General features: G+C 64.2%; 65 protein-coding genes (1 of these 65 running past the window's edge). 49 read left to right on the top strand and 16 right to left on the bottom strand.

What is annotated here, in order from left to right; all coding sequences use genetic code 11:
• The first annotated feature begins 123 nt into the window (after positions 1-123).
• The 30 genes from rpsJ (at position 124) to HMI58_RS04160 (ending at position 17,507) form a co-directional block, all read left to right on the top strand.
• Positions 124-432, top strand: coding sequence for a 30S ribosomal protein S10 (gene rpsJ, locus HMI58_RS04305; protein WP_003803825.1), 309 nt, complete (start codon positions 124-126; stop codon positions 430-432).
• A gap of 16 nt (positions 433-448) precedes the next feature.
• Positions 449-1,105: a 50S ribosomal protein L3 gene (rplC, locus tag HMI58_RS04300; protein ID WP_171583901.1), complete on the top strand. Its 657-nt coding sequence runs from the start codon at positions 449-451 to the stop codon at positions 1,103-1,105.
• A gap of 4 nt (positions 1,106-1,109) precedes the next feature.
• Positions 1,110-1,757 carry a 50S ribosomal protein L4 gene (gene rplD, locus HMI58_RS04295; RefSeq protein WP_171583902.1) on the top strand — a complete coding sequence of 216 codons (648 nt, stop codon included), beginning with the start codon at positions 1,110-1,112 and terminating at the stop codon, positions 1,755-1,757.
• Entirely contained in the window at positions 1,754-2,059 is a 306-nt protein-coding gene (gene rplW, locus HMI58_RS04290) for a 50S ribosomal protein L23 (protein ID WP_019481495.1), read from the top strand. Before rplD ends, rplW begins: the two co-directional genes overlap by 4 nt.
• Positions 2,060-2,090: 31 nt before the next feature.
• Positions 2,091-2,930: a 50S ribosomal protein L2 gene (gene rplB / locus HMI58_RS04285; RefSeq protein WP_171583903.1), complete on the top strand. Its 840-nt coding sequence runs from the start codon at positions 2,091-2,093 to the stop codon at positions 2,928-2,930.
• A gap of 12 nt (positions 2,931-2,942) precedes the next feature.
• The gene (rpsS, locus tag HMI58_RS04280; RefSeq protein ID WP_019481497.1) at positions 2,943-3,224 is read left to right on the top strand and encodes a 30S ribosomal protein S19; all 282 of its coding nucleotides are present in this window, start codon (positions 2,943-2,945) and stop codon (positions 3,222-3,224) included.
• Positions 3,225-3,263: 39 nt separating this feature from the next.
• The gene (gene rplV, locus HMI58_RS04275) at positions 3,264-3,629 is read left to right on the top strand and encodes a 50S ribosomal protein L22 (protein ID WP_024475619.1); all 366 of its coding nucleotides are present in this window, start codon (positions 3,264-3,266) and stop codon (positions 3,627-3,629) included.
• On the top strand, positions 3,629-4,486 hold the full coding sequence (gene rpsC / locus HMI58_RS04270; RefSeq protein WP_171618255.1) for a 30S ribosomal protein S3: 858 nt from the start codon (positions 3,629-3,631) through the stop codon (positions 4,484-4,486). Before rplV ends, rpsC begins: the two co-directional genes overlap by 1 nt.
• Positions 4,487-4,903, top strand: coding sequence for a 50S ribosomal protein L16 (gene rplP / locus HMI58_RS04265; RefSeq protein WP_019481500.1), 417 nt, complete (start codon positions 4,487-4,489; stop codon positions 4,901-4,903).
• A gap of 2 nt (positions 4,904-4,905) precedes the next feature.
• Complete coding sequence (rpmC, locus tag HMI58_RS14805) at positions 4,906-5,241, top strand: 50S ribosomal protein L29 (protein WP_171618254.1); 336 nt, start codon at positions 4,906-4,908, stop codon at positions 5,239-5,241.
• On the top strand, positions 5,238-5,531 hold the full coding sequence (rpsQ, locus tag HMI58_RS04255; protein ID WP_318779119.1) for a 30S ribosomal protein S17: 294 nt from the start codon (positions 5,238-5,240) through the stop codon (positions 5,529-5,531). Before rpmC ends, rpsQ begins: the two co-directional genes overlap by 4 nt.
• Positions 5,532-5,820: 289 nt before the next feature.
• A complete protein-coding gene (gene rplN / locus HMI58_RS04250; RefSeq protein WP_019481503.1) occupies positions 5,821-6,189 on the top strand; it encodes a 50S ribosomal protein L14 in 369 nt (122 codons plus the stop codon).
• A gap of 3 nt (positions 6,190-6,192) precedes the next feature.
• Entirely contained in the window at positions 6,193-6,573 is a 381-nt protein-coding gene (gene rplX, locus HMI58_RS04245) for a 50S ribosomal protein L24 (RefSeq protein WP_171583906.1), read from the top strand.
• Positions 6,573-7,148, top strand: a complete 576-nt coding sequence (gene rplE, locus HMI58_RS04240) for a 50S ribosomal protein L5 (protein WP_019481505.1) — start codon at positions 6,573-6,575, stop codon at positions 7,146-7,148. The genes rplX and rplE overlap by 1 nt, the downstream gene beginning before the upstream one ends.
• 99 nt (positions 7,149-7,247) lie before the next feature.
• Positions 7,248-7,646, top strand: a complete 399-nt coding sequence (gene rpsH / locus HMI58_RS04235) for a 30S ribosomal protein S8 (protein ID WP_019481506.1) — start codon at positions 7,248-7,250, stop codon at positions 7,644-7,646.
• A 24-nt stretch (positions 7,647-7,670) separates the two neighbouring features.
• Entirely contained in the window at positions 7,671-8,207 is a 537-nt protein-coding gene (gene rplF / locus HMI58_RS04230) for a 50S ribosomal protein L6 (RefSeq protein ID WP_171583907.1), read from the top strand.
• Between the two features lie 2 nt (positions 8,208-8,209).
• Positions 8,210-8,593: a 50S ribosomal protein L18 gene (rplR, locus tag HMI58_RS04225; RefSeq protein WP_019481508.1), complete on the top strand. Its 384-nt coding sequence runs from the start codon at positions 8,210-8,212 to the stop codon at positions 8,591-8,593.
• A 29-nt stretch (positions 8,594-8,622) separates the two neighbouring features.
• On the top strand, positions 8,623-9,339 hold the full coding sequence (gene rpsE, locus HMI58_RS04220) for a 30S ribosomal protein S5 (RefSeq protein ID WP_171583908.1): 717 nt from the start codon (positions 8,623-8,625) through the stop codon (positions 9,337-9,339).
• Positions 9,339-9,551, top strand: coding sequence for a 50S ribosomal protein L30 (rpmD, locus tag HMI58_RS04215; RefSeq protein ID WP_171583909.1), 213 nt, complete (start codon positions 9,339-9,341; stop codon positions 9,549-9,551). The genes rpsE and rpmD overlap by 1 nt, the downstream gene beginning before the upstream one ends.
• A complete protein-coding gene (rplO, locus tag HMI58_RS04210; protein WP_171583910.1) occupies positions 9,551-10,045 on the top strand; it encodes a 50S ribosomal protein L15 in 495 nt (164 codons plus the stop codon). Before rpmD ends, rplO begins: the two co-directional genes overlap by 1 nt.
• A 194-nt stretch (positions 10,046-10,239) precedes the next feature.
• A complete protein-coding gene (gene secY, locus HMI58_RS04205) occupies positions 10,240-11,553 on the top strand; it encodes a preprotein translocase subunit SecY (RefSeq protein WP_171583911.1) in 1,314 nt (437 codons plus the stop codon).
• Positions 11,550-12,122 (top strand): adenylate kinase, encoded by a 573-nt coding sequence (locus HMI58_RS04200; RefSeq protein ID WP_171583912.1) that lies wholly within the window; start codon positions 11,550-11,552, stop codon positions 12,120-12,122. The genes secY and HMI58_RS04200 overlap by 4 nt, the downstream gene beginning before the upstream one ends.
• Before the next feature lie 7 nt (positions 12,123-12,129).
• Positions 12,130-12,954, top strand: a complete 825-nt coding sequence (map, locus tag HMI58_RS04195) for a type I methionyl aminopeptidase (RefSeq protein WP_171618253.1) — start codon at positions 12,130-12,132, stop codon at positions 12,952-12,954.
• Positions 12,955-13,160: 206 nt separating this feature from the next.
• The gene (gene infA, locus HMI58_RS04190; RefSeq protein WP_019481515.1) at positions 13,161-13,382 is read left to right on the top strand and encodes a translation initiation factor IF-1; all 222 of its coding nucleotides are present in this window, start codon (positions 13,161-13,163) and stop codon (positions 13,380-13,382) included.
• Positions 13,383-13,455: 73 nt separating this feature from the next.
• Entirely contained in the window at positions 13,456-13,569 is a 114-nt protein-coding gene (gene rpmJ / locus HMI58_RS04185; protein WP_024475611.1) for a 50S ribosomal protein L36, read from the top strand.
• Positions 13,570-13,741: 172 nt separating this feature from the next.
• Positions 13,742-14,119 (top strand): 30S ribosomal protein S13, encoded by a 378-nt coding sequence (gene rpsM, locus HMI58_RS04180; RefSeq protein ID WP_171583914.1) that lies wholly within the window; start codon positions 13,742-13,744, stop codon positions 14,117-14,119.
• A 167-nt stretch (positions 14,120-14,286) separates the two neighbouring features.
• Positions 14,287-14,688: a 30S ribosomal protein S11 gene (gene rpsK / locus HMI58_RS04175; RefSeq protein ID WP_019481517.1), complete on the top strand. Its 402-nt coding sequence runs from the start codon at positions 14,287-14,289 to the stop codon at positions 14,686-14,688.
• Positions 14,689-14,857: 169 nt separating this feature from the next.
• Positions 14,858-15,868 (top strand): DNA-directed RNA polymerase subunit alpha, encoded by a 1,011-nt coding sequence (locus tag HMI58_RS04170; RefSeq protein WP_171583915.1) that lies wholly within the window; start codon positions 14,858-14,860, stop codon positions 15,866-15,868.
• Between the two features lie 64 nt (positions 15,869-15,932).
• Complete coding sequence (rplQ, locus tag HMI58_RS04165) at positions 15,933-16,550, top strand: 50S ribosomal protein L17 (RefSeq protein ID WP_171618252.1); 618 nt, start codon at positions 15,933-15,935, stop codon at positions 16,548-16,550.
• Positions 16,551-16,574: 24 nt separating this feature from the next.
• A complete protein-coding gene (locus HMI58_RS04160) occupies positions 16,575-17,507 on the top strand; it encodes a tRNA pseudouridine synthase A (RefSeq protein ID WP_171618251.1) in 933 nt (310 codons plus the stop codon).
• A gap of 14 nt (positions 17,508-17,521) precedes the next feature.
• On the opposite strand, the gene HMI58_RS04155 is transcribed toward HMI58_RS04160, so the two are convergent.
• A complete protein-coding gene (locus HMI58_RS04155; protein ID WP_205207871.1) occupies positions 17,522-19,276 on the bottom strand; it encodes a PAS domain-containing sensor histidine kinase in 1,755 nt (584 codons plus the stop codon).
• A gap of 171 nt (positions 19,277-19,447) precedes the next feature.
• On the opposite strand from HMI58_RS04155, the gene HMI58_RS04150 reads away from it, so the two are divergent.
• Positions 19,448-20,203: a response regulator transcription factor gene (locus HMI58_RS04150; protein ID WP_171618250.1), complete on the top strand. Its 756-nt coding sequence runs from the start codon at positions 19,448-19,450 to the stop codon at positions 20,201-20,203.
• 32 nt (positions 20,204-20,235) lie between these two features.
• Here HMI58_RS04150 and HMI58_RS04145 read toward each other — a convergent pair whose 3' ends face one another.
• Positions 20,236-20,637, bottom strand: coding sequence for a hypothetical protein (locus tag HMI58_RS04145; protein ID WP_171618249.1), 402 nt, complete (start codon positions 20,635-20,637; stop codon positions 20,236-20,238).
• Between the two features lie 251 nt (positions 20,638-20,888).
• Positions 20,889-21,485, bottom strand: a complete 597-nt coding sequence (locus tag HMI58_RS04140) for an A24 family peptidase (protein ID WP_171618248.1) — start codon at positions 21,483-21,485, stop codon at positions 20,889-20,891.
• A gap of 39 nt (positions 21,486-21,524) precedes the next feature.
• Between HMI58_RS04140 and HMI58_RS04135 the strand changes: the two genes are divergently transcribed.
• A complete protein-coding gene (locus HMI58_RS04135; RefSeq protein ID WP_171618247.1) occupies positions 21,525-24,386 on the top strand; it encodes an EAL domain-containing protein in 2,862 nt (953 codons plus the stop codon).
• Here HMI58_RS04135 and HMI58_RS04130 read toward each other — a convergent pair.
• The 8 genes from HMI58_RS04130 to HMI58_RS04095 form a co-directional block, all read right to left on the bottom strand.
• On the bottom strand, positions 24,378-25,256 hold the full coding sequence (locus HMI58_RS04130; protein ID WP_171618246.1) for a type II secretion system F family protein: 879 nt from the start codon (positions 25,254-25,256) through the stop codon (positions 24,378-24,380). The genes HMI58_RS04135 and HMI58_RS04130 overlap by 9 nt on opposite strands.
• Positions 25,257-25,293: 37 nt before the next feature.
• Positions 25,294-26,247, bottom strand: a complete 954-nt coding sequence (locus HMI58_RS04125; protein WP_225667873.1) for a type II secretion system F family protein — start codon at positions 26,245-26,247, stop codon at positions 25,294-25,296.
• On the bottom strand, positions 26,244-27,722 hold the full coding sequence (locus HMI58_RS04120; RefSeq protein ID WP_171618245.1) for a CpaF family protein: 1,479 nt from the start codon (positions 27,720-27,722) through the stop codon (positions 26,244-26,246). Before HMI58_RS04120 ends, HMI58_RS04125 begins: the two co-directional genes overlap by 4 nt.
• Positions 27,719-28,930 carry an AAA family ATPase gene (locus HMI58_RS04115; protein ID WP_171618244.1) on the bottom strand — a complete coding sequence of 404 codons (1,212 nt, stop codon included), beginning with the start codon at positions 28,928-28,930 and terminating at the stop codon, positions 27,719-27,721. Before HMI58_RS04115 ends, HMI58_RS04120 begins: the two co-directional genes overlap by 4 nt.
• Positions 28,927-29,667 (bottom strand): RcpC/CpaB family pilus assembly protein, encoded by a 741-nt coding sequence (locus HMI58_RS04110; RefSeq protein ID WP_171618243.1) that lies wholly within the window; start codon positions 29,665-29,667, stop codon positions 28,927-28,929. The genes HMI58_RS04115 and HMI58_RS04110 overlap by 4 nt, the downstream gene beginning before the upstream one ends.
• A gap of 12 nt (positions 29,668-29,679) precedes the next feature.
• Entirely contained in the window at positions 29,680-30,579 is a 900-nt protein-coding gene (locus HMI58_RS04105; protein ID WP_171618242.1) for a pilus assembly protein TadG-related protein, read from the bottom strand.
• Positions 30,579-30,953, bottom strand: coding sequence for a TadE/TadG family type IV pilus assembly protein (locus HMI58_RS04100; RefSeq protein ID WP_171618241.1), 375 nt, complete (start codon positions 30,951-30,953; stop codon positions 30,579-30,581). The genes HMI58_RS04105 and HMI58_RS04100 overlap by 1 nt, the downstream gene beginning before the upstream one ends.
• Before the next feature lie 124 nt (positions 30,954-31,077).
• On the bottom strand, positions 31,078-31,281 hold the full coding sequence (locus HMI58_RS04095) for a Flp family type IVb pilin (protein WP_171618240.1): 204 nt from the start codon (positions 31,279-31,281) through the stop codon (positions 31,078-31,080).
• 550 nt (positions 31,282-31,831) lie between these two features.
• On the opposite strand from HMI58_RS04095, the gene rplM reads away from it, so the two are divergent.
• The 3 genes from rplM to glmM all read left to right on the top strand — a co-directional run bounded on the left by rplM (position 31,832) and on the right by glmM (position 34,299).
• A complete protein-coding gene (rplM, locus tag HMI58_RS04090) occupies positions 31,832-32,275 on the top strand; it encodes a 50S ribosomal protein L13 (RefSeq protein ID WP_019481538.1) in 444 nt (147 codons plus the stop codon).
• Between the two features lie 41 nt (positions 32,276-32,316).
• Entirely contained in the window at positions 32,317-32,814 is a 498-nt protein-coding gene (gene rpsI / locus HMI58_RS04085) for a 30S ribosomal protein S9 (RefSeq protein WP_171583933.1), read from the top strand.
• Positions 32,815-32,946: 132 nt separating this feature from the next.
• Positions 32,947-34,299: a phosphoglucosamine mutase gene (gene glmM / locus HMI58_RS04080; protein WP_171583934.1), complete on the top strand. Its 1,353-nt coding sequence runs from the start codon at positions 32,947-32,949 to the stop codon at positions 34,297-34,299.
• Between the two features lie 51 nt (positions 34,300-34,350).
• Here glmM and mscL read toward each other — a convergent pair whose 3' ends face one another.
• Genes mscL through coaA form a run of 3 tightly spaced genes read right to left on the bottom strand, consistent with a single transcriptional unit; the run spans position 34,351 to position 36,548 of the window.
• The gene (mscL, locus tag HMI58_RS04075; protein ID WP_171583935.1) at positions 34,351-34,743 is read right to left on the bottom strand and encodes a large conductance mechanosensitive channel protein MscL; all 393 of its coding nucleotides are present in this window, start codon (positions 34,741-34,743) and stop codon (positions 34,351-34,353) included.
• Positions 34,744-34,761: 18 nt separating this feature from the next.
• Complete coding sequence (locus tag HMI58_RS04070) at positions 34,762-35,568, bottom strand: M15 family metallopeptidase (RefSeq protein WP_318779120.1); 807 nt, start codon at positions 35,566-35,568, stop codon at positions 34,762-34,764.
• A complete protein-coding gene (coaA, locus tag HMI58_RS04065) occupies positions 35,565-36,548 on the bottom strand; it encodes a type I pantothenate kinase (protein ID WP_171618239.1) in 984 nt (327 codons plus the stop codon). The genes HMI58_RS04070 and coaA overlap by 4 nt, the downstream gene beginning before the upstream one ends.
• A gap of 108 nt (positions 36,549-36,656) precedes the next feature.
• Between coaA and glmS the strand changes: the two genes are divergently transcribed.
• From glmS to HMI58_RS04025, 8 genes are all read left to right on the top strand, one after another.
• Entirely contained in the window at positions 36,657-38,555 is a 1,899-nt protein-coding gene (glmS, locus tag HMI58_RS04060; protein WP_171618238.1) for a glutamine--fructose-6-phosphate transaminase (isomerizing), read from the top strand.
• Between the two features lie 6 nt (positions 38,556-38,561).
• Complete coding sequence (locus HMI58_RS04055) at positions 38,562-38,960, top strand: holo-ACP synthase (protein ID WP_171618237.1); 399 nt, start codon at positions 38,562-38,564, stop codon at positions 38,958-38,960.
• A 2-nt stretch (positions 38,961-38,962) separates the two neighbouring features.
• Entirely contained in the window at positions 38,963-40,516 is a 1,554-nt protein-coding gene (locus tag HMI58_RS04050) for an NAD(P)H-hydrate epimerase (RefSeq protein WP_171618236.1), read from the top strand.
• Positions 40,517-40,592: 76 nt separating this feature from the next.
• Positions 40,593-42,773 carry a glycogen debranching protein GlgX gene (gene glgX / locus HMI58_RS04045; protein ID WP_171618235.1) on the top strand — a complete coding sequence of 727 codons (2,181 nt, stop codon included), beginning with the start codon at positions 40,593-40,595 and terminating at the stop codon, positions 42,771-42,773.
• Between the two features lie 100 nt (positions 42,774-42,873).
• Positions 42,874-45,204 carry a malto-oligosyltrehalose synthase gene (gene treY, locus HMI58_RS04040; protein ID WP_171618234.1) on the top strand — a complete coding sequence of 777 codons (2,331 nt, stop codon included), beginning with the start codon at positions 42,874-42,876 and terminating at the stop codon, positions 45,202-45,204.
• A complete protein-coding gene (gene treZ / locus HMI58_RS04035) occupies positions 45,201-46,940 on the top strand; it encodes a malto-oligosyltrehalose trehalohydrolase (RefSeq protein ID WP_171618233.1) in 1,740 nt (579 codons plus the stop codon). Before treY ends, treZ begins: the two co-directional genes overlap by 4 nt.
• 53 nt (positions 46,941-46,993) lie before the next feature.
• Complete coding sequence (mgrA, locus tag HMI58_RS04030) at positions 46,994-48,040, top strand: L-glyceraldehyde 3-phosphate reductase (RefSeq protein ID WP_171583943.1); 1,047 nt, start codon at positions 46,994-46,996, stop codon at positions 48,038-48,040.
• Between the two features lie 12 nt (positions 48,041-48,052).
• Positions 48,053-48,598, top strand: coding sequence for a GNAT family N-acetyltransferase (locus HMI58_RS04025; protein WP_171618232.1), 546 nt, complete (start codon positions 48,053-48,055; stop codon positions 48,596-48,598).
• Between the two features lie 28 nt (positions 48,599-48,626).
• On the opposite strand, the gene HMI58_RS04020 is transcribed toward HMI58_RS04025, so the two are convergent.
• Positions 48,627-49,973 carry a 6-phospho-beta-glucosidase gene (locus tag HMI58_RS04020; RefSeq protein ID WP_171618231.1) on the bottom strand — a complete coding sequence of 449 codons (1,347 nt, stop codon included), beginning with the start codon at positions 49,971-49,973 and terminating at the stop codon, positions 48,627-48,629.
• Between the two features lie 90 nt (positions 49,974-50,063).
• Between HMI58_RS04020 and HMI58_RS04015 the strand changes: the two genes are divergently transcribed.
• The 6 genes from HMI58_RS04015 (at position 50,064) to tsaD (ending at position 55,128) form a co-directional block, all read left to right on the top strand.
• A complete protein-coding gene (locus HMI58_RS04015; protein WP_171583946.1) occupies positions 50,064-51,152 on the top strand; it encodes a carbohydrate kinase family protein in 1,089 nt (362 codons plus the stop codon).
• A gap of 83 nt (positions 51,153-51,235) precedes the next feature.
• Entirely contained in the window at positions 51,236-52,411 is a 1,176-nt protein-coding gene (gene alr / locus HMI58_RS04010) for an alanine racemase (RefSeq protein WP_171618230.1), read from the top strand.
• Between the two features lie 46 nt (positions 52,412-52,457).
• The gene (gene tsaE, locus HMI58_RS04005; protein ID WP_318779125.1) at positions 52,458-52,946 is read left to right on the top strand and encodes a tRNA (adenosine(37)-N6)-threonylcarbamoyltransferase complex ATPase subunit type 1 TsaE; all 489 of its coding nucleotides are present in this window, start codon (positions 52,458-52,460) and stop codon (positions 52,944-52,946) included.
• 9 nt (positions 52,947-52,955) lie between these two features.
• Positions 52,956-53,615, top strand: a complete 660-nt coding sequence (gene tsaB / locus HMI58_RS04000) for a tRNA (adenosine(37)-N6)-threonylcarbamoyltransferase complex dimerization subunit type 1 TsaB (RefSeq protein ID WP_171583949.1) — start codon at positions 52,956-52,958, stop codon at positions 53,613-53,615.
• Complete coding sequence (gene rimI, locus HMI58_RS03995; protein ID WP_171583950.1) at positions 53,612-54,055, top strand: ribosomal protein S18-alanine N-acetyltransferase; 444 nt, start codon at positions 53,612-53,614, stop codon at positions 54,053-54,055. The genes tsaB and rimI overlap by 4 nt, the downstream gene beginning before the upstream one ends.
• The gene (tsaD, locus tag HMI58_RS03990; protein WP_171618229.1) at positions 54,052-55,128 is read left to right on the top strand and encodes a tRNA (adenosine(37)-N6)-threonylcarbamoyltransferase complex transferase subunit TsaD; all 1,077 of its coding nucleotides are present in this window, start codon (positions 54,052-54,054) and stop codon (positions 55,126-55,128) included. Before rimI ends, tsaD begins: the two co-directional genes overlap by 4 nt.
• 32 nt (positions 55,129-55,160) lie before the next feature.
• Here the strand turns inward: tsaD and HMI58_RS03985 are convergent, their stop codons facing one another.
• A protein-coding gene (locus tag HMI58_RS03985; RefSeq protein WP_171618228.1) for a glutamate--cysteine ligase crosses the window boundary here: on the bottom strand, positions 55,161-55,631 show its 3' portion. 669 nt of this gene lie beyond the right edge of the window; only the last 471 of its 1,140 coding nucleotides appear in the window; its start codon lies beyond the right edge, outside the window — the gene reads right to left on this strand; it ends in the stop codon at positions 55,161-55,163.

The following is a 55,631-nucleotide window of genomic DNA, read 5'->3' as shown; positions in this document are numbered from 1 at the left end:
ACAGGGTGAGGAACCCGGAACTATCCGGATTCAGTCTGTGGGAGGAGCGCCAGTGCAACGGGCGCAGCACGTGCAGGAACTGACAGATATTCAAGAATTCTTGAGAGAGAGAGTCGAGACGCCATGGCGGGACAAAAAATCCGCATCCGGCTGAAGTCGTATGACCACGAGGTCATCGACGTATCAGCACGGAAGATCGTTGAGACGGTGACGCGCGCAGGCGCTACGGTTGTTGGCCCAGTGCCGCTGCCGACGGAGAAGAACGTGTACTGCGTTATCCGCTCACCGCACAAGTACAAGGACAGCCGCGAGCACTTCGAAATGCGTACTCACAAGCGTCTGATCGACATCATTGACCCCACGCCCAAGGCCGTTGATTCGCTGATGCGTCTCGACCTGCCTGCGGACGTGAACATCGAAATCAAGCTGTAAGGGAGAGCGGATCATAATGTCTACTTCACTTACGCGTCAGGTAAAGGGTCTCCTGGGCACCAAGCTCGGCATGACCCAGGTCTGGGACGAGAACAACCTGCTGGTGCCGGTTACTGTCGTCCAGGCTGACTCCAACGTCATTACCCAGCTCCGCTCGGCGGACCAGGATGGCTACAGCGCCGTCCAGATCGGCTTCGGCCAGATCGATCCCCGCAAGGTGACCAAGCCTCTGGCCGGTCACTTCGAAAAGGCAGGCGTCACGCCTCGCCGCCACGTGGTTGAGCTGCGTACCTCCGATGCTGACACCTACTCGCTGGGCCAGGAGCTCTCTGTTGAGATCTTCGAAGCCGGCCAGAAGGTCGATGTCATCGGCACCACCAAGGGTAAGGGCTTCGCAGGTGTCATGAAGCGTCACGGCTTCCACGGCGTCGGCGCATCCCACGGTGCCCACAAGAACCACCGCAAGCCCGGCTCGATCGGTGGCGCGTCCACCCCTAGCCGCGTCTTCAAGGGTATGAAAATGGCAGGCCGTATGGGTGCCGTTCGTCAGACCACCCTGAACCTCACGGTTCACGGTGTGGATGCCGAGAAGTCGCTGCTGCTGATCAAGGGTGCCGTTCCCGGCGCCCGCGGCCAGGTCGTACTCGTACGCACTGCCGTGAAGGGAGCATAGCCAGATGGCTGTCAACACTGTAAAGGTCGATCTCCCCGCAGAGATCTTCGACACGCAGACCAACGTGCCCTTGCTGCACCAGGTCGTCGTGGCACAGCTTGCTGCTGCCCGTCAGGGTACGCACAAGACAAAGACTCGTGCAGAGGTATCCGGCGCAGGCCGCAAGCCGTTCAAGCAGAAGGGAACAGGTCGTGCCCGTCAGGGTTCGATCCGTGCCCCTCACATGACCGGTGGTGGCGTCGTCCACGGACCCACCCCCCGCGACTACAGCCAGCGCACCCCCAAGAAGATGAAGGCTGCCGCCCTGCGCGGTGCCCTCTCTGACCGGGCACGCAACGGCCGTATCCACGTCCTCGAGTCCCTCGTGTCCGGCGACAAGCCGTCCACCAAGGGTGCAATCGAAGCGCTTCGCAGCATCTCGGAGCGTCCCAACTTGCTCATCGTTATCGAGCGCGCCAACGATCTCACGGCACTGTCCGTGCGGAACGTCCCGGAAGTACACGTCCTCTACGTTGACCAGCTCAACACGTATGACGTGCTGGTTTCGGACGACGTGATCTTCACGAAGGCCGCTTACGACACGTTTATCGGCTCAGCCGACACGACCGTAGATGCTGACGAGAGCACAACAGCTACGGAGGACGCCAAGTGAGCGCGACCATCTCCAAAGATCCCCGCGACGTCGTCCTTGCGCCGGTCGTTTCGGAAAAGAGCTACGGCCTGATCGACGAAGGTAAGTACACCTTCCTGGTCGACCCTCGCTCGAACAAGACAGAGATCAAGTTGGCGGTGGAGAAGATTTTCTCCGTCAAGGTCGACTCGATCAACACACTCAATCGTTCGGGCAAGCGCAAGCGCACCCGCTTCGGCTGGGGTCAGCGGAAGGGCACCAAGCGTGCCATCGTGACCCTCAAAGAAGGAACGATCGACATCTTCGGCGGTCCGCTCGGTTAGGGCGGAGACCACTTTAACGAGGAAATGACACATGGCTATTCGTAAATACAAGCCAACAACGCCTGGCCGCCGCGGCTCCAGCGTTGCTGACTTCGCAGAAATCACTCGGTCGACACCGGAGAAGTCCCTGGTACGTCCCCTCCCCAAAAAGGGTGGTCGTAACAACACCGGTAAGATCACGACCCGTCACAAGGGTGGTGGCCACAAGCGCCAGTACCGCCTGATTGACTTCCGTCGCCACGACAAGGACGGCGTTGACGCCCGTGTTGCTGAGATCGAATACGATCCCAACCGCACGGCCCGCATCGCACTGCTCCACTATGTCGACGGCACCAAGCGCTACATCGTTGCACCAAACCGCCTGAAGCAGGGCGACATGGTGGAAGCCGGAGCCGGCGCTGACATCAAGCCAGGCAACAACCTGCCACTGCGGAACATCCCGGTTGGTACCGTGATCCACGCTGTGGAACTTCGTCCAGGCGGCGGGGCCAAGATGGCCCGTTCAGCCGGTGCGTCGGTACAGCTGGTTGCGAAAGAGGGCCGCTTCGCGCAGCTCCGCCTTCCCTCTGGTGAAATCCGCAACGTCGACGTACGCTGCCGCGCCACCATTGGTGAAGTTGGAAACGCAGAACAGTCCAACATCAACTGGGGCAAGGCCGGCCGTATGCGCTGGAAGGGCGTCCGCCCAACCGTTCGTGGCGTTGCCATGAACCCGGTTGACCACCCACACGGTGGTGGTGAAGGTAAGACCTCTGGTGGCCGTCACCCGGTGAACCCGAACGGTAAGGCCGAAGGCCGTACCCGCCGTCCAAACAAAGAGAGCGATTCACTCATTGTGCGTCGCCGTCGTTCCGGCAAGAACAAGCGATAGGAGCCTGGAGACATGCCACGCAGCCTGAAGAAAGGCCCCTTCGTCGATCAGCACCTTTTCGTAAAGGTAGCTCGTGAAAACGACAAGGGCACCAAGAACGTCATCAAGACGTGGTCCCGCCGCTCAATGATCATCCCCGACATGCTGGGGCACACGATCGCCGTGCACGACGGGCGCAAGCACATCCCGGTGTTTGTCACAGAGTCAATGGTCGGGCACAAGCTCGGCGAATTCGCTGCGACGCGGACCTTCCGCGGCCATGTAAAGGACGACCGCAAGGGCAAGCGCCGCTAGGCGCTGCTCTTAGCGGCAGAAGACGAGAGAAGGAAAGCAATGGAAGCCAAGGCAGTTGCGCGTTTTTCGCGTGTCACGCCTATGAAGGCCCGGCGCGTCGTCAACCTGGTTCGTGGCAAGCAGACGAATGAGGCTCTGGCAATACTGAAGTTCGCCCCACAGGCAGCTTCAGAGCCGGTATTCAAGGTAGTACAGTCGGCGGTCGCCAACGCCCGGGTCCTCGCGGACCGGGACGGCATCGCATTCGACGAAGATAACCTGATCATCAGCGAGGCATTTGTTGATGAAGGCCCCACGATGAAGCGGTTCCGGCCGCGCGCTCAGGGCCGTGCGTTCCGCATCTTGAAGCGGACCAGTCACATCACAGTTGTAGTAGCAACCCCTGAGAAAGCGCAGGTCCGCTAGTGGGACAGAAAGTAAACCCGCATGGGTTCAGGCTCGGTATCACCACGGACCACCGTTCGCACTGGTTTGCCGACAGCAACAAGCCCGGACAGCGGTACAAGGACTATGTCCGCGAGGACATCAAGATCCGTCAGCTCATGGCTACAGGTATGGACCGCGCCGGTATCGCCAAGGTAGAGATCGAGCGCACCCGTGACCGTGTCCGTGTGGATATCCACACTGCACGTCCCGGCATTGTGATCGGCCGCCGCGGCGCCGAAGCAGACCGCATCCGCGGCGAGCTGGAGAAACTGACCGGCAAGCAGGTTCAGCTGAACATCCTCGAGGTCAAGAACCCCGAGATGGAAGCTCAGCTTGTTGCCCAGGGCGTTGCTGAGCAGCTCTCCTCACGTGTGGCCTTCCGCCGTGCGATGAAGAAGGCAATGCAGTCGGCACAGCGTGCCGGTGCCAAGGGCATCCGTGTCCAGTGCTCCGGTCGCCTGGGTGGCGCTGAAATGAGCCGGTCCGAGTTCTACCGCGAAGGCCGTGTGCCCCTGCACACCCTCCGTGCGAACATCGACTACGGCTTCTTCGAAGCGAAGACCACCTTCGGTCGCATCGGCGTCAAGGTCTGGATCTACAAGGGCGACATCACCGCGAAGGAGCTCGCAGCCCAGGCTGCAGCAGCACCATCGCGTGGACGTGGCGGCGGAAGCGACCGCCCAAGCCGTGGACCAGCAGGAGCTGACCGTGGCGGTGACCGCGGTGCAGACCGTCGTCGTCGTAACCCGGCCGGTTCCGCTCCCGCCGACGCGCAGGCAACTGCCGCACCGGCTGAAGCTGCAGCTCCGGCAGCAGCGGAAGGAGGACAGGCTTAAATGCTTATCCCACGTCGAGTCAAGTTCCGTAAGCAGCACCACCCGGGTCGTTCCGGCGCTGCAACCGGTGGCACTGAGGTCAGCTTCGGTGAATGGGGTATCCAGGCTCTGAGCCCGGCATATGTCACCAACCGTCAGATTGAAGCTGCACGTATTGCCATGACCCGCCACATCAAGCGTGGCGGCAAGGTCTGGATCAACATTTATCCGGACCGCCCACTGACCAAGAAGCCTGCCGAAACCCGCATGGGTTCCGGTAAGGGTTCGCCCGAGTGGTGGGTTTCGAACGTCAAGCCGGGTCGGGTTCTCTTCGAACTCTCCGGTGTATCAGAAGAGGTAGCCCGCGAAGCCCTGCGCCTAGCAATCCACAAGCTGCCGTTGAAGGCACGCATTGTGCGTCGTGAGGGTGGTGAATAGACATGGCTATAGGTTCAAAGGAACTGACATCCGAGCAGCTGGACGGCTTCGATCGTGATCGCCTGGTCGAGGAACTCCGGAAGGGCAAGGAAGAGTTGTTCAACCTCCGCTTCCAGTCCGCTACGGGTCAGTTGGAAAATCACGGGCGTCTGCGCTCAGTGAAGCGCGATATCGCACGCCTGTACACGGTGATGCGTGAGCGTGAGCTCGGCATTCGGCCTGACTACGTTGCTCCCGTTGAGGAAGCAAAGCCTGAGAAGGCCAAGAAGTCCAAGAAGGCCTCCACCAAAGACGCCCCGGATGCGGGCACCGAGGCATCTAAGGAGGACGCCAAGTGAGTGAACAGAAGAGTGAAGCAACGACGTCGGACGATCTTGCTCGCGGCTACCGCAAAACCCGTCGCGGGTACGTAGTCTCGGACAAGATGAACAAGACCATTACGGTGCAGGTTGAAGACCGCGTGAAGCACGCGCTCTACGGCAAGGTTCTTCGCCGCAGCACCAAGGTGAAGGTCCACGACGAAGAGAACACCGCCGGCATCGGCGATCACGTTCTCATCAGCGAAACCCGGCCGCTGTCCGCTACCAAGCGGTGGCGCCTGGTCGAGGTTATCGAGCGCGCCAAGTAGGCACACTCGATCTCCACGCACTAAACGACTGCGCCCCGGTCGTGATCTCGCAGCTGCGATTTCGCGTCCGGGGCGCTTTCGCGATAAGATGAAAATCTTGTCTGTCCGGTGGGTTAGAGGTATGAGCTTCCACACCGGCGATTGAGACAAAAGCCCGATAATCTTGTTCAGCTTCTTTGTGCCGGCGTGTTCGCGTGCCTGCACAGGCTGAGGACCAGTATTACGGGGCCAACCCATATCCGTTCCGCAAGGCTCGCAGAGAGAACCAGCGCGACGACAGGAGTAATAAGTGATTCAGCAGGAGTCGCGGCTTAAGGTCGCCGACAACACGGGTGCCAAGGAAATCTTGACCATCCGCGTTCTCGGTGGATCTGGACGCCGCTACGCAGGCATCGGCGACGTGATCGTCGCCACCGTCAAGGACGCAATTCCCGGCGGTAACGTCAAGAAGGGCGACGTCGTCAAGGCGGTTATCGTCCGCACCAAGAAGGAACGCCGCCGTGCGGACGGTTCCTACATCAAGTTTGACGAGAACGCTGCGGTGATCTTGAAGACAGACGGCGACCCACGCGGTACGCGTATCTTCGGTCCCGTTGGTCGCGAACTCCGCGACAAGCGCTTCATGAAGATCATCTCGCTGGCGCCGGAGGTGCTCTAACCCATGGGAGCGAACAAAGCAGTGAAGTTCAAGATCAAGAAGGGTGACCTGGTTCAGGTCATCAGTGGAGCCAAGCAGGAACGCGGCGGAGACCGCGGCAAGCAGGGCAAGGTTCTGAAGGTATTCCGGGAGAACAACCGGGTCCTCGTCGAAGGAATCAACCGCGTTACTCGCCACACCAAGGTTGGACAGTCGCAGCGCGGCTCCAAGACCGGCGGCATCGAGGTCATTGAAGCCCCCATCCATATCAGCAATGTTGCAGTGGTTGACCCCGAGACCAACAAGCCGACCCGCGTCGGTTACCGCATCGATACCGTAGAAAAAGACGGTAAAGAGCGCACGGTCCGGATCCGCGTCGCCAAGGCATCAGGGAAGGATCTCTAATGACTACCGAAGCCGTAGAGACAAAGATCTCCCCGCGCCTGAAGACGCGCTACGCCGCTGAAATCAAGTCAGGACTGCAGGAAGAATTCGGTTACACCAACGTCAACCAGGTTCCTCGCCTGGTCAAGGTTGTTGTCAACATGGGTGTTGGAGATGCCGCCAAGGACTCCAAGCTCATCGATGGTGCCGTCCGCGACATGACCCAGATCACCGGTCAGAAGCCTCAGGTCACGAAGGCCCGCAAGTCCATCGCACAGTTCAAGCTGCGCGAGGGAATGCCCATCGGCTGCCACGCAACTCTGCGCGGAGACCGCATGTGGGAATTCGTTGACCGCCTGGTCTCGCTTGCCCTTCCCCGTATCCGCGACTTCCGTGGCCTCAGCGGCCGCCAGTTCGACGGGAACGGCAACTACACCTTCGGACTCACGGAACAGTCAATGTTCCACGAGATCGACCAGGACAAGATCGACCGCGTACGTGGCATGGACATCACCGTTGTCACCACCGCAAAGACCGACGACGAAGGCCGCGCGCTGCTCAAGGCGCTTGGCTTCCCGTTCAAATCCGAAGATTAATCTAACTACGTTCCAGGTCCGTACCGGGCAGGGCAGGACGCAAGTCCGACACCCTAAACCGGGCCCCGGAAACCGTTACGAGGAAGGGCAAGAGCCCACATGACAATGACAGATCCTGTGGCAGACATGCTGACACGTCTGCGCAATGCAAACTCCGCATACCACGACACCGTGAGCATGCCATACAGCAAGCTCAAAGCTCGCGTCGCCGACATCCTGAAGGCTGAAGGCTACATCGCGGGCTGGAAGGAAGAGGAAGCGGAGGTCGGCAAGAAGCTGACCATCGACCTCAAGTTCGGTCCTGAGCGCCAGCGTTCAATCGCCGGCATCCGCCGCATTTCCAAGCCCGGACTCCGCGTTTACGCGAAGTCCACCAACCTGCCGCACGTGCTGGGTGGCCTTGGTATCGCAATCCTGTCCACGTCCTCCGGACTGCTGACAGACCGCCAGGCATCCAAGAAGGGCGTGGGTGGGGAAGTCCTCGCCTACGTCTGGTAGCCGGAACAGAGAAGGAGTAAACACATGTCACGTATTGGACGTCTCCCCATCTCCGTTCCCGCGGGTGTTGAGGTAAAAGTCACCGGTAACCTGGTGTCCGTCAAGGGAGCCAAGGGGGAGCTGAGCCACACCGTGCCCAGCCCGATCCTGGTTGATCTTGACGAGAACACACTGACCGTCACCCGGCCGAACGACGAGCGCGAATCGCGTTCGCTCCACGGCCTGACGCGCACCCTGATCTCCAACATGATCATCGGTGTCACCGACGGTTACAAGAAGAACCTCGAAATTGTCGGCACCGGTTACCGCGTGCAGGCTAAGGGTTCCGACCTGGAGTTCGCACTGGGCTTCAGCCACCCGGTAGCCGTCAAGGCACCGGAGGGCATCACTCTGACCGTTGAGGGACCTACCAAGGTTTCCGTCTCCGGCATCAGCAAGCAGCAGGTCGGCGAAGTCGCCGCAAACATCCGCAAGCTGCGGAAGCCGGACCCCTATAAGGGCAAGGGCGTGCGCTACGCAGGCGAAGTTGTTCGCCGTAAAGTCGGAAAGTCTGGTAAATAATCATGGCTATCAGCATTAATAAGAAGCGAAGCTCCAAGAGCAAGTCCGCCCAGCGTGGACGCCGCCACCTCCGTGTGCGCAAGCGCATCACCGGAACAGCGGTTCGCCCGCGTCTGGTAGTCAACCGGTCCGCACGGCACATGTTCGTTCAGGTTGTCGACGACGGACTGGGCGTCACGGTTGCTTCGGCATCCACCCTCGAAGCGGATCTCCGTGCATTCGACGGTGACAAGACCGCCAAGGCCAAGCGCGTGGGCAACCTCGTCGCAGAGCGTGCCAAGGCCGCTGGTATCGAAGCAGTCGTCTTCGACCGCGGCGGCAACAAGTACCACGGCCGCATCGCCGCCATCGCTGATGGCGCCCGCGAAGGTGGGTTGGCACTGTGACCGAGGAAAACAACGCAAAGGAACCTGAATTGAGTACAGGTACTGAACAGCCTGCTGCTACAGCTCCGGCTGCAGAGGCACCCGCAACGGCAGCTGCCGACGACCGCAAGGGTGGTGCCCGTGGAGAACGCGGTGGCCGCAACAGCGGCGCCGGTGGCCGCGATGGCGGCCGTGGCGGTCGCGATGGCGGCCGCGGTGGCCGTGACGGCGGTCGCGGAGACGACAAGGACAAGTTCGTCGAACGCGTCGTAGCCATCAACCGCGTATCCAAGGTAGTCAAGGGTGGGCGGCGTTTCAGCTTCACCGCCCTGGTTGTCGTCGGTGACGGTAACGGTATGGTCGGTGTCGGGTACGGCAAGGCCAAGGAAGTTCCGTCAGCCATCGCCAAGGGTGTTGAAGAGGCCAAGAAGTCCTTCTTCAAGGTCCCTCGCATTGGCGGCACCGTTCCCCACCTGGTGCAGGGTGAAGCGGCTGCGGGCGTAGTCCTGCTCCGCCCGGCCTCCCCAGGTACCGGTGTTATCGCCGGTGGCCCGGTGCGCGCCGTACTGGAGTGCGTCGGTATCCACGACGTGCTGTCGAAGTCACTCGGCTCCTCGAACGCCATCAACATTGTTCACGCAACCGTTGACGCCCTGAAGCGGTTGGAAGAGCCCCAGGCAGTAGCCGCCCGTCGTGGGTTGCCACTGGACCAGGTCGCTTCCTCGTCGATGCTGCGCGCAATGCAGGAACAAAAGGCAGGTGCGTAATGGCAACTCCCAAGCGCGTGTTAGTAAGCTCAGCGAAGCTTCAGATCACCCAAACCAAGTCCGCCATTGGCGGCAAGCAGAACCAGCGCGACACCCTGCGGTCCCTCGGCCTGAAGCGCATCGGACACACAGTTGTCCGTACCGCCGATGCCGTTACCGTTGGCATGGTCAACACGGTTCCGCACCTCGTGAAGGTTGAGGAGGCCAACTAATGGCAGAGAAGAATGTGGCAGCAGCCACGGTTACAGGGGACTCGGAGCGCGTTCACGCGCTCAAGGTCCACCACCTGCGTCCAGCTCCAGGAGCCAAGACCGCCAAGACCCGCGTGGGCCGTGGCGAAGGCTCCAAGGGTAAGACCGCAGGCCGCGGTATGAAGGGTACCAAGGCCCGCTACCAGGTCAAGGCAGGCTTCGCAGGTGGACAGCTTCCCCTGCACATGCGCCTTCCCAAGCTGCGCGGTTTCAAGAATCCGTTCCGGGTCGAGTTCCAGGTTGTGAACCTGGACAAGATCTCGGAGCTCTACCCCAACGGTGGCGAGGTATCGGTTGACAGCCTGGTCGCCAACGGCGCGGTTCGCAAGAACCAGCCCGTGAAGGTACTGGGCACCGGAGAGATCACCGTCAAGGTCGATGTCACGGTACACGCCTACTCAGCTAGCGCTGCAGAGAAGATCACTGCAGCCGGCGGTTCGGTCACCGGGCTCTAGATAGATCCGCTGTGATCTACCCGATCTAGCAACTAGACTCTTGGTGGGCCGGAACAATCCGGCCCACCAAGAGTTTTTTTACGCCCTATCAGCGCACCAATCGCGCCCCCGGGTCCAATGCACCGGGTTTCAACCGTTAGACTCGGTTGTTGAGTATCTGTCCGCCATGGACACCAAGACCTTCAGGAGGACGCTTGCTTAGCGCTATTGGCCGGGCTTTCCGGACGCCAGACTTACGGCGCAAGCTGTTGTTCACGCTGGGAATCATCACCATCTTCCGCCTGGGTGCCTTCATTCCCGCGCCCGGTGTTGACTACGGCAACGTCCAGCAGTGCTTGCAACTCGGTAACACCGAGGGCGGGCTCTACGAGTTCGTGAACCTTTTCAGTGGTGGCGCACTCCTCCAGGTCTCCATCTTTGCCCTGGGGATCATGCCCTACATCACCGCGAGCATCATCACGCAGTTGCTGCGCGTTGTGATCCCGCGCTTCCAGGAACTGCACCAGGAAGGCGCGCAGGGCCAGTCCACTCTGACCCAGTACACGCGCTACCTGACGATCGCACTCGCCCTGTTGAATGCCACCACCCTTGTCTCCCTGGCGCGATCCGGTGCGCTGCTGGGTGACTGCCCGGTGCCGATCATCCCTGATGACAGCATCATCACCATCCTGCTGCTGATCCTCACCCTGACCGCAGGCACCGGCCTCATCATGTGGATGGGCGAGCTCATCACCGAGCGCGGCGTCGGCAACGGCATGTCACTGCTGATCTTCACCGCCATCGCTGCAGGCTTCCCCACCTCACTGGGCGAGATCCTCCGCACCCAGGGCTGGACTGTCTTCGTGGCAGTTATCGCCATCGGGCTGGTCGTTGTCGCATTGGTGATCTTCGTCGAACAGTCGCAGCGAAGAATTCCTGTGCAGTACGCGAAGCGGATGGTCGGCCGGCGCACCCTCGGCGGCAGCAGCACCTACATCCCGATCAAGGTGAATATGGCTGGCGTTATCCCGGTCATCTTTGCCTCGTCGATGCTGTACCTGCCCAGCCTGATCGCGCAGTTCAACACCCCAACCGATGGGCAGACACCGCCACCGGAATGGGTCAACTTCATCACCACCTACCTGGCAAACGGCGACCACCCGCTCTACATGGCCCTGTACTTCGCCATGATCGTGTTCTTTACCTACTTCTACGTAGCGATCACGTTCAACCCGGACGAGGTCTCAGAGAACATGAAGAAGTACGGCGGGTTCATCCCCGGGATCCGGGCCGGCCGGCCAACGGCCGAGTACCTCCAGTACGTGCTGTCCCGTATCACCCTCCCCGGAGCCATCTACCTCGGTTTGGTAGCACTGATCCCGTTGATCGCCCTCGTGCTGATCAACGCTAACCAGAACTTCCCCTTCGGCGGCGTCTCAATCCTCATCATGGTGGGCGTTGGACTCGAGACGGTGAAGCAGATCGACGCTCAGCTACAGCAGCGTCACTACGAAGGGTTGTTGCGATGACACGCATGCTCATAATCGGTCCTCCCGGATCCGGTAAAGGCACACAGGCGGCGCGGATCTCCGAACGGCTCGGCGTCGTAGCAATCTCCACCGGGGACATCTTCCGGGACAACGTCAAGCGCGAAACCCCGCTTGGCGTGGAAGCCAAAAAGTTCATGGACGCCGGAGATTTCGTCCCCGACAGCGTCACCAACTCGATGGTGCGCGACCGGCTCAAGGAAGATGACGTCCGCGATGGCTTCCTTCTGGATGGCTACCCACGGACCGCCGCCCAGGTGACCGAGCTTGATGACATCCTGCACCAGAACGAACTGACGCTCGATGCGGTTTTGCAGTTGACAGCCCCCGACGAGGAACTGGTCCGTCGCTTGACCAACCGTGCGCAGCTTGACGGGCGCAGCGACGACAACGAGGCTGTCATCCGGCACCGTCTGGACCTCTACCACGAGCAGACGGAGAGCGTGGTGTCACAGTACGAAGGGCGCGGCATCGTCAAGCGCGTCGACGGCATCGGCGCAATCGACACGGTGACCGAGCGTGTGGTCAGTGCCCTGAACGGTTCGCGCTAACTTGTCGATGTTCCGCCAGTCAAAGGTTGAGTACAAGAGCAACCAACAGATCCTCACGATGCGCAAGGCAGGGTTGGTGCTTTCGACGGCCCTGGACGAGGCTATTGGTGCAGCGGCCATCGGTGTCACTACTGCTGAATTGAACTCGGTATTCGCTGACGTACTGAAGTCGGCCGGGGCAACCTCGAACTTTCTGGGGTACCACGGCTTTCCGGCGTCCATCTGCGCTTCCGTCAACCACGAAGTGGTTCACGGCATACCCGGGGACTACGTACTCCAGGACGGCGATATCCTCTCCATCGACGGAGGCGCAGTGGTGGACGGGTGGCACTCGGATTCCGCACGATCTGTCATCGTCGGGCAGCCCCGTGCTGAAGATCAGCGCCTCTCTGACGCCACCGAATCCGCCATGTGGCATGGCATCGCGGCCCTGGCCGGCGGACGCAACGTTGGCGACGTCGGCAATGCGATCGACGACTATGTCACCGGGCTCGACGGCGCCCCTCTGGGGATCCTGCAGGACTATGTGGGACACGGTATCGGGACCCAGATGCACCAGCCGCCAGACGTCCTGAACTACCGGAGCGGACACCGCGGTCCGAAGATCCGGCCCGGGCTATGCCTCGCGATTGAACCGATGCTGGTTCTTGGCAGCCTTGAGACAACCCTGCTCGACGACGACTGGACGGTCGTCACCACAGATGGCCGTCGCTCCTGCCAGTGGGAGCACACAGTCGCTGTGCATGACCGCGGCATCTGGGTCCTCACTGCAGCTGATGGCGGTGCCTCAAAGCTGGAGCCGCTGGGGGTCACACCCGTTCCGCTGTCGTAGTGGTTCGGACGCACCGCGCGATTTAACATTTCACCTTCGTTAGCGTAGAGTTGCCTGTTGGTTGTCTCTACTCCTGTGCCCATTTAGGGCGCCCACGCGTGCACGATCCGGGACGTCCGGATCTGTTGCTGCGGTGGGAGTAAGCCAACAATTACCACCCCATTCGTTCGCCGCGCAAGCGGTGGGCATAGACGTTAGCGGAGGATATGGCCAAGAAAGACGGTGTCATTGAGATTGAAGGCACTGTGAACGAGGCTCTGCCCAACGCGATGTTCCGCGTTGAGCTGGCCAACGGTCACATTGTCCTTGCCCACATCTCGGGCAAGATGCGTCAGCACTATATCCGGATCCTCCCCGAGGACCGGGTGGTAGTGGAGCTTAGCCCTTACGACCTCACCCGAGGTCGCATTGTCTACCGCTACAAATAAGGAATTCTCCCATCCTGCCTCAGGGTAGGGAGTGTAGTTACAGCACAATCTGCAAACAACGCAAAGGAAAACCATGAAGGTCCAGCCGAGCGTCAAGCGGATCTGCGATAAGTGCCAGGTGGTTCGCCGCAAGGGCAACGTACTCGTGATCTGCGAAAACCCGCGCCACAAGCAGCGTCAGGGATAGTTCTTCTCCTTCCGAGAAAAACCCCTCACGCAGTAGCAGTACATCCATAAAGGCAGAGCAGTTCCCTTCTTTAGATGGGAGCACACCCCCGGGCACGGAGGCCGGGGAGCTGAAAACCTCAGCAGGCCGCTCTGTTTCAGACCTCCAGTAACACCAAAGGAGAACCGCCACTATGGCACGTCTCGCTGGCGTAGACATTCCCCGCGAAAAGCGGGTAGTGATAGCGCTTACCTATATCTATGGCGTGGGCAAGACCCGTGCAGACCAGACGCTGGCAGAAACCGGGATCAGCCCGAATACGCGCGTCAAGGACCTCACCGACGCGGAGCTGCTGCAGCTGCGTGACTACATTGAAGTCAACTACAAGGTCGAAGGTGACCTCCGCCGTGAGGTAGCCGCCGACATCCGCCGGAAGGTGGAGATCGGAAGCTACGAAGGCATCCGGCACCGCCGCGGTCTTCCAGTGCGCGGACAGCGTACGAAGACCAACGCGCGTACCCGTAAGGGCCCCAAGCGCACCGTAGCCGGCAAGAAGAAGGCCGCGCGCTAGATCCCCACTGGCTCCCTAACTTAGCTCGCTTCGCTCGCTAAGCCAGGGAACCCTCGCCAGCGGAGGCCCCTGTGAATTGGGGCTAATGGTTCTAGCCAGCCGCTTGCTCGCCATCAGGGCCCTCACCGGTCCCGGCACCTCACCCATCACCTTTCGTAGGAGAAGCAATGCCCCCCAAGACTCGTGGAGCGGTACGTAAGCCGCGTCGCAAGGATAAGAAGAATATCGCGCTTGGACAGGCGCACATCAAGAGCACCTTCAACAACACCATCGTGTCCATCACGGACCCGTCAGGCGCAGTTATTTCCTGGGCCTCCGCTGGTGAAGTTGGATTCAAGGGCTCTCGCAAGTCGACGCCGTTCGCCGCGCAGATGGCAGCCGAGGCTGCTGCCAAGCGTGCACAGGAGCACGGCGTCAAGAAGGTCGACGTTTTCGTCAAGGGCCCAGGCTCAGGTCGCGAAACGGCTATCCGCTCGCTGCAGGCCACCGGCCTGGAGGTTGGCTCCATCCAGGACGTCACTCCCAGCGCCCACAACGGTTGCCGGCCTCCGAAGCGTCGCCGCGTCTAATTAGCTTTTCCGGCGTCGAATGCCGCCCTGAGTGTGGTTCCGGGTTCCGGGATCATTCCAGGGCGGCGTTCGACACCGATCCTTAAGCTAATAAGCGTTGCTTGCTAGCTGTCCCTTTCCACCATTTGTGTTGCGTCATATAGCGGATGCTCCCTGAAAGGAAATGTAAGTGCTTATTGCACAGCGCCCCACCCTGACTGAAGAAGTCGTCGCCGACAACCGCTCGCGGTTTGTCATCGAGCCGCTTGAGCCCGGTTTCGGCTACACCCTCGGAAACTCACTCCGCCGCACCCTGCTGTCATCGATCCCGGGTGCAGCTGTAACCAGCATCCGCATCGACGGCGTGCTGCACGAGTTCACCACGGTTCCCGGTGTCAAGGAAGATGTCACTGAGATCATCCTGAACATCAAGAACCTGGCTGTGTCCTCCGAGCACGACGAGCCAGTCGTCGCCTACCTGCGCAAGCAGGGGCCCGGCGTCGTCACGGCAGCGGACATCGCGCCTCCAGCAGGCGTCGAATTCCACAACCCGGATCTGCACATTGCCACCCTGAACTCGAAGGGCAAGTTCGAGCTCGAACTGACCATCGAGCGTGGACGCGGCTATGTATCGGCTTCCCAGAACAAGTCCGGTGACTCCGAGATCGGCCGTATCCCGGTCGACTCGATTTACTCACCGGTCCTGAAAGTCACCTTCCGGGTTGAAGCAACCCGTGTTGAACAGCGCACCGACTTCGACCGTCTGATTGTCGACGTCGAAACCAAGGACGCCATCGCCCCCCGCGATGCCGTGGCCTCGGCAGGCACCACCCTGGTGGAACTGTTCGGTCTGGCCCGCGAGCTCAACACCGCCGCTGAAGGCATCGAGATTGGCCCGTCGCCCACTGACGCTGCCCTGGCAGCCGACATGGCGCTTCCGATCGAAGATCTTGAGCTGACCGTTCGTTCGTACAACTGCCTCAAGCGGGAGGGCATCCACACCGTGGGTGAACTCGTTGCCCGTTCCGAGGCAGACCTGATGGACATCCGTAACTTCGGTGCGAAGTCCATCGATGAGGTCAAGGCCAAGCTCGTTGAGCTCGGCCTGTCCCTGAAGGATTCCCCTCCAGGGTTCGACCTCGCGGCTCGCGCAGCAGCCATTGAAGAGGACGACGCCGCTTACAGCGACGAAGAGCTCTAACAACTTAGAACGACCTGTCCGCCGCCCTTAGCGGCGGACAGGACCACTTAGAGGAGAAACAATCATGCCCACACCAACAAAGGGCCCACGTCTCGGAGGCGGTCCGGCGCACGAACGCCTGATGCTCGCCAACTTGGCCGCCTCACTGTTCGAGCACAAGCGCATCACCACCACGGTGACCAAGGCGAAGAGGCTTCGTCCCTACGCCGAGCGCCTGATCACCTTCGCGAAGAAGGGCGATCTCGCCTCACGTCGTCGCGTCCTTGGCGTCATCAGCAGCAAGAGCATTGTCCACGAACTGTTCACGGACATCGCCCCAGCCGTTGCTGAGCGCGAAGGTGGCTACACCCGCATCACCAAGATCGGCAACCGCAAGGGCGACAACGCCCCGATGGCCGTCATCGAACTGGTTCTCGAGCCAATGTCAGCGAAGCAGTCAGTCGTTGCAGAAGCAGAACAGTCCAAGGCCAACGCAGCTCCTGCCGCGCCGGTCCAGGCCGAATCACCCGAGTCAGCCGATTCGCCGGACTCGCCCGAGTCAGCTGACTCAGTGGATTCAGCCGAATCAGCGCCGTCGGCCGAAGAGGTCGCCGCTGAAGACACGAACGTCAGCGCCGAGGCCGGCGCCGACGAGGTTGTCGTCATTGAAGAAGGCACCACTGAGGACGACGGCAAGAAGTAATTCTTCTGCCGCTGTGTAAGCACTGTGATTGAGCAAAAGCCCGCTGTCCCTGTTGAGGATGGCGGGCTTTTGCGTGTCCGGCTCGACCTCGCCTACGACGGGGCGCACTTCTCCGGGTGGGCTGTCCAGCCAGGGTTGCCGACGGTTCAGGGGGTGATCGAGGCCGGTCTTCAGACCCTGCTTCGTAGACCAGCACGCCTGACGGTCGCGGGCCGCACCGATACCGGCGTCCACGCCCGGGGCCAGGTGGCGCACGTGGACCTCACACCCGAGGAGTGGCGCGGCCTTAGCAGGGGCAAGGAAATGACGCCGGAAACCGCAATGCTGCGGAGGCTGGGCGCCACGATCAGCCGCGAACTTGGAAGATCGGACCGTCAGCGCCACCAGGTTCCGGCGGTCGTCGTCCGTCAGGTGTCGCTCGCGCCTGCCGGATTCGATGCCCGGTTCTCGGCGCTATGGCGTCGCTACAGTTACCGGATAGCCGACCGGCCCGGGTTGCGGGATCCGCTGGTCCGCGGGGTCACCCTCTGGCACCCTGAAGAACAGCAGGTCAACCGTCTGAACGACGGTGCGCGGCAGCTTCTCGGGCTCCAGGACTTCCGCTCCTTCGTGAAACCCCGTCCCGGGGCGACAACCGTCCGTGAACTACAGCGCTTCGATTTCGAACGAGCGGAGGACGGGATCATTACCGTTGCCATCCAGGCCGATGCATTCTGCCACAACATGGTTCGTGGACTGATCGGGTCGACCCTACGGGTGGGGTCCGGGGAGAAGGAGCCGTCCTGGCTTCTTGAACGGTTGCACGCCCGCACGAAGGAAGCGCGCTCGGTGCTTGCCGCCCCTCATCCGTTGATCCTCGAGGAGGTCCGCTATCCCGACGACGCCGCTATTGGTCGACGGGCCGAGGAGACCCGCGCCCGGCGCGACGGCACAGTGGGAGTGTCACCCCTCCGTTGACACGCTGCGGGGGATCAGGGTTCCGCGCTGGTGGCTGCCGCAGTATCCGCGATAGTCCTCGGAAGTGTGACGGTGAACGTGGTCCCGACGCCGGGTGAACTGGCGCACCTGATGGTCCCGCCATGACCATCGACAATGGCCTTGGTCACCGCGAGGCCCAACCCGACACCGGGAATAGCTGCCTCACGTGCGCCCCGTGCGCGGAAGAAGCGGCCATAGACCAGGCTGGCCTCACGCTGGGTCATCCCTATGCCGTGGTCCTGAACTTCAATCTGGACGGTGTCCTGACCTGCGTGGGCCCGCACGACGATATCCCCCCCGCTGGGGGAGTACTTGATGGCGTTGGAGAGCAGGTTGTCCACGACCTGGCCGATGCGGAGCGGATCGGCGATCACCCACAAGCGGTCGGGCAGTTCGGATACCAGGTTCACGCCAGCAACGTCGGCCTGTGCCTTGGCGGAACGCACCCGTGAAGCGACGAGCTCCGATAATTCGGTGGGTTGCGGATGCAGGCTCATCGCTTGGGTGGTGGAGGATAGGAGGTCGGAGACCAACACCGACAGCCTTTTTGCGTTCCGTCTGGCAACGATGAGTGATTGGTGGGCCGCCGGTGTCAGGGGTTCCTGCGATTCCAGGACAAGGTCGAGGTGGCCGACGATCGAGGTCAGTGGGGTGTTGATCTCATGCGTGACGTTGGCAACGAAGTCTTCCTTCACGGTGAGCAATCCGACCAGTTCGGTAACGTCGTTGAACACGATGACCGATCCGGCGAAGTTCCCCTCGGTGTCGATCATTGGCCGTGCAGCGGTGGAGACGGCGCGCTGGGTGTCGCCCTCGCCTAGCCAGAGCAAATTGTTGGAGAAGCTTTCTCCGTTGACCGCGCGGCGGATTGGGTGCATGGAGCCGGGCAGGGGCGCCCCACCCTTGCTGCCGGAGAACGGCAGCACATCCTCGTCCTTGGCATCCGATTGGTCTGCAGCTTTAAGAAAAAGCTGTTGCTGGCGGTTGGTAAGGAGCGTCCTTCCCTCCGTGTCGACCGCGACGACCCCGACGCCGACCGTGTCGAGGATCGCGGAAAGCAACCGCTCACGGTTCCCGCTCTCAGCCTCCAGCACACTCACCGCCTGGTTCCTCCGGTCCAGCTCGACGATCTGCTGCATCAACCGGGTACTCGAGAGGCGCATCGTAAGGAACACGGCAAGCATTGAGATGGGGATCAACAGCGTTTCGACTGCCTTGAGCCCGGTCATCGAAAACGTCGATAGCAGCGGATAGTGGACGATCAGGTAGGGCGCAACAAAGCTGATCAGCGCTGAAACCACGACCATTCGCCCCGCCACGGCGAGCCAGATCACCGGGAACAGAGACAGCGCCCCAAGCCCGGGAAGGGACTCGTAGGCACCGTTACGGACAAAACCGATGGCAATGAAGTCCAGTAGCGGGATGGCGAGGATGGCCTCCGGCGGGAACCGCTCCCACGGCATAAGCAGGCACGCGACGAACAGCAGGAGGAGGAGCCCCAGGCCCACCAGAAATGCACCGTTGTCGAAGATCTCCGGGTTGAGGAATGGCGCTGACGCAGCGATCAACACAATAATGAGCGTGAGCGGTAGCTGGTAGAGGGCCGTCTTCCCGCGCAGGCCCAGCTTTCGTTCGAACAGTTTGTCCCCGAGCAGCCAGAACTGGTGCGATGTCGAGGTGCTGGGCGCCGTGAAAGGTGTGTGCTCTGGTGGTGCAATGTCGGCGTCCCCTGGCCGTAAGCGATGCATGCGTCCATTATCCTCCCGGATTCCCTGAGCGATAGCCACAGCAGGGGATCAGTACCCGGTCCCAAACGAGTATGCTGGGAGCCAAAGGTAAGTATTGTGACATGAGAGGTACATCCTTGACAGGGCGCCACCACCTCGGGTTGGGTTCCAGCGAAGAATAGGGGATGAGATATGAGCGATCCCGGAGTAGCAGTTGTCATTGAGGACGATGACGATGTGCGGAACCTGGTCGACGCTGTTCTCACCCAGTCCGGCTTCGAGGTTCATTCGGCGGGTCTGGGACGCGAGGGTGTTGAACTGGTCGCCCAGCACAGCGCCACGATAGTGACGCTTGACGTGGGGCTCCCTGACATTGACGGCTACGAGGTGCTCCGACGGATTCGCTCGACGAGCGATTGTTATGTATTGATGCTCACCGCCCGCACCGACGAACTCGACACTTTGACGGCACTGCAATCCGGGGCCGACGACTTCATCACCAAACCGTTTCGCCCCCGGGAACTGAGGGCACGGATCGCCGCGATGCTTCGCCGCCCGCGAGGCCAGGGCCCGATCGGTGCAAGCGCCGCGCCCCTGGAAACGGTCGATAGCGAGTCTGGACTGTTGAAGCACAACGGGCTGACGCTCGACCACGAGACTCGGACGGCCAGCCTTCCAGGTACCACACTCAGCCTGACCCGCAGCGAATTCGACCTACTGCATGACTTGCTGCGCAGCGGAGGGGCGGTTCGCACGAAGGCCAACCTGGTAAGAGTGGTGCGCGGGCACCATTACCGGGACGATGCCTTCATCAGTGACGCCGACGAACGGGCGGTCGAAGTCCACATGGGCAATCTGCGAAGAAAACTGGGTGAGGACTCGCGGGAACCGAAGTGGCTGCTCACGGTCCGCGGCGTCGGCTACCGGCTGGCGCCCCGCCAGGACTGAACCGCCCGAACTGTGTCGTTGTGCCCCGATCGTCACCCGGGAGTCTCCTCGTCGCTGGCCGCTTCCCCGCCGAGCAACAGTTCTTCGGTAGTCTCCAGAGCGCAGGAGTTCAGACGGGGCAGCAGCTCTGCGGCCGCTGAAAACTCGTCGACCCTGATCAGGTCCTCCACGCCGGAAGCCAGCTGGGCAAGCCTGACCGCGCCCACCATCGTCGAAGTGGTCTTGATGCTGAGAATGGCATCCAGTGCGCTGACACTGTTGCGTTGCTCAATGTCGGTGGACAGCCGCAGATACCTTTCATCCCAGGCCTGAACGAACTCGAGGACAAACGATCTCACGGCTGTCGGATGGTCGAGGTGGTCCTGCAGGCGGTCAAGCGTCTCGCGGTCAACAAGGGGAAGTCGTCTGCGTTCCGGGACGGTCACGGCGCGCATTTCGCGGAATCCGCCGCAGACGCAGCCACCGAAATTGCCATGATCACCGCCTCACGCCCGGCGTAGCCTATCTTCAACATTTCCCAAGGATACGTTCGAAATACCCGGTTGGGGTGCCTCCGCCGAGACCCTGCGGAAAAGCTTCGTCATTCCTACAAATGGAGCGGATCAAGCGCCGGTTTTACCGCAACGACAGGTCCAGATCGCGGACCAGTTCGCCGTCATGGAGCTCTACCAGTCGATCGGCCAGGCTAGGCGAACACCATCACCCCGGCGAGACAGGCCACGATCATCGGCGGCCCAAACGGGAATACCGAGCGGCGTGACGCCTTTTGCGCGAGCAGCAGGAAAACACCGATCAGTGCCCCGAGAATGAAACCGCCCAGCACGGTCACCGCCCAGGCATTCACCCCGGCGTACCCTCCGTAGAGTCCCAACACCCCGGCGAGTTTCACGTCCCCCATGCCGAGGCCCCCCGGTGAGACGAGCGCCAGGACCAGGTAGAGGGCAAACATGGCGAGGCCGCCAACGATCGCCCCCACCAACCGGTCCCATTCCCCGGAGACGAGGCTCGCCACCGAGAAGAGCGCCAGCGCGCAGACGCCGAACGGCAGCAGAAGGGCGTTGGGCAGGAGGCGGGTCCGGAGATCCACGACTCCCAGCACCACAGCGAAAACCGGCAGTGCAAGGAAAGCGGGGGTGGCGGGGGACCACCCAAATCGCCAGAGCACGAGCGCGCACAAGACGGCCGTCACCACGCCAGTCCATAGCCGTACCGCCGGGGGGAGGGCCAGCACCGATCGTGGCAGGACTGTCCGTCCCGCTTGGTCGTCCTGTTGGCGGTCCATTCGCCCATTATCTACCGTGGCAGGGCATAGGCTGTGATTATGACCACGCACCATCCCTCGGTCTCGCCCGAGGGAAATCCGCTGCCGCAGGCACAGCCAAGGTTGCGCGAATCCCTCGACGCCCTGCCAGTGGCAGTAGCTCTCATCACTGCAGACGGCGTAATTTCGGAGGTCAACCGGGAGTGGGAGAAGTTCCCCCAGCCCTTTGGCACACGCGGAACCCACGGAGCAGGGGAATGCTACACGTCGGTGTGCGATGATGCGGCGGCGCACGGGGACGACGCGGCGATGGTGGTCTCCCGTGGTCTGCGCACCGTGCTGGGTGGAGAGGAACAGAACCTGGCTCTTGAGTACTCGACGCGCGGCGGGGAGCGCTGGATTCGGACCCGGATCTGCCGAAGCGACAGCGGGGGTCTGGTGATCACCCACCTCGACATCACACGCCAGATGTTGGGACAGCAGGAAATCCTTTTTCAGGCTTCACTGCTGAACGCCGTCGGCCAGTCTGTGATCGCCATTGACCTTCAGGGCAGGATCACGTACTGGAACGACGCGTCGGTGGGCATGCTGGGCTGGAAAGCAGGCGAAGCAGTGGGCCGTCAGTTCGCTGATCTCGCCCTGTTCGAGAATGGCTCAAAGGCGGCGGCAATCATCGCCCAGGTCACTGCTGGGGGTACATGGGCCGGCGAGCACTGGACGAAGCACCGCAACGGGCGCCGGCTGTCGGTCTACTCAACTGTCACGCCGCTGTACGACGCCGAGGGCAAGGTGACCGCCGTGATCGACGTGTCCACTGACACCACCGAGTCACAGCAGGCAGAGGCTGAGATGGGTCGCCTCTCGAGCCTCGTTGAGTCGTCGAATGATGCAATCAACGGCGCCACCCTCGACGGGATCATCACCAGCTGGAACGCCGGAGCCGAGAAGATGTACGGCTACTCGGCCAAGGAAGCGATCGGGAAGAGCGTCGCCATGCTGTCACCGGTGGAGCGCTCGCGGGCGGACGAGGGGTTACGGGATCGGCTCCGGAGGGGCGAATCGGTGATGGGTGAATATGTCCTGGGGATGCGCAAGGACGGCACCCTGATGGACATCTCGTTGACGTTGTCACCCATGTATGACGCCTCGGGCCAGCTGATCGGGTCGTCGGCCATCGCACGCGACGTCACCGAACTCAACACGCTGCGCGCGGCGTCCGATCTGGAACGGGACCGGCTCGCCGCCGCCCAGGAAATGGCACATGTGGGGTCGATTGAATGGGATGCAATTACAGGCCGCGTCTGGTGGTCCGACGAGTACTGCCGGATCCACGGGATGCCGGTGAGGTCAACCGGCGCGCGGGAGCCACTGGTGCGCTCCGTCCACCCCGCCGACCGCGGCCGGGTCGTCCAAATCTGGGATGACCTCATTTCCCGGGGTGGACCGGTCGAGTTCACCTATCGGGTCATGACGCCAGAAGGGGACACCCGGTGGGTGTCCGCCCGGGGCACCCTTGAGAGGAACGGCGACGGCACACCGGTCAAAATGCTGGGGACCGCTATGGACATCACCGAGCGCAAACTCGGCGAACAGGCGCTTGAACGGTTGGCGTTCCGGGACCCGCTCACCGGGCTGGCCAACCGGGCGCTGCTCACCGAGAGCATCGAGAGTGCGCTCGCCCACTGTGCCCTGCGGGGAACCCGGGTGGGGTTGCTCTTTCTCGACGTCGACCGGTTCAAAGTGATCAATGACGGTCTGGGGCATGCGGCAGGGGACAGCCTGCTGGTCCAGCTGGCTGGACGGTTGCAGGACGCGGTGCGCCCCGAAGACACCCTGGCACGCTTTGCCGGTGACGAATTTGTGATCGTGTGCTCGGATATGACCAAGGAAAATGCGACCCAGTTGGCCCGGCGTATCCGGACCGCTGTGCAACGGCCGTTCGAGCTCCTCGAGCGGGAAGTTTTTGTCGACGTCAGCATCGGCATTGCGATCTCTGACGTCGACGACACCCCCGGATCGCTGCTCCGCAACTCGGACGCCGCGATGTACCGGGCGAAGGGGAGTGGCAGGAAGAAGGCAGTTCTCTTTGACGAGGCGATGCACCGTCGTGCCGAACTGCGCCTCGCAGTGGAGTCGGAACTGCCCCGTGCCATCGAACGGGATCAACTGAAAATTCATTATCAACCGGTGGTGGACGTTGCCGGAGGTGAACCGATCGGGTTTGAGGCCCTGCTGCGTTGGCAGCATCCAGAACATGGCCTGGTTGGCCCTGACTCGTTCATTCCTGTTGCCGAAGAGACCGGCCAGATAGTGCCGATTGGTCTGTGGGTGCTGCATCAGACGTTGAAGCAGGCCCAGCTTTGGAAATCAGAGGTGCCCGGCGCCGCGAACTGGCGGATCTCGGTGAACCTGTCCGCTCGGCAGCTCCAGGATCCGGGCCTGCCGGCCGCCGTGGATGAGGCGATCCGGGCAACCGGGATCGACGCGGCCGCCCTGGTACTGGAGATCACCGAGTCGGTGCTGATGGGCGACGCGGACCAATCGTTGAGGACGCTGACGAAACTGCGGAGCCTCGGCATCGGGATCGCCATCGACGACTTCGGGACTGGGTATTCGTCGCTGAGCTACCTCCGCCGCTTCCCCGTCACATCATTGAAGATTGACCGCTCCTTCACCGAGGGGCTCGGGGGAAGCGATGCGCATGCTGGACCCATCGTGGAGGCAATTGCCGCCATGGGGCGTGCGCTCGGTCTACGGGTAGTGGCAGAGGGGGTGGAAACCGTAGAGCAGTTGCGTGAGCTGTCCCGCATGGAAGTCCAGTTCGCCCAGGGTTACCTCTGGTCGCCAGCGTTGCCCGCCGACAAGGTGCCGGGATGGTTTGCGGCCCACCAGGTGGGTACCGCAGGGCGGTCGTTAACCTAGCGTCTCCATGAGCTTGATTGCTGCCGGCCCCAGGACCACGATGAAGAGCACTGGCAGGATGCAGACCATCAGGGGGAACAGCACCTTGACCGGAATCTGCATGGCTTTTTCCTCGGCACGCTGGCGGCGCTTCATTCTCATTTCGCTCGCCTGCACCCGAAGCACACTGGAGATCGAGATACCGTAGCGGTCGGCCTGGACGATGGCGTTGACGAACTTTCGCAAATCCGGCGCATTGGTCCGGGAGAGCAGGGCCGCGTACGCCTCCCGGCGTGCCATCCCCAACTGCATGTCCTGAAGGGTTCGGACCATTTCCGCCGAGAGGGGGCCCTTTCCATTCTGTCCGGCGCGCGCCATGGCGGAGTCGAAGCCTAGCCCGGCTTCGACCGCGATGGTCATCTGGTCGAGGGTGTCGGGCAGTTCGAGCGCAATGGCCGCCTGGCGTTCGGTGCCTTTGCTGTAGACGAGAAGGTCTGGCACAAAGTAGGCGATTGCCGTGAGAGCCACCGCGAGCAGCACGCTGCGGGCTCCCGGTGCGCCACTGACATAGAGAATCCCGAGAACTGCCGCAGCCAGGGCCAACAGGATCTTTGCGGTGACCACTCGCCGCAGCGGCCATCCCGCTGGTCGACCTGCGAGAGCAAGCCGGCGGTCGAGTTTTGCGACCAGGCGGTCCGGGGTGAAGCGGCCGGCGATGGTTTCGAGCCAGGAACCGTTGCGCTGCTTCACCTTGGTCTCATTGGTGAGACCGCGGATCAGATTTTGCTGGATCTGGGTTCGTCCCGGCGCTCGATGCCCGACGACCGACCATCCAAGGAGCGGCACCGCAGCCACGATGGCCAGGATGCTCAGTATTAGCAGTGGCGGCATGTGATCCTCCTTCCAGGCCAGCCCGAGTGACAGTGCGTTAAAACTTGAACGAGACCACTTTCTTCATCCACACTCCACCCACCAGGAGTAGGATTACGGAGACCCCCATGATGACGTAGCCGATGGGATGCTGGAACATCGGATCCATGTACCCGGGACTGACGACCATCAGGATTGCACCCATGGCGAACGGCAGCGCCATCAGGATGTAGGCGCTCAACTTGCCCTCTGCGCTGAGCGTATCCACCTGACGACGAATCTGGTTCCGCTCCCGAATGGTCTGACCCACTTGATCGAGGACCGTCGCGAGGTTCCCTCCCACTTCGCGGTGGATGGCGATAGCCTGTGCCACCCATGAGAAGTCTTCGGACTGCATCCGGTCTGCAGCGTCATCCAGGGCATCGCCGAGATCTCGTCCGAGTCGAGTCTCGTTGATGATCCGGGTGAACTCTTCAGTGGTTGGAGCCTCCGAGTCGGCTGATACTGCATCAATCGCGCGCAAGAGGCTGTGTCCGGCCCGCAGGCCGCCTGCCAGTAATTGCAGGGTGTCATCCAGTTGCTCAGCGAACTGCTTCTGGCGGCGGGACGTCAGCACCCCAAGGGCAACTTTGACGAGGACGGGTGCAGCAATAGCAAGGAGGACCGCAAGGAACGGCCCGGCAAGGATCAAACCCACGCAGGCCGCGAGTACTGTGCCGCTGCCGGTCAGCACAACGAAATCTGCCGGCCGGATCTTTAGTCCTGCTCCCTCGAGTTTGGCTGCTATCCCTCCCATCAGGTTGCGCCGCTTGAGCAGACCGTCGACCATGCCGGTGGTCAGGCTCGCCAATTGGGTCAGCTGGATGGGTGATGAAGGGTCAGCCGTTTTGGCGCGGTTTAGCGAGTTGCGTTGAGGACGGGGAATGAGCACGAGGAAGATTGCCGCGCCCAGGGCTGCGAAACAGGCGACAATTCCCAGCAGGAGCTGCATGCCCGACGGTTCAGGAATCATCGCTCAGCCCTGCCGTTGAGGGGGGAACCGAAAACGCTGGGAGAGAGCTCTATACCGAGGTCGCGGAACCGGTCAGTGAACTTCGGGCGGACGCCGGTTGCCACCGGAACCCCGAGGAAACGGCCGTTGGAGTCGACCCCCGCGCTGTAGTCGAAGACGAATGCATCCTGAAGGGTCACGATTTCGCCCTCCATACCTTGGACCTCGGTCACATGGGTGACCCGACGGGTACCGTCACGAAGCCGCGTAAGCTGCACAATGACGTCCACTGCAGCGGCCAGCTGCTCGCGGACAGCGCGGAGTGGCAGGTCCATCCCGGCCATCAGGACGAGAGTTTCCAGGCGGGCAATTGCGTCGCGGGGCGAATTGGAGTGGACGGTGGAGAGGGATCCGTCGTGGCCGGTATTCATGGCCTGCAGCATGTCAAGTGTCTCGCCACCGCGGACCTCGCCCACCACGATGCGGTCGGGACGCATACGGAGGGAGTTACGGACCAGGTCCCGAATGGTGATCTCCCCCTTACCCTCGATGTTGCTGGGCCTGCTTTCCAGCCGGACCACGTGGTCCTGCTGGAGTTGCAGTTCCACTGCGTCCTCGATGGTGACGATCCTCTCGCCCTCCGGGATGAAAGAGGAGAGGACGTTGAGGAGGGTGGTCTTCCCGGTGCCGGTACCGCCAGAGACGATGATGTTCAGCCGTGCCTTGACGCAGGCGTCCAGCAGCTCGGCCATATCCGGGGAAAGGGTGCCAAAGCCAATCAGGTCGTGGACCTGAAACGGGTCAGTCGCGAACTTCCTGATGGTCAGCGATGAACCGTTGACCGCCAAGGGTGGAATCACCGCGTTCACGCGGGAACCGTCGGCCAGGCGGGCATCCACCAGAGGGGATGACTCGTCGATCCGTCGGCCCACCCGGGACACGATGCGTTCGATCACCTTGCGGAGGTGCTCTTCTGACGCAAACCGGACCCCGCTGCGGGTCAGCTTGCCGTGCTGCTCCACGTAGATCATGTTGGGGCCGTTCACCATGATCTCGGTGACGCTTTCGTCGTCGAGCAGGTGCTGCAAAGGCCCATACCCCAGCACATCATCGCTCACACCGCGGATCAGTCGTTGACGTTCCTCCTTGGAGAGCGGCACCTCCTCTTCCTCGACCACCTGGGTGAGTTCTTCCTGTACCAGGGCGTGGAGCTGATCCTCGGTCAGGGCTGAGTCGAGCAGTCGGTTTCCCAGCCGCTCGAACAAGATGGTGCCAGCCCGGTCCTTCAGCTTGGCGAGAGCGTCCCGTGCTGGCGGTGGGGCTGCGGCCGCGGGCTTGGCCGGACGTGTCGATTGCCCTTCATTGATGCGCGGCTGAAATGACTGTGGCTGCTGACGAGGGGCTGCCGCCGGGTCTTGCCCTTCCGGCGCTGCAGGTCGAGCGGATACTGTCCCCGAGGATCGGCGCGCAGCTTCCAGCCGCTCGGCGAGATTCATTTCTTCCCTCCCCGGTGACGTCCATGACCCTTGGCCTTCGTGACGGCGACGGGTGGCGCGAAGCGGAGCAATAGCTTCCGCAGGGCCTTACTCGCTGGATCCCGACGCTTGTTCTCCATCAGGGGAGCCCCCTGATTGGTGGAGAGCCGCACGGCCCGGGACGAAGGGATCACGATGTCGACCTTAACGTTGAGTGCCTTCTCGACGTCAGCGACCGTCAGTCCGTCCCGCTGATCAGCGTTGTTGAGCACAATGTGACGGGTGATCGGGATGAGGGCCAGTTCCCGGAGCACATCGAGTTCCTTGCGAAGCCCCCTCACACTGGGGACATCCATGCCGCTGACGAAGACGTAGTCGGTTGCCTTATCCAGTGCGGCGAGGGTGTGCTCGGACAACCCGGGGGAGGTGTCGACCACCACGTAGCGGTACTGGCTGGCCAGTTGGTCAAGAAGATGTGAAACGTCCTCACCGGTGACCTGATCCACAGAATCAGGAAGGTCGGGTGCGCACAGGGCGAAGAGCCCCGTCGGATGGGCGCTGAGGAATGACTTCAGCACCATAGTGTCGCGGCGGGCTGGGCCATGGACCGCATCGGTCACCGAGTGGTCCGGCGCAATCGTCAACGCGCTTGCTACGTCCCCGAACTGCAGGTCGAGATCGACCAGCACCGTGGCGTGGGGGGCCGCGGCGGCAAGGCCTACGGCCAGGTTGCTCGCCACAGTGGTCTTTCCCGCTCCGCCCTTGGGCGAGACCACGGCGATCACCCGGCCGTTGGCGGACCCGGCAGTATCGCCGGAAGACAAGCTGGCCGAGCGCCGGCGGATCGCTGCACTGCGGGTCGCCCGATGAAGGAGTACGCTCAGCCCGGCGACGTCGGCGTCCGGCTCAACAACGTCGCGAATCCCGGCGCGCATGGCGCTGAGCACCACGCTGGGGGTGGGGGTCGTGGTAAGGAGGACGCTGACCTCAGGAAACTGCACCTCAAACTCGTCAGCGAGTTGCAGTGCATCGTCGAGGGGAACCCCTGGACCGAGGATCAGCACGTCGAGAAGACGCGGATCCGGAAGCTGGGCAACCAGCTCCTGCGCGCCTGTCGGGAAAGCTGAGCCCAGCCACGAGTGTATTTCTCCCTCAAGTGCCCCGGACGCAGCCTCTGTGAGGCGCTGAAGAAAGTCAGGGGCTGTGGTGACTATCGCGTAGCGGCTCATTCGTAGATCTCATCTGCGGTGATCGGCCGCGTGCCGTCTTCGGTTGCTGTGGCTGGTTCTTTCGAAAGCCAGATCCTGCCAAATTCCTGCCCGTAGACAATTTTCTCCGCGTCCGGCGCTGTGCGGGCCACCGTCACCAGGACGCTTCCGGCCGGAAGGGGAGTGGAACCGGGGGCCTCCGATTCCTCCGGCTGCTCAGGCAAACCCTGAATGTTCGTCACCAGGACCTTGTGAAGGGTGAGGTGGGTTATCGCCAGTGGGTTCGCTTCGCCCCCGCCGTCCAGGGAGATAAACACACCAACAGTGTCACCCGGCAGTATCTGGCCGCCAACGGCCCGTTGCGGTTCCAGGAGGATCGTGACTTCCTGCATCCCTTCGGGCACCTCGACCACTGAGTCCTCAATGAGCTCCACCGGATCGACGAACCGGGAGCTCAGCACCTGTTCGCCGGACACCAGCTCCACACTGGTCACCAGGCCAGCAAGCTGGTCAAGGCTCGCGATGGCGTCGGCCGGCACTACCTTGGCGGGCACTGCCTCCTCGCTCACCAGCTCCGGGAGGCTCTCGGCCGGCGTGCCCTCGGGAATTGAGACTCCGTCTCGGACCACGAGAACGGTTTGAGTTTCGGTGCCGGCCAGAGCCCGCTGCTCGGAGGCACTGACGTACTGGACCAGCAGCACGGTTCCGATCACTGCCAGGACGACGGCGGCAATCGCACCGATGATTCGGCTCTTCACTGGGAGATTCCCTTACTGACTTAGCGTTACAAAGAAGGCGTTCAGCTCGTCGCCACCGAGCTCTTCAACGCCGAAGGACTCAAGGTCTTCGAGAGACACCAGGGTAATGAATTTTCCCTTGATTCCCGCGGCTGGTTGCTCTGGATGCTTATCGCTGGGCCAACTGTGGGCGGTGACGTAGAAGGCTGCGAAACCGTCCACCACGTACTCGACGTTGTTGCCGTTGCCGGATTTCTCGACGTAGACCGGCAGCAGGATTGGCTTACCGTCGATAGCGCAGTTCTGCGGCGCGCTCTTGCCGGGTTGACCATTTATCACCTCATCTACATCGACCGTGGCACTGCAGCTCTTCTTCTCAGCTTCCTCAAGCCAGCCGAACGCGCCCGGTAGCGACTTACCGGAGGCGTCGGTGCAGGTGGAATCGACGGTAATCCAGATCTCCTCATCGGTTGGCGTCTGGTCGAAGAGGCATCTGGGCGCGGTGAAAGGGAAGACTGTCGCTTTGGACGGGCTGCCCCAGGACGCCCGAGCTGTGGCCTGAACTGGAGATGACTCAATGCCCAGCACTGGTGCAAACCAGAATTGGACGGCTGAATTGCCATCAGTGGTGAGAGTGTTGGCGGTTACGGTGACAGTGTTGGAGACAGACAGGTCGACGACTGCGCTGGCGCGTCCGTCATTGGCATTGGCGTTGGCAAGGTTTGCTGCGGTCAAAGATGCCGTCCCCGGGTCACACGAATCCTGATACGCGCACTCCTGGGCGATGGCCAGAGCCGCGGCGTCTGCCCCGTTCTGCAGTTGGGCGCGCTCCGCGAAGACAATTCCTACATCGATAACCAGCGCGGTCATCCCGAGCACCAGGACCATCAGCAGTGAGGCCATGACCGCCACGGCGCCATCCTCGTTCGTCATCAGCCGCCGCACCGCATCACACCCTTTCCAGTAACGGTTATGGCATCGGCGAACAAACCTGAGAGCAGATCGACCGAATAGGTCACCGTGACTGTGGTTTCGGTGGCACTTACACAGGGTGTGACAGTGACCTGGTCTGACGACAAAGCGGGCTGGAGGCCTGGTGCGGAGAGAACAGCCGCTGCCTTTGCCACACCGACGTCTTTCTGGATGGCCATCACCCGCACCGCCTCGCGGGCAGCCGACGTGACCTGAAGTTGAGCGTTATAGACCCGCCCAAATTCGACGATTCCAAACAGGACCAAAAGCAGAATGGGCACCACAAGGGCGAACTCGACCGCAGCCGCTCCGGACTCGGACCGTAATCGTCTCATGGGGGTTCTTTCCTTGAATCTAGTTCAGTCGTTAATTAGATCGAAGCAGCGGTATTGTGCGCCGCTGCTTCGATCTGAATCCTGACCTCCCCAGCGGGCCAGGAGAACCTAGACCAGGGCTGGGTTAGGGGGCTGGTACGGCTGGGAGGATCTTAGTGAAGGCCAGCTGGAGCTGGGGGCCAAAGACCAGCATGAGGCCGGTGATGACCACCGCAAGCAGACCGACGAGCAGACCGTATTCAACTGCTGTCGCACCGGTTTCTTCCCTGCGGAGGCGTTCGGTGGCTTTGATGCCGAGGACGTGGAGGGTGGCGATGAGGGAAACCATGAGATGCTCCTGAAGAAATATGAGTGAACGGGAGCGGAGGATCAAGTCCGCCGCTGGGTTGAACGTAGCATCAGGAATCTGGTTAAAACGGGTGTGATTCTTAACCTGACCAAACACTGCGGCTAAGTTCTCAAGGTGCGTCAATCCTTCGGATATCCCGTGCTATTTCAACCCATCCAGGCGGTCGGGGCGCGGATCGGGCTCAGAGCCCGCGCGTTTCCCCTATTGTCGACGGCATGGCTCCGATGGAGCCATGCCGGTACGTCGGCAGTCCACCGCGAGCGGTCGTCGCCGCCCGGCTTTTGACTGGGGCATAGCTTCGCGCTAATCTTGGTAGTCGTTGTGCGTATCCCTCCTCGATACGTCCATGCCCGCGTGGCGACTCGGTTGCAGAGTCACCTGGCCCGCGGGGATGGCCGAGATAACCGGGATCACTGGCTTTCAGCCCTCACCTGAAGTTCCGGTAGCGCATGCATAAGCTGAGCTTTCGCGTCGGAATTAATATTCCCGGCGTGGAGGCGTCACCGAACAAGAAACGAAGGCAAAAACCGTGCGTACGTACACCCCGAAGCCAGGCGACATCAACCGCCAGTGGCACGTCATTGACGCCACCGACGTTGTCCTAGGCCGACTTGCCAGCCAGACCGCAACACTGCTGCGCGGAAAGCACAAGCCGACCTTTGCACCCCATATGGATATGGGCGATTTCGTCATCATCATCAACGCCGAGAAGGTAGCCCTCACCGGCGCCAAGCTCGAGCAGAAGCGTGCATACCGCCACTCCGGTTTCCCGGGTGGCCTCTCGTCGGTCAACTACGCAGAGCTGCTGGAACAGAATCCAGTCCGCGCTGTGGAGAAGGCCATCCGAGGCATGCTTCCCAAGACTTCCCTGGCTGCCCAGCAGATCGGGAAACTGAAGGTCTACCGCGGTGCCGAGCACCCTCACGCTGCCCAGCAGCCTAAGACCTTCGAAATTACCCAGGTCGCCCAGTAGTCCTGGCCACCACACACTAAGAAATTAATTCAAGGAGAACCGTGGCTCAGAACACTGAAGAGCTGAATGAACCAACTGAGGAGCTCACGAGCTACACCTCAGAAACTGGCGAGACCACCGAGGCAACCGCCAAGGAACGTCCCGCCCTGACTGTCGGCGGCGGAGCCGTTGGCCGTCGCAAGGAAGCAGTTGCACGGGTCCGGCTCGTTCCCGGCACCGGCAAGTGGATCGTGAACGGTCGCGAACTGGCCGATTACTTCCCTAACAAGCTGCACCAGCAGGAAGTCAACGATCCGTTCAAGATCCTTGAACTCCTCGGCTCCTACGATGTCATCGCCCGCATCCACGGTGGTGGCCCCTCCGGTCAGGCCGGCGCGCTTCGCCTCGGCGTCGCCCGTGCCCTGAACGAGATTGACCGCGAGAACAACCGCGCCATCCTCAAGAAGGCCGGCTTCCTGACCCGCGACGCACGAGTGATCGAGCGTAAGAAGGCTGGTCTGAAGAAGGCTCGCAAGGCACCTCAGTACTCCAAGCGCTAGAGCACCGCGTGGACCGGCCCGCTTCTTCAAGGGTGTCCGGTTCTGTGTGCTTCCCAACGCCCGTCCGGGTCCCGGACGGGCGTTGGGTGTTTAAGATCGGGATCGATTCCCCCTGAATTAGGATGTACATCGATGAGTAGATTATTTGGGACCGATGGGGTCCGCGGACTGGCAAACGAACTGATCACGCCGGAGCTGGCAATGCAGCTGGCCCAGGCAGCGGCAGTGGTACTCGGTCACCGTTTTACCAACGGCAGACGCCCCACCGCCGTGATCGCCCGAGACCCGCGTATCAGCGGTGACTTCATCGCCGCAGCCGTCGAGGCCGGGCTGGCCGGGGCAGGCGTTGACGTGTTCGACGCCGGAATCCTGCCCACGCCCGCCGCCGCCTTCCTGGTGGCTGACCTGGACGCTGACTTCGGGGTCATGATCTCCGCGTCCCATAATGCTGCGCCCGACAACGGCATCAAGTTCCTGGCACGCGGGGGCAAGAAGCTCGATGACACCATCGAGGACGCCATCGAGCTGGAACTGACCCGTCCAGCCCTCCGGCCCACCGGCGGAGATGTCGGCCGGATCCAACGCTTCGCGGACGCCGAGGACCGCTACGTGGTCCACCTTCTCCAGACCCTCCCCAATCGGCTGGAGGGAGTCAAGGTTGTGCTGGACTGCGCCCACGGCGCCGCCAGCGGCTGCTCGCCCCAGGTTTTCGCCGACGCGGGCGCGGAGATCGTCGTCATCGGAGCTGACCCCGACGGGATCAACATTAACGACGGGTACGGGTCCACCCACCTCGGACCCCTCCAGGCCGCTGTGATCGAGCACGGCGCTGACCTGGGGATCGCCCACGACGGCGACGCCGACCGGTGCCTCGCCGTCGACCACGAGGGAAACATCGTCGACGGCGACCAGATCATGGCGATCATGGCCGTGGCGATGAACGCTGCTGGCACCCTGAAGGACAGCACCCTGGTCGCCACGGTGATGAGCAACCTGGGGTTGAAGCTTGCTCTCCGCGAGGCGGGCATCAGCCTGCGTGAGACGGGTGTGGGCGACCGGTACGTGCTTGAGGGAATGCGCGACGGCGGCTACAGCCTCGGCGGCGAGCAGTCGGGTCACGTCATTTTCGCCGAGTACGCCACCACCGGGGACGGCGTCCTGACCGGCCTGCAACTGGCGGCCCAGGTGGCGCGCACTGGACGGACGCTCAAGGAGCTGTCCCAGATCATGAACAAGCTCCCTCAGGTGCTGATCAACGTCAAGGGCGTCGACAAGGCCGCCGTGACCACCAACGAGCATGTCCAGCAGGCAGTCCTCGAAGCGCAGGACGCGCTGGGGGAGACCGGCAGGGTGCTCCTGCGGCCCTCCGGCACCGAGCCGGTGGTGCGGGTCATGGTGGAGGCCGCCGACATGGCGACCGCCCAGTTGACCGCCGACCGCCTCGCTGAGACAGTGTCGCTCCGGCTGGCTCTCGCCTCCGCCTGACCATCCAGCACCATGACCGCGAAGCCGCGGTGTGGGCGCATGTCCCGGCCCTTAGGGGCGGGACGCCAGGCTGTCCCGGATCTCCGTCAACAGGGCGATCTGCGGATCCGCTGCAGGCTCTTCCTCCACAATGCCCAGGCTTCGGTTGCGGCGTTCGATCATCTTGTTCATCGGCAGCACGATCACGAAGTAGACGGCAGCTGCTACGAGAAGGAAGTTGACGAGTGCCGTCAGGAGGACCCCGAACAGAATGTCGTTGCCGTTGATCGTGACTTTCGCGAAGTCGTCAAAGTTTGGGGATCCCACCAGGGCAGAAATCAGCGGCATGAGAACTGAATCGACGAGCGCGGTGACCACAGCGCCGAAGGCAGAGCCAAGAACGACGGCGACGGCCAAGTCGACGACGTTTCCCTTCATGATGAATGTCTTGAATCCGTTGAGCATCCGCTAAGGATAGCTTCGCTAGCCGTAGTCGGGCGCATCGGGCAACCCGAAGTGCTCCTCGAGGGTCTGCACTCCGTCGTCGCGCATGGTGGCCGAGGTCTCCGCCCCGACAAACCGGTAGTGCCACGACTCGGCGAGGAACCCGGTGGTGTCCTGGCGGTTCTCCGGATAGCGCAGGATGAAGCCAAACCGGTGGGCGTTATCCGCTGCCCAGGCCGCAGCGGCTGTTTCCGCAAAACATGATCGGAGGGTGCAGGCGCCGTCGTCCTGCCCAATGTCGAAGGCCAGCCCGGTCTGGTGTTCCGAGAAGCCGGGGCGGGCCGAGTAGTTGTCCGCGTTCTCGGCACTGCCGTTGCGGCTCACCCAGTAGTCATAGGTATCCACCTGCACGGTGTAGGAGCGGTAGCCGCTCACCAGGGTCAATCCGACGTCGTCGTCGGCTGCCGCAGCGAACATCTCCTCCACTGCCTGCGCGGCGTCGGGGCGCAGCGTGGCATTTGCCCGGTCGGTGGCGAGAGCGACATCGGGCAGGACCAGTTCGTCGGGCGCGTAGTCGATCGGGTCGAGCGGGCGGCGCTTGTTGACGACGACGGTCACGGCGGCGGGATCTGCGTACGGGTCGGCCGCCGGATCGGTAGCGGTGGGAGTGGCTGGGGACGGCGCCCGTTGGGCGGGCGCGGGGATCTCCCCGACGGTCAGGCTAGGAGTTGCCGCTGCTGCTGTCGAAGACTCGGGGTCCGGTGCGCCGCAACCGGACAGGACAGCCGCGAGGATCATGGGGATGGCCAGCAGCCCTCGCACGGGCTGCCGCCGGGACCGGCTCACGTCTTCCGCAGCAGCATTCGCCGCACTGAGTGGTCGGCTTCCTTGGTGAGGACCAGTTGTGCCCGCCCACGGGTGGGAAGCACGTTGTCCATCAGGTTGGGTTCGTTGATCCGCTTCCAGATCCCGAGGGCGGTTTCCTTCGCCTCATCGTCGGTGAGCGATGCGTACCGGTGGAAGTACGACTGGGGATTGGCGAAGGCGCCAGTCCTCAGCGACTGGAACCGCTGCACGTACCACTGCTCGATGTAGGAGGTCTTCGCGTCCACATAGATGGAGAAGTCGAAGAAGTCGCTGAGCGCGAGGCCGGACCGTCCATCCGCCCGGGTGCGGGCGGGGGCCAGCACGTTCAAGCCCTCGACGATGAGCACATCCGGCCGCCGGACCACCACCTCCCGGTCCGGCACGATGTCATACGAAAGGTGGGAGTACCACGGGGCCCGCACTTCCTCGGCGCCGCTCTTGACCTCGCTGACGAACCTCAGCAGGCGCCGACGGTCGTAGGACTCCGGGAAGCCCTTCCGCTGCATCAGCCCCCGGCGTTGCAGCTCGGCGTTGGGGTACAGGAAACCGTCGGTGGTCACCAGCTCCACATTGGGGGTATCCGGCCAGCGGCTCAGCAACTCCCGGAGCACGCGGGCGGTAGTCGACTTGCCCACGGCGACCGAGCCGGCGACGCCGATCACAAACGGGGTGCGGGTGCGTTGCTCGCCCAGGAAGGTGGTGGTCGCGGCGTGCAGTTCCCCTGCGGCAGCGACATATAAATAGAGGAGCCGGGAGAGGGGGAGATAGACCTCCCGCACCTCGTCGAGGTTGAGCTCATCGCCCAGCCCCTTCAGACGCAGGATGTCTTCCAGGCCCAAAGGCGAGGTGATTTCGTTGGAAAGCCGGGCCCACGTCTGCCGGTCAAGTTCGACAAACGGAGTGAAATTGCTCTCCGCACCATTGGTCGCGACCACCCCGGGGTTTGATTCGTTCACCATAGGAATTGTGCCTGTTGGTGCTGCCATAAGCGAACTTACTCCTTGCCCGGGTGCCCCGCCCGCGTCTGGCTGCAGAGTTACCCCGCCGCTGACGGTACTCTTAAACCCATGTGTGGAATCGTAGGCTATGTAGGCCGGTCATCAGTGTCATCCGACGGAACAGCAGCGACGCATGGCGCGCTGGACGTTGTCATGGAGGGGCTACGGCGTCTCGAATACCGGGGGTATGACTCAGCTGGGGTAGCTGTGCTGACCCCTACCGGCATCGCCTCCCGGAAAAAGGCAGGCAAGCTCAGCAACCTGATCGCCGAGCTGGAAGCCAGCCCGCTGCCCGCGTCGATGACCGGGATCGGCCACACCCGTTGGGCCACCCACGGGGCGCCGAACGATCTCAACGCCCACCCGCACCTCGCCGACAACGGGCGGCTGGCCGTCATCCACAACGGCATCATCGAAAACTTTGCTGAACTCAAGGCAGCGCTGCTCAAGCAGGGCGAAACGTTCCTCTCGGAGACCGACACCGAAGTGGCAGCCGCCCTGCTGGGCAGCATCTACCGGGAGCTCGCGCTCGCTGGCGATACTGACCCGCTGAGCAATGCCATGCGTCAGGCCAGCCAGCGCCTGGAGGGTGCTTTCACCCTGCTCGCCGTGCACGAGGATTCCCCCGGCGTCGTCGTCGCCGCCCGGCGCAACTCGCCGCTCGTCGTCGGACTCGGCGACGGAGAGAACTTCCTCGGCTCCGACGTGTCAGGCTTCATCGACTTCACCCGGCGAGCCGTCGAGCTCGGCCAGGACCAGGTGGTCACTATCACCCCTGACGAGGTCATCATCACCGACTTCTTCGGTGCCCCCGCCGTCGGCAAGGAGTTCCACGTCGACTGGGATGCCGCGGCAGCCGAGAAGGGCGGCTACCCGTCCTTCATGGAGAAGGAAATCAACGACCAGCCCGACGCCGTCGGCCAGACCCTGCTCGGGCGCTCCGATGCACAGGGCCGCCTGATCCTCGACGAGCTGCGCATCGACGAGTCGATCCTCCGCTCGGTCGACAAGATCGTGGTCCTCGCCTGCGGCACGTCGGCCTACGCTGGGCAGGTGGCCAAGTACGCCATCGAGCACTGGTGCAGGATCCCCACCGAGGTGGAACTGTCCCACGAATTCCGGTACCGCGATCCGATCGTCAACGAGAAGACCCTGGTGGTCGCCATCTCCCAGTCCGGGGAAACCATGGACACCCTGATGGCTGTGCGCTACGCCCGCGAACAGGGTGCCAAGGTGGTGGCAATCTGTAACACCAACGGCTCCACCATCCCGCGCGAATCCGACGCCGTCCTCTACACCCATGCCGGCCCCGAGATCGCTGTCGCCTCGACGAAGGCGTTCCTGGCGCAAATCACCGCCGCCTACCTGCTGGGCCTGTACCTCGCCCAGCTGCGCGGTAACAAGTTCGGCGACGAGATCGCGGCGGTCCTCGCCGACCTGGCCGAGATGCCTGCGAAAATCCAGACCATCCTGGACAACGCCGACAAGGTCAAGAAGCTCGCCCGCGACATGTCCGAGGCCAAGTCAGTGCTCTTCCTGGGCCGCCACGTCGGTTTCCCGGTCGCGATGGAGGGTGCGCTGAAGCTGAAGGAACTGGCCTACATCCACGCCGAAGGGTTCGCGGCCGGCGAGCTCAAGCACGGCCCGATCGCGCTGATCGAGGACGGCCAGCCCGTCGTCGTCGTCGTCCCCTCGCCACATGGCAGGGATTCGCTGCACGCCAAGGTGGTCTCCAACATCCAGGAGATCCGAGCCCGCGGCGCCATCACCATCGTCATCGCCGAGGAGGGGGACACCTCGGTCGAGGCGTACGCCGAGCACGTCTTCTACGTGCCGCAGACCCCTACCCTGCTCGCGCCGCTGCTGACTACCGTCCCGCTGCAGATTTTTGCCTGCGAGCTGGCCTCCGCAAAGGGGTACGACGTCGATCAGCCCCGCAACCTGGCCAAGTCAGTAACAGTTGAGTAGTCGCCGGTGATCGTGGGTATCGGCGTCGACGTCGTCGACATCGAGCGGTTCGGCCGCCAGCTGGAGCGCACACCGGGCCTCCGGGACAGGTTGTTCGTGCCCGCTGAGCGGGTGCTGAACCTGCGGTCCCTGGCCGCGCGGTTCGCTGCCAAGGAAGCGGTGGCCAAGGCGCTGGGAGCGCCAGCGGGGATGAACTGGCAGGACTGCTGGATCGGAGTCGATACCGCGGGCAGCCCCTCCATCGAGGTCAAGGGGACAGTAGCGGCCGCGGCCGCGCTGAAGGGCGTCCGCCGCTGGCATCTTTCCCTCAGCCACGACGGCGGGGTAGCCACGGCAATGGTGGTGGGGGAGGGGGCCGTTGGCGAAGCTGCACCGGCACCTCCGTCTGGCGGGATAGACTCCTAAGTATGCTTAGTGCCTATTCGGGCAGTGCGATCCGTTCGGCTGAAGCCCCCCTCCTCACGGCCGGGCACAGTGACGCCCTGATGCAGCGAGCAGCCTACGGCCTCTTCACTGCAGCCACCGCCGAGCTGGTCTCCTCCACTGGCGGCTGCTACGGACGCAATGCAGTGGTCCTTGCTGGCAGCGGCAACAACGCCGGGGACGCACTCTTCGCAGCAGCCCGCCTGGCCGGCCGCGGAGTACGCACGACGGCGGTGCTCACCACGGGGACCACCCACCCCGCCGCGCTGGCCGCGTTTGAACGCGCGGGAGGCCGCATCGAGCGACTCAGCGAGGACACCCTCTCACGCCTCGTGCGGGTGTGCGCTGAAGCGGACCTGGTCATCGACGGGATCCTGGGTATCGGAGGATCGGGCGGATTACGCGAACCCGCCGCGAGCCTCGTCCGCGAGCTCGCCACCACCGCAACCGGGACGGTGATTGCCTGCGATCTGCCCAGCGGGCTCGACGCCACCACCGGAACCGTCCACGAACCGGTGCTTGGCGCCGACCTGACCGTGACCTTCGGCGCGCTGAAGGCCGGGCTCCTCACCGGTCCCGGAGCCGAGGTGGCAGGACGGGTCACGGTCATCGACATCGGCCTCGAGGCGACACTCCCCGAACCGGCAGTCCGCCGGCTGGAGCCGGCCGACCTTGCGGCACTCTACCGGCGCCCCCGCGCCGCCGACCACAAATACACTCGCGGGGTCCTCGGCATCGCCGCAGGCTCCGTGAAGTACCCGGGGGCCGCGGTGCTGGCCACCGGTGCTGCCCTGGCGACCGGCCTGGGCATGGTGAGGTACCTCGGACCGGAGTCCGTCGCCGGCCTGATCAACCGGACCCACCCGGAAGCCGTCTGCTCCCAGGGCCCGGTCAGGTCGTCCCGGGTCCAGGCCTGGCTGGTCGGCCCCGGAGCCGAAGACGACGCGGACCAGCGACGGCGGGCCCGCGACGCCATGTCCTCTGGCCTGCCCACGGTGGTCGACGCCGGGGCGCTTCCCCTGCTGCCGCGCAGGGTGGGACCCCAGGTCATCCTGACCCCCCACGCTGGCGAACTGCAGGCGGTCCTGGCGGCCCGTAAGGTCCGGGTGACCCGCGGGGATATCGAGTCGGCTCCGGCCGACTACGCTCGCAGGGCCGCGGAACTCACCGGTGCCACAGTGCTACTCAAGGGCTCCGTCACGGTGATCGCGTCGCCGTCGGGTGCGCTCTTCAGCCAGGCGGCAGCGACGCCGTGGCTCGCCACCGCCGGGTCGGGCGACACCCTCGCCGGAATCCTTGGGGCTCTTGTGGCGACGCTTGCCGAGGACGACGACGGCTCGGCAACCGGGCGCCTCGGCGTCCCCGAGCCGGACACCTGGGCGGCCGTTGCGGCGGCCGCAGCCCTGCTGCATGGCCTGGCCGGTACGAGGGCGGCGACCTTCGGGCCGGTGGTCGTATCGGAGCTGCCGAAGTACGTCAGCGAGGTCCTCGCGGACCTCCTGACCGGACCGCCCTACAGGCCACAATTCACCAAATAGTCACCTGGTTGCGCTATGAAGGTAGCTGGACCGTTTACTTTTCGACCCACGATAGACCCACTTTTCAGGAGAACACATGGAACTCTGGCCCGGCGAAGCGTACCCTTTGGGCGCCACCTATGATGGCACCGGCACTAACTTTGCGCTGTACAGCGAGATCGCTGACAAGGTGGAGCTCTGCCTGCTCGACGACGACGGCGTCGAAACCCGCGTCGAACTCCACGAGGTGGACGGCTACGTCTGGCACGGGTACCTGCCGCACATTGTTCCAGGGCAGAAGTATGGCTACCGTGTCCACGGCCCCAATGCACCGGAGGAAGGCCACCGCTGCAACCCGAACAAACTGCTCCTGGACCCCTACGCCAAGGCAGTGCACGGGCAGATCGACTGGGATCCGGCGCTCTTCGGCTACAACTTCGGTGACGAAAACTCAATCAACAACGATGACTCGGCACCCCACATGATGCTCGGCGTCGTCGTGAACCCGTTCTTCGACTGGGACGGCGACCGCAAGCCACGGATCCCGTACCACCAGTCGGTCATCTACGAAGCCCATGTGAAGGGCCTCACCCAGCTGCACCCCGAGGTCCCGGAGGAGCAGCGCGGCACCTACGCCGGCGTTGCCCACCCCGCGGTCATCTCCCACCTGCAGAAGCTCGGGATCACCGCCATCGAACTGATGCCCGTGCACCAGTTCGTCAACGACAGCACCCTGCAGGAGAAAGGCCTCACCAACTACTGGGGCTACAACACCATCGGGTTCTTCGCACCGCACAACACCTACGGCTCCGCCGGCGACACCGGCGAGCAGGTCCAGGAATTCAAGGCGATGGTGCGTGAACTCCACCTCGCAGGCATCGAAGTGATCCTCGACGTCGTCTACAACCACACCGCCGAGGGCAACCACATGGGCCCCACCCTGTCGATGCGCGGCATTGACAACTCGGCGTACTACCGGCTAGTCGAAGACGACAAGAAGTACTACATGGACTACACCGGCACCGGCAACTCGCTGAACGTGGGCAACCCGCACTCCCTGCAGCTGCTGATGGACTCCCTGCGCTACTGGGTCACCGAAATGCACGTGGACGGGTTCCGCTTCGACCTGGCCTCCACCCTGGCCCGCGAGTTCTACGACGTCGACCGCCTGTCAGCGTTCTTCGAACTGGTCCAGCAGGACCCAGTGGTCTCGCAGGTCAAGCTCATCGCCGAGCCGTGGGACGTGGGACCCGGCGGTTACCAGGTGGGCAACTTCCCGCCGCAGTGGACCGAATGGAACGGCAAGTACCGCGACACGGTGCGCGACTTCTGGCGCGGAGAGCCGTCCACGCTGGGCGAGTTCGCCTCACGCCTGACCGGTTCAGCGGACCTCTACGAGCAGTCAGCACGTCGGCCAGTCGCGTCGATCAACTTTGTCACCGCCCACGACGGCTTCACCATCCGCGACCTCGTGTCCTACAACGAGAAGCACAATGACGCCAACGGTGAAGACAACAACGACGGCGAAACCCACAACCGGTCCTGGAACAGTGGCGAGGAGGGCCCCACCGACAACCCCGAGGTCAACACCCTCCGGGTCCGTCAGCAGCGCAACTTCATTGCCACCCTTCTGCTGTCGCAGGGTGTGCCGATGCTGCTGCACGGCGACGAGCTGGGCCGCACCCAGCAGGGCAACAACAACACGTACGCCCAGGATTCCGAGATCAGCTGGATCCACTGGGACCAGATGGATCAGCCGCTGCTCGAATTCACCGCCGCAGTGAACCGGCTCCGGTCGGAGCACCCCACGTTCCGCCGTCGCCGGTTCTTCGACGGCCGGCCCGTGCGACGGGGCGAGGGTGAGGCCCTGCCGGACATCGTATGGCTGGGGACTGACGGCACTGTCATGGCGCCGGAGGATTGGGATACCGGCTTCGGCCGTTCCATCGGTGTGTTCCTGAACGGGCAGGGCATTTCCGGACGGGACGCCCGCGGCCAGCGGATCACCGACCAGAACTTCCTGCTGTTCTTCAACGCCAGCGACGAGCCGGTCGACTTCACTGTCCCACCGCAGGAGTACGCTCCGGCCTGGGACGAAGTGATTGACACCGCCGGCAAGTTCGCGGACTCGGAAGCCATCCCCGCGGCGGCGACCCTCACCCTGGAGGCCAAGTCGATGGTGGTCCTCCGGGCCCACGCCGAAACCGAGGATCTGGATCACTCGGTGGCCGCGTCACTGGCCGCCCTGGCCAACGCGCACCAGCCCGGCGGCGCCTAACCACTGCCGGCCGACGTATCCATCCGGCTGACCCTGGCCCCGGCCGGGGTCAGCCGGCTCACCCCGCACAACCGCAGCATCCCAGTTCAGGAGTACATGCATGAGGACCCCGAAGTCGACCTACCGGTTGCAGATCCGATCCGAGTTCGATCTCAGGGATGCCGCCGCGGTGGTGCCCTACCTGCGGGATCTTGGCGTGGACTGGGTATATCTCTCTCCAGTACTGACCGCTGAACAGGGATCAGGACACGGCTACGACGTCACCAACCCCACCGCCGTCGATCCGGAGCGCGGCGGGCGCGACGCGTTCGTGGCGCTCTCGGACGCCGCGCACGCCGCGGGACTGGGCGTATTGGTGGATATTGTGCCCAACCACCTGGGAGTGCAGACCCCCGCCCAGAACCCCTGGTGGTCGTCACTGCTCAAGGGCGGACAGGATTCGCCCTACGCCGAGGCGTTCGACGTTGACTGGGACGCCGCGGGCGGGAAGATCCGCCTGCCGGTGCTCGGCGACGGCGAGGACGAGCTCGCCGCCCTGGAGCTCGACGGCGGGGAGCTGCGCTACTACGACCACCGGTTCCCGATCGCCGACGGCAGCTACGAAACCGGCGACACCGCTCAGGCGGTGCACGCCCGCCAGCACTACGAGCTGGTGAACTGGCGCCGGGCGGACAGCGAACTGAACTACCGCCGCTTCTTCGGCGTGAACACTCTGGCCGGCCTGCGCGTCGAAGTGCCGAAGGTGTTTGACGAGTCGCACAGCGAAATCCGGACCTGGTTCGAGGAGTCCCTCGTGGACGGCCTCCGGATCGACCACCCGGACGGACTCGCCGACCCGGCCGGCTACCTCGACCGGCTGCGTGAGCTCACCGGTGGCGCCTACGTGCTCGTGGAAAAGATCCTCGAGCCGGGGGAAACCCTCCCGGCCGACTGGGCCAGCGAAGGCACCACCGGCTACGACGCACTTGCCGACATTGACCGCCTGTTCGTTGACCCTGCAGGACAGGGCGCCCTGGAGCGGGTAGCACCAGCCGAGGACTTCCACTCGATGATCCACGGCACCAAGCGCGGGATCGCCGATGGCATCCTCCGGTCCGAGGTACTGCGGCTCACCCGGCTGGTACCCGCCGACGCCGGCCTGGACCCGGAACAGGCTGCCGACGCCATCGCCGAACTGCTCGCGTGCTTCCCGGTCTACCGGAGCTACCTTCCCGGCGGGGCAGATTACCTCGACGACGCCGTCATCGCCGCCCAGGTGCACCGGCCGGACCTCGCCGACACCCTGAAGGCGCTGCACCCCCTGCTCAACCCCTACCTCGCTGAGCCCGACGCCGCAGGCTCAGACAACCCCATGACCGAGCTGGCCATCCGGTTCCAGCAGACCTCGGGCATGGTGATGGCCAAGGGCGTCGAAGACACGGCGTTCTACCGGTACAACCGGCTGACCTCGCTCAACGAGGTGGGCGCCGACCCGTCAATCTTCTCCATCGACCGGGTCGAGATGCACAACCGTCTCCTCCGGCGCCAGCGCGACAACCCGCTCTCGATGACGGCGCTCAGCACCCACGACACCAAACGCAGCGAGGACACCCGGGCCAGGATCAGCGTCCTGTCCGAAATGGCCGACGAGTGGGCGGCCGTGCTCGGTCAGCTCGACGACGCGGCACCCCTCGGCGACCCGGCGTTCTCCTCACTGCTGTGGCAGGCCATGGTTGGCGCCTGGCCGCTGAGCCGCGAGCGGGCGCACGCCTACGTGGAGAAGGCATCCCGCGAGGCGGATTCCAGCACCCACTGGACCGCGCCGAACGAGGCCTTCGAAGACCGCATGCACGCCGCAGTGGACGCTGCCTACGACACCCCGGCGGTCAACGCGCTGGTCACCGACCTGGTGGACATGATCAAGGATTACGGCTGGTCCAACTCTCTCGGCGCCAAGCTTCTGCAGCTGACCATGCCGGGTGTCCCCGACGTATACCAGGGCTCCGAATTCTGGGAAGACTCCCTGGTGGACCCGGACAACCGCCGCCCGGTGGACTACGACGCGCGGAAGCAGTCCCTCGTGGACCTCGCCTTCGGTGCGCTGCCCGCCGTTGACGACGGCGCGGTCGCCAAGCTGCTGGTCGTGTCCCGTGCACTGAAGCTCCGCCGTGACCGGCCGGAACTCTTCGACGGCTACACGGCCGTTCCGGCAGCGGGTGCGGCAGCCGATCATGTCTTCGGCTTCGACCGTGGGGGAGCCATCACCCTTCTCACCCGGCTCCCGCTGGGGCTCCAGCGGCGTGGCGGCTGGCAGGACACCACCATCGTCCTCCCGGAGGGCCAGTACAGCTGCGCCATCACCGGGGCAACCTTCTCCGGGGGCGCCGTGCCTGCCGAAACCATCTTTGAGACCTACCCTGTAGCACTGCTGATCCGGGAGGACGCATCATGAGGAAACCCTTCGACGTCTGGGCCCCCAAGGCCACAACCCTTTCGCTGCTGGCGGGAGGCTCCACCACCACCATGACCAGAGGCGACGACGGTTGGTGGACCGCCGACACGGCACCCGCAGTCACCGGGGACATTGACTACGGGTACCTGGTGGATGGCGCCGGGTCGCCGATCCCGGATCCCCGCTCACGCCGCCAGCCTGACGGCGTGCACGGGCTCTCCCGGACCTTTGATGCCGGCGCCCACACCTGGCAGGACAGCTCCTGGGTCTCACCCGGCCTGGCCGGCGGGGCAATCTACGAACTGCACATCGGGACCTTCACCCCCGAGGGCACCTTCGACGCGGCCATCGCGAAGCTGGACTACCTGGTGGACCTGGGCGTGCAGCACGTTGAGCTGCTCCCGGTCAACGCGTTCAACGGTACCCACAACTGGGGTTACGACGGCGTCCTCTGGTACGCCATCCAGGAAACCTACGGGGGACCCGCCGCATACCAGCGGTTCGTCGACGCAGCCCACCAGCGCGGCCTCGGCGTCATCCAGGATGTGGTGCACAACCACCTGGGACCCAGCGGCAACTATCTGGGCCAGTTCGCGCCCTACCTCACCGAGGGCAAGGCCAACACCTGGGGCGATTCCCTCAACCTCGACGGACCACAGTCCGACGAGGTCCGCCGCTACGTGCTCGACAACATCGCGATGTTCTTCAGGGACTTCCACGTCGACGGCCTGCGCCTGGACGCAGTGCACGCACTGCACGACGAGCGTGCCGTCCACATTCTTGAGGAATTCGCTGCCGAAACTGACGCGTGCGCCCAGGAACTGGGCAAGCCCCTGTTTCTGATCGCCGAATCCGACCTGAACAATCCGCGGCTGATCACCTCACGGACCAGCGGTGGTTACGGGCTCGCCGGCCAGTGGAGCGACGACTTCCACCACGCCGTCCACGTCAACGTCACCGGTGAAACCGACGGCTACTACGAGGACTTCCACTCCGTTGCCGCCCTGGCGAAGGTGCTCGAACACGGGTTCTTCCACAACGGAACCTACTCCTCGTTCAGGGAACGCGGTCACGGACGGCCCATCGATCCGGCCCAGGTGTCTACCCACCAACTGGTGGTCTGCACCCAGAACCACGACCAGATCGGCAACCGGGCGGCCGGCGACCGGATGGGCGCCACGGTGGGCTACGCCCAGCTGGCGCAGGCGGCGGTCCTGAACCTCGCCGGCCCGTACACCCCCATGCTGTTCATGGGCGAGGAGTACGGGGCGTCCACCCCCTGGCCGTTCTTCACCTCCCACCCCGAACCGGAACTGGGCAAGGCCACCGCCGAAGGACGCCTCCGCGAGTTCGAACGCATGGGCTGGGACGCCGACACGGTGCCCAACCCCCAGGACCCCGCCACCTTCGCCTCCGCGAAGCTTGACTGGGCGGAGGTGCAGACCGGAGACCACGCCCGTCTGCTGGACCTGTACCGCCGCCTGATCCGGCTGCGCCGGGACACCCCCGACCTGATGAACCCGGACTTCACCGCCGTGTCGGTCGAGTTCAGCGAACCCGAGAAGTGGTTGGCCCTGCGCCGTGGGGGGACAGTCGTCGTCGTCGTCAATCTTGCCGATGAGGAACGCACTGTCCCCGTCGATGCGGCGCAGGTGCTGCTGTCCACCGTTTCGGGCGAAGCGCTGGCCGACGGTCGACTTACCCTGCCCGCCCGCGGGTCAGCGATCCTCGGCTGAGTCCTCTCAGCTAGTGCCCACCGCCCCGTTTTCCCCAGAACCAGGAGACTCTCATGACGTATCACCCCGCCGATGACCGGTACGATTCCATGCCCTACCGCAGGGTGGGCCGCAGCGGCCTGCAGCTGCCCGCGGTGTCGCTGGGCCTATGGCACAACTTTGGGGATGACAAGCCGTTCGCTGACCAGCGCGCCATCCTGCGCCGCGCCTTCGATCTGGGGGTCACCCACTTCGACCTGGCCAACAACTACGGGCCGCCAGCGGGCAGCGCCGAAACCAACTTCGGCCGCCACCTCAAGGACGACTTCGCACCGTTCCGCGACGAACTGGTCATCTCGTCCAAGGCCGGCTACGACATGTGGCCCGGCCCGTACGGCGAATGGGGTTCACGCAAGTACCTGCTCGCGAGCCTGGACCAGTCCCTGAACCGGATGGGCCTGGACTACGTGGACATCTTCTACAGCCACCGCCCCGACCCCAACACGCCACTCGAGGAGACCATGGGCGCCCTCGACACCGCCGTCCGGTCCGGGCGGGCCCTGTACGCGGGCATCTCCTCCTACTCGCCGGAGAAGACGGCCGAGGCTGCGGCGATCCTGCGGGACCTCGGCACGCCGCTGCTGATCCACCAGCCCTCCTACTCGATGCTGAACCGGTGGGTAGAGAACGGTACCCCCAACCTCCCCGAGGTACTGGAACAGGAAGGCGTCGGCTCGATCGCTTTCTCGCCCCTGGCCCAGGGGCTCCTGACCGACCGCTACCTCGACGGCGTCCCCGAGGGCTCCCGTGCAGCGTCCAACAAGTCGCTGTCGGAAGACCACCTGTCGGAGGACAACCTGCGCCGGGTGCGCGGCCTGAACGAGATTGCGAAGGGCCGCGGCCAGTCGCTCGCCCAGATGGCGATCGCCTGGATCCTGCGGGAGCAGTCCAAGGGCAGCGCCATCACCTCGGCGCTGATCGGGGCGTCCAGTGTGAAGCAGCTCGAGAACAGCCTTGCCGCCGTGAAGAACCTCGAGTTCAGCCAGGACGAGCTCACCAGCATCGACGAGTTCGCTGTCGAGTCGGACATCAACCTGTGGGCCAAGGCCCTCGACGCCTAGGGCTCGCCGCTGATGACCACCGAGGGTGCACTGCACCTCCGCCCCGCCACCGAAGCGGACTGGCCCGCGCTGTGGGCCATCATGGAACCGGTGGCCCGGGCGGGGGAGACCTACTGCTGGGACACCGGCCTGTCGGAGGCCCGGGGACGGACCGAGTGGCTGGCTCCGGCCGACCCGACGATGCGGGTTTACGTCGCCGAGGCGTTCGTCGGAGCTGAGGCGTCCAACGGTGCCGGCGGGCATCGCGCCGTCGTCGGGACCGCGCAGCTGCACGCTAACCGGGGTGGAGGCGGGGCCCACGTGGCCAACGCCAGTTTCATGGTGGCCGGTGACGCCGGGGGCCGGGGCGTCGGCCGGGCACTGGCCGCACATGTCCTGGCGGAGGCCCGTGAGCAGGGGTACCGTGCCATGCAGTTCAACGCGGTCGTGGCGGCCAACACCCGGGCGGTTCGCCTGTGGGAGTCACTCGGTTTCACGATCCTCGCCACCGTCCCCGGAGCCTTCAGGCACCCGGTCGAGGGGTTCGTCGGGCTGCACATCATGTTCCGCGACCTCTGACCTCCCGCGATTCCCGCCGGGAGAGCAGCTACTTCCAAAAGGCTGCCAGGTCGGGGAATTCCCGTTCGTAGCCCCTCAACAGCCGGGTGGCAGCGTGCGCGGAATCGATCAGTGGATGCAGCAGGAACGCCCGCAGGGCGGCGTCCCGGTCAGCGTGCACCGCCGCCTGCACCACCGCTTCCTCGACGGCCAGCACCTGCGCCATCAGACCCAGCTGGTGTGGGGCGAGGGGGTTGGCGGGCAGCGGCGTCGCCCCCGTCCGGTCCAGGCGGGCCGGGACCTCGACGACGGCGTCCGCCGCTAGCGAGGGCAGCGCACCGTTGTTCCGGACATTGACGATCAGCTCGGTGGTTTGTCCAGTGAGCAGGGCCCGCATCGCCGCGAGGGCAATCCGCTCGTAGCCACCACCGGCCAGGTCGGCTTCGTCCCGCACCGCGGCGTCCGGACGGGCTTCCGCCAGGTAACCTTCCTCCCGGGCGAGGCGTGCCCCCTCCCACACCGCAAAGGGCTCAGGGGTGGTCAACAGTTCCGTGTAGAGTCCCTCCTGCTGACGGTGCAGGAACGCCCCCCGCGTTTCCGCTGAGCCAGCCAGCGAGCGCACTGCCTCACGGTGGAAGTAGTAGTAGAACAGGTACTCGTTCGGGATGGCCCGCAGGAGCTGCGGCAGGTCAGGGCCGAAGACCCGACCCTCCTCGAAGGACGCCAGTCGCTGCGGGTCGGCCAGGAGCTCCGGCAGCCGGTCGGCGCCGTCAAAGGTCAGTCCCCGCAGCCAGCCCAGGTGGTTCAACCCCACGTAGTCCACCCCGGCGAGCGACCCCTCCTTCAGTGGCACCCCCGCCGCGTGGGCGGCCCGTGACACCAGACCGGAGGCTGAATCGCAGATCCCGATCGCCGTGTCGCCGAGCACCCCCTGCACGGCCCGGGTCACCATCCCCGCCGGGTTGGTGAAGTTGATCAGCCACGCGTCTGGGCAGACCCGCCGCATGGACTCGGCCACCGCGAGCATCTGGGGCACCGACCGGAGGGCGTAGGAGATACCGCCCGCACCGACCGTCTCCTGGCCCAGCAGACCCTCGGCCAGCGCCACCCGCTCGTCAATCACGCGTCCCGCGGCCCCTCCGCTGCGGATGGCGGCGAACACGACGTCCGCCCCCACCAGCGCAGCTTCGAGCCGGGTCTCGGTCTCGAGGTGGGGGCGGCTGGACCCGGCGGGCAGCGGCATGGTGTTCAGGACCCGGGCGATGGCGTCCAACCGGGTGGGCTCAGCATCGTGCAGCACCACCTGGTCGATGAGCCCGGCGAACTGCCCCGTTGACAGGGCCCGGTACACCAGGGGCACCCTGAACCCGCCGCCTCCCACGATGACCAGTTTCATTGACCCTCCACGCTGTCGGTGTTCCCCTCAGGGCAGGCCAGGTCCGCTCCGGTTGCTGGGTGCGGTGAGCCTAAGAGTATTGTGCCGTACATGGGCACCGCGCATCGTTTCGATCCACTGGCCGATAGCCGCACCGCGGCCGACCCGGAGTTTGACCTGCTTCTGAGCGGGTCGGTGTTCCTTGACATTGTTTTCACGGGCCTCGAACATCTGCCGTCACCCGGCACCGAGGTGTGGGCGGACGGGATGGGGTCCTGCCCCGGCGGTGTCGCTAACCAGGCGATCGCTGCGAGCCGCCTCGGGTTGCGCACCACCCTGTCGGCGGCATTCGGGGACGACGGCTACGGCGACTACAACAAGGGCATCCTCCGCGATCAGGAATACGTTGACCTGTCCCGGTCGAGGACGTTCGAGAACTGGCACTCGCCGGTCACCGTGTCACTGTCCGTCCAGCGGGATCGCTCGATGGTGACCCACGGCCATCCGTCACCGATGTCCGCCACCGACCTCATCGGCGACCCGCCCCCACGCTGCCGTGCCGCCGTCGTCAGCGTCGAACCGGAGCTTGCCCCCTGGGCCCTGGCCGCGCAGGCCAGCGGTACCCGGCTTTTCGGCGATGTGGGGTGGGACCCGACCGGCCAGTGGGCGGGCAGTGCCCTGGACACCCTGCAGTACTTCCACGCGTTCATGCCCAACGACATCGAAGCGATGGCGTACACCCGCACCGACGACCCGTGGGCGGCGCTGTACGCGCTCGCCGACCGGGTGCCGGTGGCAGTGGTCACCGTGGGCCAGCAGGGAGCGATCGCCATCGACTCGATCACTGGTGAGGAGGAGTGGGTTCCCGCCCTCCCGGTGAAGGCGTACGACCCGACCGGTGCGGGCGACTGCTTCGGCGCTGCCTTCGTGATGGGGGAGCTCGCCGGGTTTTCCCTGGCGGACCGGCTCCGGTTCGCGAACCTGTGCGCCGCCCTCTCCGTCCAGGAGGTCGGGGGATCGCTGGCCGCGCCCGGCTGGGGCGATATCGCCGACTGGTGGCACCGGATGAGCGCCTCCCGGGAGAACGTGCGGAAACAGTGGCTGCGGCGCTACGAATTCCTCGAGGACATGATCGCCGGGGTCCCGCCGGGAGCCGTCCGGCGCGCCTCGGCGACCATCGCCCACCAGTCCGACGCCTGACCCTGCGTTTCCCGCCGGGGCTTCACGGCCAGCGCGCTGGACCGGCTGCGTTCCGCACGCAGCAGAAATGACAGAATGGACCAGTGAGTTTCTCTACTGTTCCCCCGCCCGTTGAACGCCGGGTGGAGATCGATCTGTCAGCGGTGCGCCACAATGTCAGGCACATCGCCGACGTCGTCAGTCCCGCCCGGGTGATGGCGGTTGTCAAAGCCGACGGTTACGGGCACGGGGCGCTCCCGGTGGCCCGCGCGGCACTTCAGTCGGGTGCCACCTGGCTGGGGGTCGCCCACATCACGGAGGCGCTCCGGCTGCGGGAAGCAGGCATCGACGCCCCCATCCTGGCCTGGCTGCACACCGTCGAGTCCGACTTCGGTGCAGCCATCCGGGAGAGCATCGACATCGGCGTCTCCGGCTGGGAGCTCGGGCACCTGGCGGCAGCCGCCCGGCGCGAGGAACGCCCGGCCAGGGTCCACCTGAAGATCGACACCGGTCTGGGCCGCAACGGCTGCCCGCCGGAACAGTGGGAAGCCCTGCTCAGCCTTGCCCTGCAGTACCAGGAGGAGGGCCTGCTGCGCGTGGTCGGAATCTTCTCCCACCTCGCCGTCGCCGACGAACCCGACCGCCACGAGACCGACGAGCAGGTCCGCCGGTTCCGGGAGGCTGTCGCCGCCGCGGAGAACGCCGGCGTCGACGTTGAACTCCGGCACCTCGCCAACACCCCCGGAGCCCTGTCCCGCCCCGACACCCACTTCGACCTGGTGCGGGTGGGTCTCGGCATCTACGGACTGTCACCGTTCCACGGTCAGAGCTCCGCAGGGCTCGGCCTGCGCCCGGCCATGCGCTTCGTGACGTCGGTGGCCAGCTGTAAGGAGGTCCCGGCCGGACAGGGGGTCTCCTACGGGCTCACCTACCGCACGACCCGGCCCACCACCCTCGCCCTGATCCCGGTGGGCTATGCCGACGGCGTCCCCCGGGTGGCGACCGGTGCTCCCGTCCTGGTGGGCGGTCGCACCTACCCGGTGGTGGGAAAGATCGCCATGGACCAGCTGGTGATCGATCTGCAGGCCACCGGGATCGCCGGAACTGAGCAGAGCGTCCTGGGGCTCCCCGCCGTCCTGTTCGGCGGCAACGCCGACGAACCGTCGGCCGATGACTGGGCCGACGCCAGCCGATCCATCAACTACGAGATTGTGACCAGGATCAGCGGCCGCGTCCAACGGACCTACCTCAACGGGACGGACACCAGTGCAGCCCAGTAACGGCGTCGACGGACAGCAGTGGACCCGCACCCTCACCGTCCACTCGGTGGCCGAACTGCAGCGCTTCGCGGCCGGTCTCGGCGGTGACCTCGCCGCAGGTGACCTGCTGATCCTCACCGGCGGGCTGGGCGCAGGCAAGACCACCTTCACCCAGGGACTCGGGCGGGGGCTGGGGGTCCGCCCCGGCATCATCTCGCCGACCTTCGTGCTGGTCCGGGTACACCCTCCGCTCTCCGGCGGACCGGCCCTGGTGCACGTCGACGCCTACCGGCTGGAATCAGCCGCCGACATTGACGACCTCGACCTGGAATCGACGATGGACTCCAGCGTCACCGTCGTGGAATGGGGTGCTGGGAGGGTGGAGCACCTGGCCGCCAACCGCCTGGAGATCCGCCTGGAGCGGCCCGTGGGCTCGCAGCCAGTCCCCTCGTCGTCGCCGGAGACCGACGACGACGACGAACCCCGCGAGGTGCTCATCACCGCCTTCGGTCAGCGCTGGGCGAATACGCGGCCCGCCGTCGGCCTGCTCGATTAGGCTGGCAGAATGCTGATCTTGTCCCTCGATACCTCCGCCGCGGCGAGCGCCGCCCTGGTGCGGGACGGCGTCGTGACCGGGAATTTTGCCACCGAGGACACCCGCAGCCACGCGGAAGTCCTGGCCCCCGCCGTCGCCGGCCTGTTGGCCCGGGAAGGGATCGCCGGAACAGCCCTGGACGCGATTGTCGTGGGGGTTGGTCCCGGCCCCTTCACCGGACTGCGGGCAGGGCTGGCCACCGCCCGGACCCTCGCCTACGTCTGGGAGGTGCCCCTCCACGGTGTGATGAGCCTCGACTCGATCGCCGAGGATGCCGCAGCACACCTCGGGTCCGGTGAGTTCCTCGTCGCCACCGACGCCCGCCGGAAGGAGGTCTACTGGGCCCGCTACCGCGCCGACGGCGGCCTCCCGGACCTGCTGGCCGGCCCCGAAGTGGGAGCGCCGTCGTCGCTACCGTCCCTCCCCGCCTACGGGAAGGGCGCCGGGCTTTACCCCGAGGAGCTCGCCGGGGTGGACGGGTTCACCGACGTCCACCCGTCTGCGGCCGCCCTGGGCCGCTCGGCCTACCGCCGGCTCACTGCCGGGCTTGACCTCCTCGACACCTCGCCGCTGTACCTCAGGGAGTCCGACGCGCGGGTCCCCGGCCCACGGAAGAGAGCCACCGCATGACCTTTTCACTGCGCGACCTGCTACTGGAGGATGTGCCGGCCGTCGCCCAGCTGGAACTGGAGCTGTTCCCCGTGGACGCCTGGCCGCTGGAAATGTTCCTCGACGAGGTTTCCCAGACCCACACCCGCCGCTACCTCGTGGCCGAGGTTGACGGCCGCATGGTCGGCTACGCCGGAGTGATGGTCGTGGCGACAACTGCAGACATCCAGACGATTGGTGTGCTCCCCGAGTGCGAGGGCCGGGGCATCGGCAGCGCCATGCTGACCGAACTGCTCGCCGAGGCACGCCGGCGGGGCGCCGCCGAGGTCCTGCTGGAGGTGCGGGCGGACAACCCGCGCGCCCAGGACCTGTACCTGCGCAACGGGTTTGAGCATATCCACACCCGCCGGAAGTACTATCGAGACGGCGTCGACGCCTGGGTAATGAGGCTGATCCTGTGAACCGTGACAATCCGCTGGTCCTGGGGATCGAGTCCTCCTGCGACGAGACTGGTGTCGGAGTCGTCCGCGGTACGCAGCTGCTCGCCAACACTGTGTCCTCCTCGATGGACGAGCACGTCAGGTTCGGGGGAGTGATCCCCGAGATCGCCTCCCGGGCGCACCTCGACGCCTTCGTGCCCACCCTGCGGCAGGCGCTCGCCGAGGCTTCAGTCACCCTCGCGGACGTCGACGCGATTGCCGTGACCTCCGGTCCGGGGCTGTCCGGTGCGCTGATGGTGGGCGTCTCCGCTGCCAAGGCGCTGGCCCTGGCCACCGGGAAGCCCCTCTATGCGGTCAACCACCTGGTTGCGCACGTGGGGGTGGGGGTGCTTGACGCGGCCTTCCCGGAGGGACTGCCACCGAACCTCGGCGCGCTGCTGGTGTCGGGTGGCCACACGGAAATTCTGCGGGTCAACAGCCTTACCTCCGACGTCGAGCTGCTGGGCTGTACCATCGATGACGCCGCAGGGGAGGCGTACGACAAGGTGGCGCGCATCCTCGGTCTCGGTTACCCGGGCGGTCCGGCGATCGACCGCCTCGCGGCCGAGGGAGATCCCAAGGCGATCCGCTTTCCCCGCGGCCTCACCCAACCCAAGTACCTGGGCACGGCGGAGCAGCCCGGCCCACACCGGTATGACTTCTCGTTCAGCGGACTGAAGACCGCCGTCGCCCGCTGCGTCGAGCAGTACGAGGCTGACGGTGTTGAGCCCCCCGTTGCCGATATCGCGGCCTCCTTCCAGGAGGCGGTGGTGGACGTGATCACCTCCAAGGCGGTGCTGGCATGCCGCGAGCACGGGATCACCAGCCTGCTGCTCGGGGGTGGGGTGGCCGCCAACTCACGGCTGAGGACCCTGACCGGTCAGCGGTGCGCCGCAGCCGGGATCACGCTCACCGTTCCGCCGCTGTCCCTCTGCACCGACAACGGCGCCATGGTGGCCGCCCTGGGTGCGCAGATAGTGATGGACGGTGGGGAGCCTACCGGGATCGGGTTCGCCACCGACTCTTCCCTCCCGGTGACCAGCGTCTACGCCTGACCGGATTTCTGACCGGGCGGGGGCGGGGAGAGCTACTCGCGGAGCTGCGCCACCATGTCGAGGACGACGGCGCTCAGGTCGCCGTCGTGCTCGGCGGCAATTCGGCGCTGCCGCTGATAGCCGGCGCCGCGGGTGAGGATTTTCTCCACGTCACCGAGCTCCTCGACGCAGCCCAGCTTCTTCGCCACCGGCTGCAGCCGGTCCAGCACCTCGACCAGGTGATCCGTGACGAGCTGCTCGTTGCCTTGCGCATCGAGGATGATGATGGCTTCCATCCCATAGCGGGCGGCACGCCACTTGTTTTCCTGCACGTGCCACGGCGGCATGGTGGGAATGGTCCCGCCGTTGTCGAGGGTGGTGGAGAATTCGTCGACAAGGCACTGGGTCAGCGCCGCGATCGCCCCCACATCCTGGAGGGTCGACAGGCCGTCGCACACCCGCATCTCGATGGTCCCCAGGTTGGCGACGGGTCGGATATCCCAGCGGATCTCGTTCACGGCATC

The sequence above is a fragment of the Arthrobacter sp. 147(2020) genome, from assembly GCF_013116715.1.
Classification (GTDB): Bacteria; Actinomycetota; Actinomycetes; order Actinomycetales; family Micrococcaceae; genus Arthrobacter_D.
Note: the sequence above shows the minus strand (reverse complement) of the source record. Positions and strands in the feature narration are given on the sequence as shown.

Bases quoted from the DNA above. Each gene is read 5' to 3' on its own strand.
- rpsJ (WP_003803825.1), top strand. From the start codon at position 124: ATGGCGGGACAAAAAATCCGCATCCGGCTGAAGTCGTATGACCACGAG.
- rplC (WP_171583901.1), top strand. From the start codon at position 449: ATGTCTACTTCACTTACGCGTCAGGTAAAGGGTCTCCTGGGCACCAAG.
- rplD (WP_171583902.1), top strand. From the start codon at position 1,110: ATGGCTGTCAACACTGTAAAGGTCGATCTCCCCGCAGAGATCTTCGAC.
- rplB (WP_171583903.1), top strand. From the start codon at position 2,091: ATGGCTATTCGTAAATACAAGCCAACAACGCCTGGCCGCCGCGGCTCC.
- rpsS (WP_019481497.1), top strand. From the start codon at position 2,943: ATGCCACGCAGCCTGAAGAAAGGCCCCTTCGTCGATCAGCACCTTTTC.
- rplV (WP_024475619.1), top strand. From the start codon at position 3,264: ATGGAAGCCAAGGCAGTTGCGCGTTTTTCGCGTGTCACGCCTATGAAG.
- rplP (WP_019481500.1), top strand. From the start codon at position 4,487: ATGCTTATCCCACGTCGAGTCAAGTTCCGTAAGCAGCACCACCCGGGT.
- rpmC (WP_171618254.1), top strand. From the start codon at position 4,906: ATGGCTATAGGTTCAAAGGAACTGACATCCGAGCAGCTGGACGGCTTC.
- rplX (WP_171583906.1), top strand. From the start codon at position 6,193: ATGGGAGCGAACAAAGCAGTGAAGTTCAAGATCAAGAAGGGTGACCTG.
- rplE (WP_019481505.1), top strand. From the start codon at position 6,573: ATGACTACCGAAGCCGTAGAGACAAAGATCTCCCCGCGCCTGAAGACG.
- rpsH (WP_019481506.1), top strand. From the start codon at position 7,248: ATGACAATGACAGATCCTGTGGCAGACATGCTGACACGTCTGCGCAAT.
- rplF (WP_171583907.1), top strand. From the start codon at position 7,671: ATGTCACGTATTGGACGTCTCCCCATCTCCGTTCCCGCGGGTGTTGAG.
- rplR (WP_019481508.1), top strand. From the start codon at position 8,210: ATGGCTATCAGCATTAATAAGAAGCGAAGCTCCAAGAGCAAGTCCGCC.
- rpmD (WP_171583909.1), top strand. From the start codon at position 9,339: ATGGCAACTCCCAAGCGCGTGTTAGTAAGCTCAGCGAAGCTTCAGATC.
- rplO (WP_171583910.1), top strand. From the start codon at position 9,551: ATGGCAGAGAAGAATGTGGCAGCAGCCACGGTTACAGGGGACTCGGAG.
- HMI58_RS04200 (WP_171583912.1), top strand. From the start codon at position 11,550: ATGACACGCATGCTCATAATCGGTCCTCCCGGATCCGGTAAAGGCACA.
- map (WP_171618253.1), top strand. From the start codon at position 12,130: ATGTTCCGCCAGTCAAAGGTTGAGTACAAGAGCAACCAACAGATCCTC.
- infA (WP_019481515.1), top strand. From the start codon at position 13,161: ATGGCCAAGAAAGACGGTGTCATTGAGATTGAAGGCACTGTGAACGAG.
- rpmJ (WP_024475611.1), top strand. From the start codon at position 13,456: ATGAAGGTCCAGCCGAGCGTCAAGCGGATCTGCGATAAGTGCCAGGTG.
- rpsM (WP_171583914.1), top strand. From the start codon at position 13,742: ATGGCACGTCTCGCTGGCGTAGACATTCCCCGCGAAAAGCGGGTAGTG.
- rpsK (WP_019481517.1), top strand. From the start codon at position 14,287: ATGCCCCCCAAGACTCGTGGAGCGGTACGTAAGCCGCGTCGCAAGGAT.
- rplQ (WP_171618252.1), top strand. From the start codon at position 15,933: ATGCCCACACCAACAAAGGGCCCACGTCTCGGAGGCGGTCCGGCGCAC.
- HMI58_RS04155 (WP_205207871.1), bottom strand. From the start codon at position 19,276: ATGCATCGCTTACGGCCAGGGGACGCCGACATTGCACCACCAGAGCAC.
- HMI58_RS04150 (WP_171618250.1), top strand. From the start codon at position 19,448: ATGAGCGATCCCGGAGTAGCAGTTGTCATTGAGGACGATGACGATGTG.
- HMI58_RS04145 (WP_171618249.1), bottom strand. From the start codon at position 20,637: ATGCGCGCCGTGACCGTCCCGGAACGCAGACGACTTCCCCTTGTTGAC.
- HMI58_RS04140 (WP_171618248.1), bottom strand. From the start codon at position 21,485: ATGGACCGCCAACAGGACGACCAAGCGGGACGGACAGTCCTGCCACGA.
- HMI58_RS04135 (WP_171618247.1), top strand. From the start codon at position 21,525: ATGACCACGCACCATCCCTCGGTCTCGCCCGAGGGAAATCCGCTGCCG.
- HMI58_RS04130 (WP_171618246.1), bottom strand. From the start codon at position 25,256: ATGCCGCCACTGCTAATACTGAGCATCCTGGCCATCGTGGCTGCGGTG.
- HMI58_RS04125 (WP_225667873.1), bottom strand. From the start codon at position 26,247: ATGATTCCTGAACCGTCGGGCATGCAGCTCCTGCTGGGAATTGTCGCC.
- HMI58_RS04120 (WP_171618245.1), bottom strand. From the start codon at position 27,722: ATGAATCTCGCCGAGCGGCTGGAAGCTGCGCGCCGATCCTCGGGGACA.
- HMI58_RS04115 (WP_171618244.1), bottom strand. From the start codon at position 28,930: ATGAGCCGCTACGCGATAGTCACCACAGCCCCTGACTTTCTTCAGCGC.
- HMI58_RS04105 (WP_171618242.1), bottom strand. From the start codon at position 30,579: ATGACGAACGAGGATGGCGCCGTGGCGGTCATGGCCTCACTGCTGATG.
- HMI58_RS04100 (WP_171618241.1), bottom strand. From the start codon at position 30,953: ATGAGACGATTACGGTCCGAGTCCGGAGCGGCTGCGGTCGAGTTCGCC.
- HMI58_RS04095 (WP_171618240.1), bottom strand. From the start codon at position 31,281: ATGGTTTCCCTCATCGCCACCCTCCACGTCCTCGGCATCAAAGCCACC.
- glmM (WP_171583934.1), top strand. From the start codon at position 32,947: ATGAGTAGATTATTTGGGACCGATGGGGTCCGCGGACTGGCAAACGAA.
- mscL (WP_171583935.1), bottom strand. From the start codon at position 34,743: ATGCTCAACGGATTCAAGACATTCATCATGAAGGGAAACGTCGTCGAC.
- coaA (WP_171618239.1), bottom strand. From the start codon at position 36,548: ATGGTGAACGAATCAAACCCCGGGGTGGTCGCGACCAATGGTGCGGAG.
- glmS (WP_171618238.1), top strand. From the start codon at position 36,657: ATGTGTGGAATCGTAGGCTATGTAGGCCGGTCATCAGTGTCATCCGAC.
- HMI58_RS04050 (WP_171618236.1), top strand. From the start codon at position 38,963: ATGCTTAGTGCCTATTCGGGCAGTGCGATCCGTTCGGCTGAAGCCCCC.
- glgX (WP_171618235.1), top strand. From the start codon at position 40,593: ATGGAACTCTGGCCCGGCGAAGCGTACCCTTTGGGCGCCACCTATGAT.
- treY (WP_171618234.1), top strand. From the start codon at position 42,874: ATGAGGACCCCGAAGTCGACCTACCGGTTGCAGATCCGATCCGAGTTC.
- treZ (WP_171618233.1), top strand. From the start codon at position 45,201: ATGAGGAAACCCTTCGACGTCTGGGCCCCCAAGGCCACAACCCTTTCG.
- mgrA (WP_171583943.1), top strand. From the start codon at position 46,994: ATGACGTATCACCCCGCCGATGACCGGTACGATTCCATGCCCTACCGC.
- HMI58_RS04025 (WP_171618232.1), top strand. From the start codon at position 48,053: ATGACCACCGAGGGTGCACTGCACCTCCGCCCCGCCACCGAAGCGGAC.
- HMI58_RS04020 (WP_171618231.1), bottom strand. From the start codon at position 49,973: ATGAAACTGGTCATCGTGGGAGGCGGCGGGTTCAGGGTGCCCCTGGTG.
- HMI58_RS04015 (WP_171583946.1), top strand. From the start codon at position 50,064: ATGGGCACCGCGCATCGTTTCGATCCACTGGCCGATAGCCGCACCGCG.
- tsaB (WP_171583949.1), top strand. From the start codon at position 52,956: ATGCTGATCTTGTCCCTCGATACCTCCGCCGCGGCGAGCGCCGCCCTG.
- rimI (WP_171583950.1), top strand. From the start codon at position 53,612: ATGACCTTTTCACTGCGCGACCTGCTACTGGAGGATGTGCCGGCCGTC.